Below are 57,671 nucleotides of genomic sequence, written 5' to 3'. Positions count from 1 at the left end.
CATTCTTTTTTTTAAATAGGCATAAGTTTGTTTGCTGTTGGTTATTTGGGTTTCTTTTTGTAAGTAAATAAAGTCGCTACGTCGACACATTTCTTTTACTGCCTGAAGTTGCACATAACGAACATCTCCTAAGCCACGTATTTTTTTGAAGTTTTGGCGTTCTGCATTCAATACAGCTCGTAAATCACCTAAATGTTTCATGAGTTCCGCAGCTAATTGCAGGCATGATTTTTTTCCACTACCAGAACTAATAAATATGGCCAGCAACTCTGTATCGGAGAGGCTTTTTGTGCCATGAGTCAGTAATTTTTCACGCAGGTCTAACTGCCGCGTTGATTGGACAACCGTCATTTTGTATTCCTTATATTCCTTTATTGCGAAGTTTGTGCTTTGATCGAGGCTATTCTTATCAAAAATGGTCAGTCATGCAAGATTTTATTAATAAAAAAATTCTTCTAGGAGTGTGTGGGGGTGTTGCTGCTTATAAGTCTGCCTATCTGGTGAGAGAATTAACGCGGCTTGGTGCCGAGGTGCGGGTTGTGATGACTAAATCAGCGCAGCAATTTATTAGTCCTTTATTAATGCAAGCTTTATCAGGTAATGAAGTTCGCACTGATTTATTTGATACACAGGCTGAACGAGCTATGGGGCATATTGAGCTAGCACGTTGGGCTGACTATTTACTCATTGCCCCCGCCTCTGCTAATTTTTTGGCTAAAATGGCACAAGGTATAGCTGATGATTTGCTTTCTACCTTGTATCTAGTGGCAGAAATTCCGGTGTTTATTTGTCCCGCTATGAATAGAAGTATGTGGGCCCATCCTGCTACCAAGGCAAATTGCTCACTTTTGCGTGAACGGGGTGGGGTGTTTATTGGTCCCGAGGAGGGGTCTCAAGCATGTGGTGAAGAAGGGGTGGGGCGAGTTAGTGAAGCAGAACAAATTATTACTGCTTTGCGATTACACGATGTCTATCAACTTCTTCCTGGGAAAAAAATAGTTATTACTGCGGGCCCTACTCGTGAGTCAATAGATCCTGTCCGTTATCTAACTAATTACAGTTCCGGTAAAATGGGCTATGCCTTAGCTGAGGCTGCTGCTATGGCGGGAGCTCAAGTGACCCTCATCAGTGGTCCTTCGACATTAAATGTTTCTGCAGGAATCGAGCTTATTAAAGTTGAATCAGCACAATCTATGTTAGATGAAGTAGTGAAACACATGCAAAAAGACTCTATATTTATAGGTACTGCTGCGGTTGCTGATTATCGAGTTAAATCTCCAGCTACAGAGAAAATGAAGAAAAAGGATCATGCTTCGCTAACTTTAGAGTTGGTGAGAAATGTGGATGTTCTTAGCACGGTCGCTGCTAGTGGTCATGCTTCTTTTGTGGTGGGATTTGCTGCTGAAACTACAGACTTAGTAGCCTATGCTAAAGAAAAGCTGCACGATAAGAAATTGGATATGATAGTAGCCAATCAGGTTGGTAAGGGAGTTGGTTTTGAGAGTGACCTCAACCAGGTCACTGTAATTACAAAAAATAAGCAAATCGAATTGACCTTAACCCATAAAACACGCCTAGCAGGGCAAATTATTGCAATCCTTGCCGCAACTCTGCAAAATGGGGCGCATTAAAGTCATCAGGAATTATTATGTTAAAGGCTATCCAATTAAAAATTTTAGATTCAAGAATAGGGGATACTATTCCTCTTCCCACTTATGCGACAGGGGGCTCTGCTGGATTAGATTTGCGCGTATGTATCAATGAAGCGATGCAAATAGGGCCACAGGAGACTGTTCTATTGCCGACAGGCCTTTCAATTTACATTGCGGATCCTAATTTAGCCGCGGTGATTTTGCCTCGTTCTGGTTTAGGCCATAAAAATGGTATTGTTTTGGGGAATCTGGTTGGCCTAATTGATTCCGATTATCAAGGTGAATTAAAAATTTCTTGTTGGAATAGGAGTCAGGAGCATTTTACCGTGAATCCCGGTGAACGAATTGCACAATTGGTTTTTGTTCCTGTGGTGCAAGCCTCATTTGAAATAGTCGATTCCTTTTCTGAGAGTTCCAGAGGAGACGGTGGATTTGGTAGTTCTGGGAGGCACTAAATGATTTATGAACAAAGACAAATTAAACGATCAGTTTTTAGAGCTTATGATATTCGCGGACGAATAGACCAGGATTTAGATGAGCATTCATTCTATACTTTAGGTTTAGCTTTAGCATGTTACTTACAGCAATTAGATCGCAGCCAAGTTTTTGTGGCAAGAGATGGGCGTTTAACTAGTCTTGCTTTGAGTTTGGCTTTAAAAAAGGGGTTACTCGATAGTGGTATTGATGTAGTGGATCTTGGCGCCGTTGCGACTCCGGTCATGTACTACGCAACGAATACGCAAGATATAGACTGTGGCTTAATGGTTACCGGCAGTCATAATCCGGCTGATTATAATGGCATAAAAATGGTTTTAGCTGGAAAAACCTTAGTACAAGAAGATATCGATGTTCTTTATGATTTGATGACTGAAGGAAAACGGGTTCTAGGTCATGGCAAAGAAACTTCTTTAGATGTAATTCCTGATTATCAACAACGCATTATTAGTGATATCAAATTAAAACGCCCATTAAAAGTGGTTGTTGATTGTGGCAACGGAATTGCGGGTCCAGTAATACCGCAAGTGATCTCTGCATTAGGGTGTGACGTTATTCCATTGTATTGTGATGTTGATGGACGTTTTCCTAATCATCATCCTGATCCTACTGTAGAAGCGAATCTAGTTGACTTAAAAAAATCAGTCAAAGAGCATCAAGCAGATATAGGTTTAGCTTTTGATGGCGATGCCGATAGACTCGGACTAATTACTAATATGGGTGAGATGATTTGGCCTGATCGTCTGATGATGCTTTATGCTCGAGAGGTTTTAAGTCGTCTTCCTGGTGCTACTATAGTATTTGATGTCAAATGTTCTTCTCATTTAGAGCAGGTTATTACTGAGGCTGGTGGTGTTGCTAAAATGTGTCCAACGGGGCACTCCATAGTAAAATCAGTAATGAAAAAGGAACAAGCCGCTTTAGCCGGTGAAATGAGCGGGCATTTGTTTTTTAAAGATCGATGGTATGGATTTGATGATGCTTTATACAGTGCTTGTCGTTTATTAGAGGTTATTAGTTCCTCTTCGCTCAGTGTTAGCGAACAATTTGCAACGATACCTAACAGTATTAATACTCCCGAATTAAAAATCGCTATAGCAGAAGAAGAAAAATTTGCCTTCATGAAGCGTTTTAGTGAAGAAGCACAATTTTCTGATGCGCGCATCATCCCCATTGATGGTTTGCGCGTTGAGTTTGCCAATGGTTGGGGGCTATTACGAGCTTCTAATACTACCCCCTGCCTTGTGGCTCGATTTGAGGCAACTGATAGGGATCATTTGAAGCAAATTCAGCATTTATTTAAAAAGCAGATACATCTAGTGAATAACCAATTAGTTCTTCCTTTTTAACTGCTTTTAAGCGTTTGAAGCCCTCTTGCGCAAGGAGCGAGGGGGCGTTCAACTGCGGCTTACATCAGGCCTTCCAATAAAAAGCATCTTGTCTAATTAATGTGCTATATTTAACTGTAGTGTAACCATACACTTAATGGCGTCAACTTAATCTTTTATCCGTAGCCCCTATTAACGTCGCGTAATACGGGAATGTAGCGTTGGATCCCTGATGACGACGAGCTACACGTCCCGCAGTAACATCTGGGAGAGGAAACGCGTGTTTTATGGAAATGAAACAGAAGAAAAGGAGCAATAAAAATGGATCTTAATACATTAACGAGTCAAAGCCCTAAAATTATGACTGTAATTGAAAACATTAAGAATGATCCTAATTTTTTTAATGAATTAAAGGCCAATCCTCAGGAAGCATTAAATAAAATTGGAGTGGAACTTAATGAAGAGGAATTAGGCTGGATTCAAAAAATAGAAAGTCTTAGCCAACTTGGCGTAGGTAATCTTCAAGAGCTTGAAGAAGAAGCAGTGGGAATGCTCGCCAAGATAAAAGGACTTTTAGGTATGAAATAAACCCATTTTATTCGTTCAAAGCAAAGGGGAGGTAGTATGCCAGGTCGTTCCAAACGGAAAATTCCTCCTCAGCAATCTGAGCAAAAAAGACTTGATGCGCTGCAAGAGCTGCATATTATGGATACTCTTCCAGAGGAAAGTTATGATCGCCTTGTGCATATGGCTATCAATTTATTTAATATGCCAATTTGTTATATCGCTTTTCTAGATAAAGAGAGACAATGGTTTAAGTCACGTCATGGATTAGAACAGAGTCAAACGCCAAGAAGCATTGCCTTTTGTAATGAAACAATAAAGAAAAATGAACCATTAATTATTAACGATACTCATCTTGATGAGCGATTTTATAATAGTCCTTTAGTGAGGAATGATCCGAATATCAGGTTTTATGCTGGTGTGCCCTTAACTGATCCTGACGGATATAATGTGGGAACATTTTGTTTAGCCGATATCACTCCTAAAAAGCTCGATCCCAAACAAATGGAACTGCTGTTGACTTTATCAAATATAGCCAAAGATGAGCTTAGCTTACGAAAGTCTAATCTATTGCTGCAAAAAATAAAAAGTCAACTCGAGATGCGCAATAAACTGATTCGTAAAGTATTCAGTTTTTATATGCCAGATGAAATTATTAATACACTTCTGGCGTCACCTGAGCATCAAAAATTAGGCGGACATGAAAATAAAATAACGGTTATGTTCTGTGATTTAAGAAATTTTACCCCTTTATCAGAGACAATTTCGGCCGAAAAACTAGTTGACCTTTTGAATGCTTATTTTTCGAAGATGGTTCCTGTTATTGAAAAACACCATGGTATTGTTGATGCATTTATTGGTGACGCCATTATGATAAATTTCGGAGCCACCGTTTCACGAAAGAAAGAATCACTACAGGCTATATCTTGCGCATTGGAAATGCAAGATGAACTGGCTAAACTCAATCGTGCTAATGAAAAGAAAAACTTACCCTGCTTGGAAATGGGAGTAGGAATCAATACGGGGGTTGCTGTTGTTGGTAATATAGGATCTAAGAAAAGAATGCAATATAGCGCTATTGGTTCCTCTGTTAATTTATCAGCACGAATTCAAGATTTCACTCTAGGTGGACAGATATTAATTTCGGAATCAACCTATAACGAAGTTGAGAAGGATATTGAAATTAATGGTCATTTACGGGTGAAGTTAAAAGGAATTCAGGCACCCGTAACAATTTATGAAGTAGCACGATTAAAAGAAAAAAATAAAAAAAAATCTTCTCGTCCTAGTGCTCAATCGATAGACACTAAAATAGAAAATAAACCTGAAGATTAGTGGATAATCTTACAAAAAGGGGATTCAGAATATTGTAATTAACTCTTAATACTGGAATTTTTAACTTGGTCTATAATAAATAATGTCAACTAAGGATATGGAGCTCCAAATGAAAAATACTAATATGACTTCTGGATGGGGATATACCAAGCAATTTCTTATAGCACTTTTCTTATTAAGTAGTCCATTGGCAGGTGCTTATGCTGCGTGTTGTGCCGGGCATGGCGGGGTTGCCTCTTGTAACAAATCGACAGGGGTTCAGATGTGCAAAGACGGCACTGCGTCTCCGACATGTAAGTGTAAGAAAGAAAAGACGACTAAACCAACTACTACAAAACAAACCACTACCAAACAGGTACCTGCATCCTCTACCAAGAAGACTCCTACAACTACTCCGACTACTACAACCAAACCTAAGAAACACTGGTGGAGTAGTGACAAATCAAATACAAATAATAGCACTACACCAGCCAGTACTACTAAAAATAAAAGTACTACTACACCAACTAATAGTGGCACTAGTGCTAAAGGCTGCTGCTCACGTCATGGTGGCGTAGCTCAATGTAATAAGTCTACTGGCTATCAAATGTGTAAAGATGGTAGTCAATCTGCTAGCTGTACTTGTCATTAAGCTTTTGTCGTAAGTCGAGTTGTTGACAACGAAAGTCGGCATCCATAAATCTTTTAAACTCAAATGGATACCGGCTTTCGCTTAAATATAATCACTTATTGTTTATAAGAAATTCACCCGGGTTAAATACGGATAAAATGGGTAAAGAACAACCCCATTACTTTTTACAGTTGCTCGCTATTTTGCTAGGGAAAAAGTTGACGATACATCAAATCAAAATAATTCAATATGTTGATTTCTTACAGGCATAAAGCATGACTTCCAATGGTTGTTGGTTTTGCAAGCGGGCGGGTACCTTTTCCTGTAAGACGATTTGGAGTTGATTGTGCTCTGCCAAATCGTTGATGTAGTCCGGATGATGGCTGAAACGAGCACTTGATTCAAGAAACCAAGGGGATTTCTTGCTGATCTCGGTAGTAAAAATAAAATATCCTTCATTATTTAGGTGATTATAAATAGAGGTGAATAACTCGCTAAGATCACTAAAGTAAGGCAAAACATCGGCTGCAACAACTAAATCAAAGTGTTCTTTATTTTGTTTAAAAAATTCAGTTAATTCTGCTTGAACTAAAACATCATATATTCCTTTTTCTTTGGCATGAGTCAGCATTTTTTCGGCTATATCGACGCCGGTTAAATGCTTACTTATTTCGCGTAGCACCACTCCTGTTAAGCCGGTACCACATCCTAAGTCCAGAGTTCTATTAACTTGCAGTAGTTCTAGTTTATGAATCAAGCGAGCAACATGTTGTGGAATGGAATAGTTTAATTGATCTCTCATATGTTGATCGTAATAGAGAGCATAGTTATTAAATAAATTTTGGGCGTATTCAGGAGTAGTAGAGCCTTCTGCACCACTAATTGCATGAAGCATATGACTGCTAATGGTGTCTTGGGGGTTAATCGCCAGGGCCTGTTTTAAATACTCGCGCGCGGTTTCTCGTTGATCCATTTTTAAATAAATAGCGGCCATGTTGTTTAGAGAAGGACAATGATCTTTTTGTATTTTAAGGAGTCGTTCAAACATAATAATGGCTTCGTTTAAATGGCCTAAAGCCATTTGCGCAACACCCGAATTGTAGAGATACTCTATATTATTAGGGTCTTTATTAAGTAACACATCATAATGCATTAACGCATTTTCAAAACGATCGTGGTGCATAAATGTAGCAGCTAAATTATTGCGGGCATCGATGTGTTCATTATCCAAAGCCAATGCTTTGCTGAAATAGTCTACGGCCTGTTGGTTTTGTTCTCTTTTTAGGGCGATGACCCCTAGGTTGGTCAATGCTTCTATCTGTTCGCTGTCATGTTCTAAGACCTTGTGAAAGCATTGTTCTGCTTCATCAAGTAAATTGTCCTCCAGATTTAAAACGCCTAAATAGAATTGGGCTTCTGTATGTTCAGGATTTAAGGTGATGACATTATTAAATTGTGTTTTGGCAGCTGCTAATTGGTTATGGCGCAGTAAAAGCAAGCCGAGATTAAAATGAGCAGCACTAAAATCAGGTTCTGCATTCACTGCTTTAACATAATGAGCCAATGCTTGTTGGTAGTTATTTTGCAAAGCATAAATGGTGGCTAAATTATTATGTGCCTGTGCATATTGTGGATTTAGGGTAATGGCCTGCTGGTAATATCGAATGGCTTCTTCATATAGATGCTTTTTTTTGTAGGCATTGGCCAGATTATTCAGTAAGGTGGCATCCTGCGGCTGCACTGCTTGAGCTTGTAATAAGTATTGAATTGACGTATCAATGTTGCCCAGTTGTGCATAGGTTAACCCCAGAAAATGTAAGGCATCTGGGTGATTAGGCCTCTTTTTTAGAATGCTTTCATACAGACTAATTGCCTGATGAAATTGGCCCTCATACTGTAATTGATACGCTTGAGCAAAAAGGGTTTCTAATTCATTATTCATTATAAGTTCGGTATAAGGTTGCGCAATTGATGTAACGCTTTTGCGCGATGACTAATGGTATTTTTTATAGTAGCAGGTAATTGAGCTGCCGTGCATTGGTATTCAGCAACATAAAATATGGGATCATAGCCGAACCCTTCCTCCCCTGATGGGCTCGTGGTAATACTGCCATCAAATTGGCCTGTAGCAATGAATGGAGTTGGGTCTTTGGCGTGTTGTACCAAGGCAATGGCGCAATAGAAAAATGCCTGGCGCCGCTCAGAAGGTAAATGAGCCATATTTCTTAATAATAAAGAGATATTGTTTTTGTCATTAGCCTTGATGCCAGCGTAACGCGCGGAATAAATGCCTGGCTCGCCATTAAGTGCAGGAACAACTAACCCCGAATCATCGGCTAAGGCGGGCTTTCCTGTTAATAAACTGGCATGGCGCGCTTTTATAATGGCGTTTTCGATAAAACTTAAGCCGTTTTCTTCGGCGTCAGTTACCCCTAAGCTGTTTTGGGCAATACAGTGTATGGGGGTTAACAATATTTGTAATTCTTTAATTTTTCCAGGATTACTGGTAGCGAGAATAATTTCTTTCATAATCGATTCTTCAATGATTTACCCTTATTAGACTTATGTTCCGTATTTCTTCGTGCCTCTTCTTGTTGCGAGCTTCCAAATAATTCTATTGTATCGTGATATGGTTAAGAGCAAAATTAAATTTTTCTTATAGACACTTCTTTGCGTTTTATTTACACAATGGCTTGTATTTCTTAGCAAAAGTTTTATTTTTCAGTTAAAATAAGATCGTTTTTTAAATAAATTGAATTAATAATGCCAACTTCTCATCTTTTATTAACCTTGCTCGTAGTCGTTATCTGGGGACTAAACTTTATTTTTGTCAAGTTAGGACTCGGAGAGCTGTCTCCATTATTGCTTTGTGCGGTTCGTTTTTTCTTGGCGAGCATTCCGGCTGTCTTTTTTATAAAACCTCCTGCGGGAGTGCCCTTTAAGATTATTGCCTTGTATGGTTTAGTCATGTTTGCCTTACAGTTTGCTTTTGTTTTTATGGGGATGAGTGCAGGCATGACTCCTGGTATGGCCTCATTAATCATGCAAGTTCAAGTGTTTTTTAGTATGTTTTTTGCGGTGATTTTTTTGGGAGAGCAACTCAATATTAGTCAGATAGTTGGTGCTTTAGTGGCGTTTATGGGGATTGGTGTGGTTGCCCTGCATTTTGATGCTGATGTCTCTTTGCTCGGTTTTATTATGATCTTGGCCGCTGCAGCGACATGGGGAGTGGGTAATCTCATTACCAAGAAAATTAAAACCAATAATTTTGTTGCTGTAATTGTGTGGGGGAGTTTTGTCGCTTGTTTTCCTATGCTTCTTCTCTCGTTACTCTTTGAAGGACCACAACAAATTGCTGCCAGCTACAACCAGTTAACTTGGACAGGAATTGGTTCTTTGTGTTATATCGTGTATGCCTCAACGTGGGTAGGTTATGGCATATGGAATTGGCTGCTTGGCCGTTATCCAGTTGGTATGATAGTGCCCTTTACCTTATTAGTACCCGTAGTGGGTATGCTGAGTTCCATTTTATTGCTAGGGGAACCATTTCAGTTATGGAAATTGGTTTCTGGTTTACTGGTTATCAGTGGACTTTGCATTAATATCTTAAGCCCGCGTTTATTTGTGGCTAAAGTTCAGCCAACAGAAGCATAACAGTAACAAACGCTAAAATAAATTATCGCAAAAGTAATGCGCTTAAGTATATGATTGCCTATTTTGATGACTAGAAACCTGTAATGAGTAACTATAAAACAATAGTATTATGCGCTGATGATTTTGGAATCAACCCTGGAGTATCAGTAGGGATTTTAAAATTAGCGGATAGGCAGCGTTTATCTGCGGTCAGTTGTATGGCCAATATGCCTGATTTTAATCTCCATGCACATGATTTATGTGCTGTAAAAGATAAAGTGCAAACGGGCTTGCATTTTAATCTAACTGAGGGGTTTTTATTAGCAGAGCCACATCAACGTTGTTTTAGTTTAAATGCTTTATTAATGAAAAGTCATCTACGTTGGGTTAATCCTTTATCTATCGCTAATGAGTTTAATACCCAGTTAGATCATTACATCAGCATGATGGGGGGGCTACCGGATTTTATTGATGGGCATCAACATATGCATCAGTTTCCTGGGATAAGGCAAGTGATTCTTAAAATTTATAAGCAGCGTTTACAAGCCCATGGGACTTTTATTCGTTCCACTTTTCCTTCTATTAGTCTTCCTCCGTATCGATTTAAGGCGCAAATATTGGCGGTAACAGGAGGTAGGGCCTTATCTTCGGCGTTAAAGAAAAGCAATATCTCGCATAATGACTGTTTTTCAGGGATTTATGATTTTAATCCTGGTTCTAATTATAGGGATTTGTTCAGGCAATGGATGAGCCTTATTCCTACCAATACTCTGATCATGTGCCATCCTGGTGAGGGGATGGATAATGCTGATGCTATTGCAGCAGCTCGCCGTATTGAAATGGATTATTTTTTAAGTGATGCGTTTTTAGAGGATTGCCAGGAATATCGTGTGAAATTGAGGGCGATTAACAAAGGGTAATTAATCATCTAACAATCCAATTTGTGCTAATAAAAAGGTTCTGCAACCACGGTCGCCAAAGTTGCATCGATATCGTTCACTTCAGATTCACAATTAATCTCCGAATCTATTTAATTAAGGGGGGCGCTTAATTTAGCAAAGAATGTCAATTCAGTTTTTCTAATAAAATAATATCTGTACCACGGATATGCGATATTTTTTTTACTGTTACTGATGTTCCCTGTAGTATTTTTTGTATATCAGAAAATAAATCAAAACCATGATGTTTTAATGGGCGTAATAAAAAATAAGCTTTGCCTTTGTTTGCAAGCGAATTTTCTAGCGCCCGAATATAACTTTGAAAAGAACTATCTAAATAAAATCTACAACGATTTTTAAACTTAGACGGTGAAAGCATTCCGTGTCCTAGTTGGAAATAGGGGGGATTGCTGATAATCAAATCAAATTTGCCTTCCCAATTTTTTTCATGTAATTCATCATAATTTAAAAGATGCCAGCGAAATTCCAATTCAGGTCGATTGACGTTAGCCACGTTTTGATAAAAATACTCAGTATAAATATCCTGGATCTCAACAAAATCAATCTGCCGGATTGCTCGAAGATGCCACGATAGTTCAATCCCTATCACTCCACAGCCTGCGCAGAGATCTAGTACTCGTAATGAACCAAGATCTGTGTGGGAGTTCAATTGTGTTGCGACAAATCTCGCAAGGTGAATTGAGTCAAGACTAAAATGATATTCGTCAGGTTGTTTGTAATTATAAGTAAAATACATTATTTGGTTCGTTCTGCATTGCATAAGTCATTTCTAAATGCACCGATAAAATATTATGATAAACATATAATTGGGGGGCGACAAGTAATGAAATAAAAAGTTGCTTTAAGCGACTAACGTTCTTCCTTATATGCTGTTTTCAGACAACCCTAGTTACGTGGGCAATGCGCCTTCCATAGGCCGTCTCAGATCGTCCCCCTACGTTTTATTTGCCTATCTAAACTATGCCAGTGGCCTACTTTATTGCTTTTCACACTCCCAAATACATTAGACCTCTAGCATACCTGCATCTTTTGCCTTATTGCCGCATTGTAAGCATTTCTCCGGTACTCAATCATTATCATTTATTGATTTTGAGGTACCTCTAGGAAATCTCGCGGGATGCGGCTCCTTAATGGAGTATATCCTCAGGGATTTAATCAACTTCATAACTATATCCTACGCTGTAGAAGAGTGTTAGTCCCACGAGTCAACCGACTTGCTAGTAAAGCCATCGCCTTCATCAATATCACTTAATATTATTTTAATCATAGTGAGTTAATATAACATACAGAAGACATGATTTAATCTCTTTAGACATATGTTGTTCATTTCCGGGATTGTTAAAGAATGTACAAATGGGCCATTTAGATTCTAGTTATGTTGTATCGGTTCTAGATATAAATGAGGGGGTATAAAAATGCTTACTAAAGTGTGTAAATTAGTTACTACAGTTCGACAACACGCATTCGTTGGTCGTGCGATGCAGGCAAATCAGAGTCGAGGTATTTCTACTTATGCTTCGGAGAGGTTTACAGAAGAGTGGTCCAAACCTAGTAAACAAGAAATTGCTAAAGCAATCACACTAGAAACAATTGTGCCAACACCTACTTTACAACGAGAGGAGGTTTTAGTTCAACCACCACTACCTCCAGGAAAAATACATCACCCAGCAGTCGTTTATGCTATGGGAGCCACTTATGGCAAACAGTGTGCAGTAGATAAAATTAATGCTATTTGTCCGGAACATTTTTTACTGATGCGATCAGCAATAGGCGTAGCAAGAAATCCAGAAGGTTCTCTTCTTGAAGTTGCCTATGCTATAGCGGAGATTCTTGCAAAAGATCTAAGTAAAGTAGATTCCAAAACACTTGAAAGCCTATTTCAGGTCGGTTCTAATGTAAATGAAAGTCGCTCTAAAGATGTGTTGGGAGATCATAGTGGGTTGGTTCGTATCCTAAACAATGCTCGTAAAGTTCCTCCTCAGCAACTTTTACGAGTTCTTGAGGTTGTTTTATCACCATTGGGTATGCTTGCAAACGCGCATGGCGGCCAGTTCGACAAAATAGAAAAAGCTAAAAAAGACGGAAAGGATATAGGCAATTTAGATGCTTTTATGCAAGATATGATGCAAGCACTCAAGCAATATCATGTCCCTTATATTAAAGCACCAGGTTCACCGTATGCTCATTTACAAATGGAGCAATATATGGAAGGTGCACAAGTATCTGATGATGAGCTTGTTACTATTAATCATTTTCTTGAGTGTTGTTCATCCGGGAAAGGTGGAAATATCCCCCCGATTCCTCAACTCCGTAGTGTAGTCGTTCGTGATCAAACTGGGAGAACAATACATCTTCATGATCATTTGAATCTACCGCATTTTTTTGATGTTTCTGGCACCACGGGGGCAGTTATGCAAGCTGCATTGGGTCTTTTAAGCAAGGGCGGTAAGTCAGATCTTGTAAAGGGTCCAGAAGCGACTGTACTTTTAGGTATGTTATTAGCTGGTGTTAATTTTTATAAGCAAGGATACCATAATTTTTATGAAGTTTTGCCTGCCCTGAATTGGGTTAACCACCACATTTGGGATATTGGTTATGTACAACAGACACCTACTGAACTTGTTCGTGCTGTGCCTGAAGTATTAACGCAATGTGTCAATCCTTCTAGTAAAATGGCTCCGCTTGTTTGCGATGCAATGGCTTTGGCTACGGAGCATTTCGAATTGCATCATGAGTTATATAAAGAAGATATTAAGGCAAAGGCAAAGGCAAAGATGCAGCAACAGCCAACTCCAATTGGCTCTCCAGAATGAAACTTAGAAGAAAATACCTACTAGTTAATTTTTGCCTTGCATGGCCACAATTAACTAGTAAGTGATTGAGATATTTTTCATTGGGAGCAAAAACTCTAATGGTTTGAATGACTAACTGAGAAAGACAGCTCCAAAACAGCTAGTCTTCAGACCTCACTACTTCATTTTTAGTGCTGTCGTATCTAAATCAACTAATTTCTCAATAGGGGTATAAGATATTACATCAAGTAAACTATGATCAATGTAGTGAATAGGAGTACCATTTTCAGATAAACTGGTAATACATGTAACATCGCACAATAGTTCGTATTTGCCCATTTGCGCATAATACGTTTTAACCATTTCCTGCCACTCGTCTTTTTCACTAGGAGACAGCGCATCTAATATGTCAGTAGTATAAAGTGGCGCTGTGCCTAAATAGCGTGGCTTCACCGGAGTAACATTTAAGCCAATAAGTTTTGTACCCTCGGGCAAAATAGTTATCTTTGTAGGTATGTTTTCAAGTTTAAATAATTTTTGTTGTAGTTGAATATGTTCTTCGCTATGAGGATTAAATACATGAGCGGTTGAGAAGAAACGATTATTACTGTGAGTGATAAGTGGCCTGTTTGCTCCTCTAGAAGCACTTGGTAAAAATCTACTTGATAAAAATCTACTTGATAATTTCATAAGCATAGCAATCCTTGTTTAATAAAGCAGATATATTATAATACAAAGTATTGATAATGTCGCCAATAAATGAAAAATTTTTAATCTTTGTGTTTAAAATTAGCCACTTGTGGGGCAGTAGTAAATGAATATAAATGGTCTAAATAATTTTAAATGAATGAATTAATATTCATTGCAACAAAAGAAACCGCTCTTGGTCAGCAGTTTGGATCGTTTGATCCAATATAGGATGTAGGAGCAGACTCTATTGGTCACTGAACCAATATGAGTCGCAGATGTCTCAATTAAAAAAAGTAGCTTAACTGAGTTGTATCGTTTTGTTTGACCATGTCAAGGCAAAGGCAAAATCTGATCGTGAGCTAATGCGGATTAGGCGAGGTGTTCGGCTCATATAGCTCTTCATTATATAAATTGCGATATAAATTTTGACTTTTCTCAATCATACAGTCATATAAGTGCATATAGTAATGTGAACTAGTAATTTCTTCGCGGCTTCTTTTAAACTCTTCGTTAGAAGATAGGTGTAATTTTGCTACCATTTGATCTAATTCCAATGTTGCAAACTCTTTAGCTTGTTTAGCATGCGTGTTAAGAAATGTTTGATGATTTTTTACACTCCAATTATCAGTATCGAGGGGTTGACTCTCAAAACCATACAGATGGTTATCTGGCTCAGGAATCATCTCAGGATTTTCCAAGAAAGATTTAATTTGTATTAGTCTTTTGATGTCATAGTAGCCCAGTTGATCAAAAATAGAGCGATGAAATAGTCGTTTTAATATGGAGTTGTTGACTAACCCTTCCGTAACAGGAGCGAATAAAGTGAGCCATTTGTCTCTTTCCCATGGAGATAAAAACCGTATAATATGTACCAATCCATCCATAAAAAAAATATCGCATGTAATAGCAATATTTCTTAAGAGCAGGTCGGAAAGTTCTGTTATAGGTGAGGGGTGAACATATCCTCGAGCCAGAACGTTTCTAGCATATCCTCGAGCCAGAATGTTGATAAGGCTTCTATATTGAGGAATTATCTCTCTCATCGTAGAAAGTCCGTCAGAAGTCGTAGTAACAATATCATTTAAGTTTTGTAAGAATTTTAATTTCTTTTTAACGACAATATCAATTCTAGCTTTGAAGAGATCCACTACGTTTAATTGATGCGCTAAACGTTTGGAGAGCATGTTATTGCCAAATGACCATAAATAGGAGTAGGTTGAAAAGTAAGTTTGTAATAATTTGCTTAATTGAGGTAAATTTCTTAATTGTCTGGCGTTGTCATCGAGATACTTAAGAGCTGCGGGAAAATTTTTCTCTCGTAGAAAAGTTTGTAATTTAGTTAAATAATTTACTTCGGATTGTTCTGTATTAAAAAAGGAGAAGAAATTTTTCCGCATATTACCAGTTTTTATTGTCTTAAGGCGATTTTCTACTAATCGTTCCAAAACCTCACATTTATCATAAACACCCTTGGCAAACAATTCTATAATTTCTCTGTAAGTAGAACACTGTGCTCTTTGTACAATGTTAATAAATTCTTTAATACCTCGTTCAATAGATGACTGAATATTTACTAAACGCATAATTAATCCTTTAATAAATGAAAATCCCTATGTGATTTCTTTAGCATTTACGAGTTTGTTATTTTATGAAATAACCACATATTATCGCAAGCATTATTGTATTGGACTCGCTTGATCTCTAGTGAGCTTTTAAGGGGCGGTTCGGGGCGGGACGTAACCGACATCGAATGCCCATCACTATTAGTTGAATTCAACAGTGGATTTAAGTTCTGGGAGAAGTTCATCAGTTTTATCAACAAGTGAATTTATTATCCATCTTAGGTATCGGGGGAGATATGGAATATTGCAGACCTATAGAGGCTATTACTATTCAGGATTTCATACAAAAAGCGTTTCTCTTTTATTTTTTCTCTTTTTTTTCCAACTTGTGGCCATCTAGATATCGTTCATTACGTTCATTGTCTTGTTTCTCTATCTGTTTTTCTTTTTTTGTCCTTCCGAACTTAACTCGATTTTCAGAGGCTTTCTTTTCTTTTTCCAGACGAATTTTAGTCTTTCTTTTTTTATTAAGATTAATGACGTCGGCCATAGTACTCTCTATTAATATGATGTTGTTTATACTATAGCGCATAAAACACGTGCAAATCATCTAAATCCACAAATACATCCATACAATTCTGTTTTAATGACCATGGACTCCAATGCCAGAGCAATACCTTGCCCGCCTCCAAACATCATTTATGGGGAGGGTGTCAAAACTGTTGTGCTCTCTAAAGTTGGGCAACAATTGGGCGTAAGAATACGCTCTTCACTCAACCTCGCATCAAAAAATCTTAGCCCAGCTTTAGAATTATTAGGTCTGGGAGATTCTGATGTTGGTAATAGAGTATTATTTTGAAGTGTATCTGGAGTATGGCTTTGACTCATTTTTTCTATCAATGGCTCCTCCATCGGTGAAGGATTTTGAGTCGATTCTTTTCTATCAAAAACGGTAGGCCAAGTAAAAGCTATCGATACGAATACTAAAATGACTGGAGACAATATTGCCATGATAATGGTTAATGCAAGTTTCCCTCCTATAATTTCTCCCAGCGATTCACCAACATGAATTCCGCTTCGGATTCCTCCGGCAACAGAATAAGCAAGAGAATCACCTATTAAAGCACATAATTTGAGTATATTGATGGCTCCATACTTTATCTTTTGTGCTAGTGTTTGGTTTTCTTCCGGTGGTTGAAGTATTGATTCAAATTTTTCTTTTAGATCGACATACGTTTTCGGGTTAAAGACTTTATATACTTGTGAAAAAGTATTAACAACCATGGTTGTTGAAGTACATATCATAGAAATAACATGTGCTAAAATGTTATCAGGATCCACACCGAATATAGTGAAAAGCTTATTAATCCCTGATACAGTAGTAAACCAGGTTAGTGTCGCATACACAGCTAAAAAGACCGTACTTACGATTCCTAATAAGCCACATCGCAAAAGACCATAAGGTTTTTTATACTCCTCAATAAAAAGATTTTTAAATTTTGCATAATTTTCACGTATGCCTACAGCTTGAAACGAATAAAAAGAGATAGCTGTAATCAAAGATAAACCTATCGTAACTATCAAAACTAGAGGGTTAGAGGCGAGCATACCTGCCCCCAAAAAAGTGAGAAGTCCTACAAGACCTGCATATCCAGAAATGCCCGCAGAAATACATGCCAACAATGTCACGATACCAAAAAATAATTTCTGACCACTATCGAATATCGTTTTTTGTTTCATATTTTCTTCAGGGGTTTTAAACGTTTTTTGTTTTTGAGGCTGAAAGCCAGCGCTATCAAGCATGGCTTTCCCACGACTTACTACACAAACTATTCCGTTACATAAGGAAAGTACTATCGCTAAGCCGAGACTAATGCCAAAGGGAACTCCTAAAGTACTTAATAATCCCAGGCAAAATACCATACAAAGCGCCATGGAAGTAATGACTTTGCCAATAACTAAAGGCACTCCTTTTATCAGCCTATTTCTATCTTGAATGGGGGTTCTTGCAAATTCTTGGCCATTGCTAGAGCAGGTAGCAATTTGTAAGACATCTTCCTTTGATAATCTTTTTCCACCCGAAAGGATCTCTCCCCACTTAAAGGTAAAGAAACTCCAAAAATAGTGGGAAAACGGACGTTCTAGAATATCTGTTATTCGAAGATCCCCATTTAGAATGGCTTGTTGGACTATTTGCGATTCTTCTTCAGTAAATTGATATTGTTTGAAAGAAGTAATAATCCAATCTTTTTGAGTACTAAATTTCCTTTTTAAAACCATTATGACATCAGGGCGTTTATGAGCAGAAAAATCGATTTGATCTTGTTCTACTAAACTAACTATTTCATCCATTCCAACAAATTCCTTTTTAATGCAAAGGATGTAGCTTATTTATAATTTTACAAGAATTCCATTTAAATTTTTAATTAATTATCAATAGATATGATACTGCTATCATTTTCATTAGAAAGATTTGACATACTATGCGAGTTACATTTAAATTTCATTTTTTTATCATGATATGGACCATCATGGCATTTTTGAATTTTCTAAAACCTGCTCCTTATCTTAATGAAATTCAAGATAAAACCATTGTTAAAAGGCAATATCGTTATTGGCGTATTCGCACCTTTTATGCAATGTATATAGGTTATGCTTTGTTTTATTTTACGCGAAAAAGTTTTACCTTCGCTATGCCTGCATTACAAAGCGCCTTGGGGATGACCACAACTGAACTGGGATTGATTGCTAGCATTTTGAGCTTAAGTTATGGCATCAGCAAATTTTTGAGCGGAATTCTTGGCGATAAGTCAAATCCTCGTTATTTAATGGCGATTGGGCTAATTTTGACAGGTATTGTTAATATTTTGTTTGGATTGTCTTCCACCTGGTGGTTATTCGCTATTTTTTGGGGATTGAATGGTTGGTTTCAAGGGTGGGGATGGCCTGGATGTACTAAATTATTAACACATTGGTATTCTCAATCCGAACGGGGTCGTTGGTGGAGTGTTTGGAATACATCACATAACGTTGGTGGAGCATTAATTCCATTGATTGTTGCTCTGTGCGCGCAGTATTTCGGCTGGCGTTCAGCCATGTTTGTGCCCGGGATCATCTGCATTTTAGGAGGTGTTTTTTTAATCAATCGTTTAAGAGATACTCCCCAGTCGCTTGGTTTACCTGCGATAGAGCAATATCAGGGAGATTTTTCTGGTTTATCAAATCACTACCAAGAAAAAACAGAACTCTCAGTCAAGGAAATTCTTTGGAGTTATGTGTTAAACAACCCATATATTTGGATATTGTCCATTTCTTATTTGTTTATTTACATTGTCCGAACGGCCATTAATGATTGGAGCATGTTGTACTTAACGGAAATGAAGGATTATTCCCTAATCACAGCAGGTAGTTGTGTCATATGGTTTGAGGTTGGTGGTTTTTTTGGAAGTCTGGCTGCCGGCTGGCTTTCTGATAAAATATTTCAAGGTAAACGTAATCCAATCAATGTTCTCTTTACTGCAGGTGTATTTGCTACCTTGTTGCTATTTACATTGACTAGGGAATATACGCCCTTCATCGATTCTTTGTTTCTTTTTTTCTTTGGTTTTTTTATCTTTGGACCACAAATGATGATTGGTTTGGCGTGTGCAGAGTTAGCACATAAAAAAGCAGCGGCGACTGCAACTGGCTTTGCCGGATTTTTTGCTTATTGTTTAGGTGCTGTTCTGGCTGGTGCTCCTTTGGGTGCAATTATCAAAAATTACGGCTGGGATAATTTCTTCCTCACATTGCTTATTTGCTGCTTGATTCCATTATTTATGATGCTGCCACTCTGGCATGTAAAAGCCCATCCAAGTAAATCAGAATTTTCAAGCAAATCTGAGTTTGCTTAGTGATAGGTGATCCAGTAAAAATAAAGGGTGGTGCAATTAATGGAGTCGCCAGAATGTGGCTATTTATGGGGTGAAACGAGGGTATGCCGTAGCAAGCTGCGGAAGAGATGGTGGTAGATCCATCGAGATCGATCACCAGCGATAGGTCTCAAACCACGTCATGCTGCTGTTGTTAAGAGCAAGGGTCGTGAGTGATGAGGATAGTCAGGCAATGCTCTGGCGAGGAATGGATTAGGAAGATGAATGCTAGTTAATGCTGTACGCTTCCTCCTGCGTTTATGCCAAATTTTTTTATCTTGGCGTCCACTACAGCACATACTTATACCAATAATGGGATTTTTTCTACTAAAAGCCACTTCAAATTGATTGACGAGTGCTAACCATACAATTCATAATTCGATGCGATCTCTTTGCTTGCCAGACGAGTTTATTTTTTTCGAAAAGAGCTCTACCTAAAGGAAAGGGAGCATTAATCTGTTTGTGAGTTACTTCTGCAGGTAAATGCTATATAGGTTTGACTGGAGAACTTTGGACTCTCAAGCGACAATCAATATAGAATCAGGGAGGATAAATACTGATGAAAAAGTTTCTTGGTACCGGGTTCATTGGACGCTCCGCTGTTGCAGCGATTATCAACTTTGGTAAGAAAAGGCCTATTGTAAAAAACTGCTGTCTCGTAGCCTTCTCTCTCCTTCTTATGGCGTTCCGTACGGAAGCAATGCCACACAAGGCATCGAATATAGCTGTTTTAAATTCTCTTTTTATCACGTCTAGCAATTCTCCGAGCAGAAGTTCGGCGGTTCCTTCTCCGTCGTGCTCTTCACGTTCAGCCTGTGTCGCTGATGTGAACTTTCAGAAAGAGTTTACGGGCTTTGTGAATTTCATTCATAGTCGATATCCGTCTGCTCAAGTACCGTCTGCTGAACGGCTACAACGGCATGCCTGTAATACTCTTTCACCTGGAGACTCACCTAGCGCAGACGATAGCGCAGACGATCTTGAGGTGAACTATGGTGAGGCGGTGCCAATGGGGCAATGGCTGGCAGCTTATCTTAGCTACAGTTACTGGAGCACACAACCAGGAATGAATCCATATCCAACTTCTCCTGTTTGGTGGTGCTTTCTTGATAATTCTAGCAGCTATGTTGTGAGCGATACCAATGAGAAGTTCGAAGGAGCTGCCAACATTATCGCCAGCTTTGATGGTCTTGGAAAACCTGCTGCGAATGGCGGCCAAGGTTTTTACGTAAACCAAGCGATCGTAACAGATGTCTATCCCGCAGCCTCGCTAGACCAGGGATCTTTCGCCGCGCAGACTTTCACAAACAAGGAGCTCGTGGCAATTGATGCGGCAGCTCCCGGCACCACCAAGCCTTTGGCACAATATCAGTTGCTTATGAAGATCCAGGCGCATGAGACTTATCCACGCCGGACGATCTCTTCAATTCAAGAGACGATAAATAAGCTCGCAACGATCGAATGGTTAGGCTTGTGCTCCATTTCATGCACCAACTGCACTCCTGGAACAATCTGTCCGTCAGCATAAGGAATTTTCTTTTTCTAAGTTGCACTAATCCGATGGGGTCGACCCCATCGGGTTTAAAACAAAAATGACTCCTTATAGAAATAATTTATATCGTTTAAGCCGAAAAAATAGGTGCATTTCTGGCTTCGTTGCAAAAACTGACTGTAGTTTATAATTTAATCTAATCCCATCAAATAATGGAATATCAAGATCCGATCAACTCAACCTACGGCATTTTTTATAAATGCCTTTAAAGTGCTCTTTTGTTTTTTGAGATATTTTAATGGGATATGTCATTCGTAATGAGGCTTTTGCAACATTTATTCTTCATTTTTGTTACCCTTTTAATTTTTTTTAGATCTTTTAGTATCTCGATGCACGTATTTGCTGCAAATCCGGATAAAATACTGTATAATGCGCGACTATTAATCCATTTTAAATTTATAAGAGTGCTATGGCTGATTTAGACCTTTACAGAAACATTGGTATCTTCGCCCACGTAGATGCCGGAAAAACCACCACTACTGAACGTATTCTTAAGCTCACCGGTAGAATCCATCGAATGGGAGAAGTTCACGAAGGTGCATCAACAACCGATTTCATGGAGCAGGAAGCGGAGCGCGGTATTACCATACAGTCAGCAGCGGTCAGTTGCTTCTGGAAAGGTACTCGCTTCAACGTAATCGATACCCCAGGACACGTTGACTTCACCGTAGAAGTTTATCGTTCACTGAAGGTACTCGATGGCGGCATCGGGGTATTCTGTGGTTCTGGCGGCGTTGAGCCTCAGTCAGAAACCAACTGGCGCTATGCGAATAACTCGAAAGTATCTCGTTTGATTTTCGTAAACAAACTTGACCGTATCGGTGCGAACTTCTTGAAAGTGACTGAGCAAGTGAAAAAAGTATTGGGTGCAAATCCATTAATTATGACTTTGCCCATCGGTATTGAAGACAACTTCGTAGGGGTTGTCGATTTATTAACCCGTAAAGCGTATGTTTGGGACGAAACTGGCCAGCCAGAAAATTACAATGTTACTGACGTACCAGCCGATATGCTTGACGACGTGGAAATGTATCGCGGACAATTAATTGAAACAGCACTTGAGATGGATGATGATTTGCTGATGGCTTACTTAGAAGGAGAGGAGCCTTCAATAGAAGACATTAAGCGTTGTATCCGTAAAGGTACGCTTGAGTTAGCCTTCTTCCCAACTTATTGTGGTTCGGCCTTTAAAAACAAAGGGATGCAACTATTATTGGATGCAGTGGTTGACTATTTACCTGCTCCCCATGAAGTTAATCCTCAACCTTTGACCAATGCTGAAGGTGAGCCAAACGGTCAATTTGCTATCGTTTCTCCTGATGAGCCGTTTCGCGCCTTGGCATTTAAAATCATGGATGACCGTTTTGGTGCTCTAACGTTCGTACGAATATATTCAGGAAGACTAAATAAAGGTGATACTATCCTTAACTCCTTTACCGGTAAAACTGAGCGGGTCGGCCGTATGGTTGAGATGCAGGCTAATGAGCGTAATGAATTGCAAAGCGCTGAAGCAGGCGACATTATAGCCATCGTAGGCATGAAAAACGTTCGAACCGGTCACACTCTTTGCGATCCTAATCATGAGTGTACACTTGAAGCGATGGTTTTCCCTGAGCCAGTCATCTCTATTGCTGTTACGCCAAAAGATAAAGGCTCAACCGAGAAAATGAGTATTGCTATTGGTAAAATGGTTGCCGAAGATCCAACGTTTAGGGTTGAAACTGATGAAGATTCAGGTGAAACTATTCTTCGTGGTATGGGTGAGTTACATCTTGATATTAAAGTGGATATTCTGAAACGTACGTATGATGTTGAGTTAATAGTAGGTCAACCACAGGTTGCTTACCGAGAAACCATAACCAAATCGATTCAAGACAGCTATACCCACAAGAAACAATCCGGTGGTGCTGGTCAATACGGTAAAATTGACTACACTATCTCACCAGGCGAGCCAAACACTGGATTCACTTTCACCACTTCTGTTGTGGGTGGGAATGTCCCTAAAGAATTCTTCCCAGCAATTGAGAAAGGTTTCCGCTCAATGATGGGTACCGGTACGTTGGCAGGTTTCCCTGTATTGGATGTTGTAGTTGACCTCAATGATGGTGCTTACCATCCTGTTGACTCCTCAGCAATTGCATTTGAAATTGCTGCAAAAGGCGCTTTTCGTCAATCTATACCAAAAGCTGCCCCACAATTGCTTGAACCAATCATGAAGGTTGACGTTTATAGTACAGAAGATGATGTAGGTAATGTGATTGGTGACTTGAACCGTCGTCGCGGCATGATCTCTGGCCAAGAACCCAGTGCAGGTGGTGTCCGTATTAAGGCCGATGTTCCTCTTTCAGAAATGTTTGGTTACATCAGTACCTTGCGCACCCTTACTTCCGGTCGTGGTCAGTTCTCAATGGAGTTCTCTCACTATGCTGCTTGCCCAAGCAGTGTAGCTGAAGCAGTGATTGCCAAAGAAAAAGAAAAGAAAGCCGCTGCTACTAAGTAAGATAGTTAGTAATGCCTAAAAAAGCCCTGTCAGTTTGTTCTGATGGGGCTTTTTTTAAGTCTCAATAAATCCATAAGCAAAGCTATCTATAGAGTTTTTCAATTCAATGAGGCTGAGAAGATACAAACGCTTTTGGGTTTGTTTAACTCCACCAGTTAACCAATCAGCCTGAATTGAACCTTCCCTTGAGATCTTTGTGGAACGTATTGGGCAATATTTTTTTGCTTCAAATTGTGAGGACAGTTTTTTGCATGGGGTTTGCTTATGATAAGCGGTAATTAACTTACAATAAATAAAATAAGGCTAATGATTGTGGAGTCTCCAATTATTTTTTCTCATATAAGACTCTTTATTTTTGCGTTGATTATTAGTGTATATTGCGCACTTCTTTACTCGATGATTAGTTGTCAATATAACTCTGATTTCACCTCATTTTATTCTTCAGCATTGGCGGCAAGGCAAGGTAATAATCCTTATCAGACAATGCTTATAAGCTTTCTTCCTATAAAAGCTCAAAGTTATATTAATTTAAATCCACCTATTATCTTATTACTATTTTATCCATTGACTTATTTTAGCTATCCCGTTGCTCTTAATATTTGGTTAGTCCTTTCTATTATCTTGGGTTTTATTGGCGCCTGGTTTACTTTTAATATCGCTTTTTCGCAAAACTTTATTAAGAAAAACTGGCTAAGTCTTTATGCAGCCTATCTGTTTTTCTTTTTTACCTTAATCTGTTTATCAACTAATCAAGTAGGAACAATATTACTGCTTTGTCTGATGCTGGGCTACCATTTTTACATCCAGAATGAGGATTACCCCACAGGAATCCTGTGGGGATTCATTATTGGATTAAAACTCTTTCCCGGGTTGCTATTGTTTTTTGTTTTAAGACAAAACCGTATGAAATTGTTTGCTATTATGCTAGTCACCATTGCTTTCTGTTTTCTTATACCCTTGCTTGTATATGGTACAACGATTTACAACCAATTTTATAATGCGATGTCAGGTATTGAGTGGTACGAAAATCCATGGAATGCTTCTGTATTAGCATTTATCCATCGTATATTTGTGGAGATACAATATATTGATTGGATTATACCAACCTATATTATCGTACTGTTTGTATCGTTAGTTGGGTATTTATGGAGTCTGACTGCAAATGGCAACCGCGATAATATAAACCATCAACCGTTCTGTTTAACTCTCGTAATGATGTTGATACTCAGTCCACTAGGTTGGGTGTATTATTTTCCAATATTACTGTTTCCTCTAATGCTGTCATGGGCCAGTATAATGAAGGAAAAAGAGCAACAATCACCGTCAGCTAAAATTTGGCTTACAAGCCTATTTTTACTTAATTTCCCAACAGCAAGTATTACAAGCATGCAAGCGGTACGTTATAATGATAAAACCCAATTAATTCCATTTTATTTTTTGGGACTGGTCACTTTAATCTACCTTTTAACGACCAAGAAAAAATATCTATCCGGCAATAATGATGTGATCATTGATAATACAAAAAGCTCATTCATGTTGATTACATTTTTTATTATGACTTTTAGTTTTATCATTCCCAGCACCGGCTTCTTACTGCGCTTATCCAGGGCTTGTGTTTACTGAATCTTCCTCTATTTACATAAGAGATAAAATCCCAGTAACGTGCAATACTAAAAAAGCGGCCGCGATTTTCGCAAAGGAAAGCCTGCAACGCGATGATTAAGGAGTTGTCAGTTTTCCATACCAGCAAAAGATATGATTCATAAACGTAACATTCACCTGCTTATGCTAACGACAGGCCCAAAATCTTGAAAGAAGGTAGCTATATATGGAAACGCCGCCTAAAACCAAAATTAAGGCGATTAAATAATTTAAAATGGTGTATTCCAGTAATAAGAAATACAGTAATTCATTAAGTATCCCCGCGGAGGAGGCAACCAGAAAAAAATGAGGTAGACTTAATTCTTTCTGATCATGCAGATCAGAGAACGTTAAATATTTATGTCCGAAAAAGCTGGCGTTAAAGGCAAGCAAAAAAGCAAAAATATTGGCAATCAGTGGTGATAGCTCCAAATACGTGACTAAACCTAGTACGGTTAAAATATGAATTAAGGCCGCGCTTGCACCTATTATTGCAAAATAAATCAGGCGATGGGTTAATTTAGGTATTACTGTCATTAAAACTGGATTCCTCATCAATAATGTACAAGGGTCTATGTTTGACCTCATCAAAAACTCTGCCTATATATTCTCCTACCACACCTAAGGCAAATAACTGCAATCCACCAAAAAAAGTTAACGCGGTTACTATGGTTGCCCAACCAGGTGTTTGTATACCAAATATAAACGTACTGAGAATAATCCACACACCATACAAAATGGCAAGGGAAGCCACTCCCATACCTCCTAATGCAATCATTCTCAGAGGAAATGCACTGAATGAGGTGATTCCGGTAATCGCCAAATCAAGTAGAGAATAAAAACTCCATTGAGACGTGCCTGATTTTCGTGGCTGCACTTCAAAAGGAATAGCTGCTTGTTTGAACCCTACCCAGCTGTATAAACCTTTCATAAAGCGATTGCGTTCAGGCAATTTTTGCAGGGCATTGACTATTTTTCTGTCTAACAATCTAAAGTCACCGGCGTTAGCTGGAATATTAACTCGATTTATTTTGGAGGTTAAATGATAAAAAGCTTTGGCACAGGTACGTTTTAACCAGGACTCATCAGAGCGATTATTACGTACCGCATAGACCATATCATAACCCTCTTCCCATTTAGCGATGAATTTGCTTAACAGTTCAAGCGGGTGTTGAAAATCACTATCTAACATAATCACTGCATTGCCTCGTGCATGATCGAGTCCTGCGCTGAGCGCATTTTCTTTGCCAAAATTGCGGCTAAAGCGAAGATAGCGAAGGGGAAACTGGGATCTTAGCTGATGAATAATTATAGGAGTATTATCTCGACTGCCGTCATCAACTAGGACTATTTCATAAGGGTAGGCTAATTCCTTAAGCGTTTTATCAAGAGCAGTAATAAACTCAGCAATTAAAGTCTCTTCATTATAAACAGGCACAATACAGGATATAAGTTTTGTGTGATTAGATTTTTTAGGCATAGTGAATGTAATGGATATACCGCGGACATATGGAGTGTATAGTAACCTAAATTAGGAAGTAACGTCCATCATGAGTCATGAAATAGTCTATAAAATGACAAGGTCGTCTGATTGGTCTATTGGTGCCAACCAGACTACGGCATCAAGAATTAGACCTCTTCGGGAGCTTTAATGATGAGGACTATTAATGATTTTGCAGGGTTTCGTATAAAAACCAAGTTCTTCTTTCTGTTTCGTCGATAAAGTTTTCCAATAAACTGGTGGTTGCTACATCATTACCACCACTGCAGACTTCATGGGCGGAACGCATGCGTTCAGTTAGCGCTTTATTATCATTCATTAGTTCTTCTAACATGGCATCAGCATGCATATGCTCTTTGTTATTATCTTGTATTTTTTGTAACTGGGCTATTTCGCTTATAGAATGGATAGTCTTTTTTCCTAATTTCCTAACACGCTCAGCTAATATGTCTATCATATTAAAGATTTGGTCTGCATGATCATCTAAAAGTAAATGGTAATCGCGAAAATGGCTACCAGACATATGCCAATGAAAATTTTTAGTTTTGATAAAAAGAGCAAAAATGTCAGCAATGAGTGGGTTGATGACTAGAGCCATTTGATGACGTACTTTGTCATCTAAGTCTGTGGGAAAAGAATGCTTTTCTGCCGTATTATGTGAGTCTGACATAATTAAATCTCCATTTTCTATTGTTCAACCATAATTAACATGAGTTTGGCATAATGCTTATATTGGATAGGGGTGACTATGCTATTCAACCGTTATCCTACAAAATTTGCGACATTTATATGATAAAAATGCAGTATTTTTATACCAATATTTATATTGGATTACATTATTGTAGTAGATCCTTTCTCTGTCAAATTAATCACATAAACTATTTTTGAATTATCACTAACTTATTTTTTGTATTTATTTTTAGGATAATTTCATGCTTAAGTTTTAAGATTAGCGGACGAAAAATAAGATGTTCATCATTTCTAGCTTTTGAGCAAGAAGTTAATGACAATTAAGAGATGATATGAATTAATAGCTTAAATCGGTTTATTTGATTATTAAATGACGTTTGTGTATAATTTAAGAACTTATAACTGCCTTGGATATGATCATGCCTATTGCTCAGCAACAATGTAATCGAATTTTTAATTACGTACTTAAATTTGCGAATAAAAACCAGGATCTACGCATTGAAATGGGAAATAGGTTATACCCTTCGGCGGTTCGTTTTAATTTAAAGACCACCGGAGCGACTGTTGCCTGGCCTCATATAGAGCCTACTCTTGCTGAGCTTCAACAACTCGTAGTTGATGCGAATACAGGATTGCCTTTTAAAAACATTCATTTCAGGACGAGTGATGGTGGTCCAGGATTGGCAAATCTGGAATTTAAAGAAGGGCGCTTTACTGTCGATTTTGTGGAGAGGTTTGATCAACGAGTTATCGATTTTTGTGAGCAGCTTAATCAAATCATTGGTAAACCGCAGAGCTTAAGTCAACTACAGAAAGAAGAACGGGAATATCAAGAGGCTCTTAGTAAGTTGCATACTGCATTGGCTGATGTACCAACTTCAAAGCAAGAAATTACCATAGATGTCCGGAAAAAAGTTGAACAGATTGGAAAATTAAAAAGAGAAGGGCAGACATTGACTAGTGAGCTTACGAAATCTTTAAATGATATGCATAGCTTAACGCAAAAGAGAATCAATGCGAAAGATGTTGATGAGACCCAACTTAACCAAATTTTAAGCTATGTAGCGCAATTTGCAAGCAACAATAGTGAATTGCGAATTAAATTAGGGAACGGAGGACCTCAATTTAATTTAGCGTCCACCGGAGCGACTATTGCCGGGTTTCATAAAGAACCTACTCTTGCTGAGCTTCAACAACTCGTAGTTGATACAAAGACAGGATTGCCCTTTGAAGAAATAAGTTTCAGAAGGGGGGATAGTGGTCCGGGACTAGCAAATATTAAGTTTGAGAAAGGTCGATTTACTGTCCAGTTTGTTGATGGTTATGATCCAAAAGTTATCGATTTTTGTGAGCAGCTCAATCAAATCATTGGTAAACCTCAGAGTTTATCGGTAATGCGGCGAGAAGAACAAGAATACCTTGATGCACTGAAGCGGCTGCAAAAAGCGGTAGCTAACATACCCTCTTCACGACAAGGAGTTATTGCAGAAATTGGGAAAGAGATCGAGCAAGTTGAAGCATTAAAAGAACGAGGGAGCGAACCTGTTAACACTCTTACTCAATCCTTGGTTAATATGTATGCATCGATACAAAATAGACTCAGCGCACAGGAGACAGCGAGTACTACGATCGTTAATCAAACACAGCGCAATCAGATTTGTAACTATGTCATTGATTTTGCAAAGAAGAATAGTAATTTACGTGTTGAGCTAGAGGATGAAGCGAGACACGATGTAGCACGATTTAATTTGGTGTCTACCGGAGCAACTGTTGTCTGGCCTCATAAAGAGCCTACTCTTGCTGAGCTTCAACAACTCGTAGTTGATGCGAATACAGGATTGCCTTTTAAAAAGATTCATTTCAGGACGAGTGATGGTGGTCCAGGATTGGCAAATCTGAAATTTAAAGAAGGGCGCTTTACTGTCGATTTTGTGGAGGGGTTTGATCAACGAGTTATCGATTTTTGTGACAACCTTAATAATATCATGCGTCAACCACAAAACATAAAATCAATATCTCAAGATGAAAAAGAATATCAGGAAGCACTTATCAAGTTAAAAAGTGGATTGGCTGGGATTACTTCTGAAAAGCGAGTGGTTTTTCAAGAGATTATTCTAGAAACTCAGAAAATACTGAAGCAGGTTGAACAATTAAAAAAAGAAGGGGCCACCCCTACTCCTGAGCTTACAGAGTCTTTGATAAACACTCATGCGGTACTCCAAGGTAAAATGACTCCTGAGGATTATCAAACTTATGCTGCAGAAGTAGAAGAAAGCTCTTCAATAGGAATGAAAATTCTCGGTGGTATAATGTCTGCACTAGGGGCTTTGGTTGCCGCTGTTGGTATTGTGCTTGCTGCTACAGGGGTAGGATTGGCTGCGGGTATAGCAACCGCAGTAGCTGGCGTTGGTCTCGTTGCTGCGGGCGTGGGACTTTTTAGCGTGAAAAAAAATACGCCGCCTGAGGCCGATGAGATGGATAATTCCAATATTCCAACGCCCATAAAATAAAAATTTTTTATTCTGAATCCCGTATAAATGCTTTGCATTTTTCGGGATAACTCCATAAAGAATATTTATGCTTTTTAATGTCATTAAATAAGCCCGTATTTTGTAAGCGTACTTATCATGCCCAAAAAATAATTTTCCCTTTCATCCTAAGAGTAAATGATAGCTCTCAAAAAGAACGGGAGACTGTTTATTGAGTTTATTAATGGAATAAGACGATTTTGGTTTTTATTTTGAAGATTTTGATCCGGGTTTAATTAGTGAACATAGACCAGCCTGAACGGTTCATAATTATCCTATAAGGACATAATAATATGTCTTAACCTGACGGTTATGAGAACCACAGGAACGCATTATTCCATTTTGCTTAATAAGATTGTAGTAGTAAGATGCCAATGGTGCTTACTGACCTTAGTGGCCAGTGTGGCAAAATAACACTCCAAATTAACACGTGCTGCTTCGACCTTATTATGATTATGGTTTGTCTTTTTCTGAGCGAGGGAGAGTTCATACAGTTGTTTTTGCTGAAAGGCTTCTGAGGTGATTTCTAGTTGGAGAATCTGTTGCCCATATGGTTCAACAAGCTCATTAGATTGATTCTTCTTAAGCCATTGACGTGCATGCCTTAATTGGCAGGTGACATGCTGATGCCAAGGTGTATTGTGCATTAATATCTGTTGTAATAATTCCTGACTTACCAACCCTTTTTCTGCAGCATACCAACAACACCATAAAACTATATTGACGTTAGCATTATAACTGTCTTGCAAATCAAGACATAATTGCCTTACCTCTTCATGAGCATAAAGCGTTAAAGAATAGTCCCAAAAGGGATTGGTTAGTTCGTTTATCATGTTAAATAAGATTTTATTGACGTTTGATCTTGGTTCATTACTGATTTTATATCCAATTGCTCTTCGCCCGACACTTGACTGACATAAAGAGCTCTTGCATATCAGGATAGGTGGCGGCATCCAAACCAATTTTGGAGATTAATCCAAGGTTTTTTCCTGAAGGATCTAATTTTGATCCTAGTACTCTATTTATGACTACTAAATCTATATTCGCTTGGATGCGGGTAGCGACCGCCCATTCTATTGGCCCAGGTGAATCAATACTAATGTCTTCATCAACTAGAATAACTTGTTTGATATCGTAATGACAGCCCAAGGTTGCGGCAATGACATTTTTGACCTCACCATATTGACGCTTTTTCATTTAGACAACAAGATGATAACACCCTAATCCTCCTCAAAAAGATGTTTTCTGCGCCCGAAGGATTATTGGTTTTGTAAAATGTAGGCTCAATCCCGGATTAAGACTTTGTTTAATCCGGGCTACACATCCTTAAGTTGACGCCATTAAGTGTACAATTGTATTTTTATGTACTAAATTAATGAATTGTATTGAATTTATTATCACTGATGTTATTCTTTGACCATCTAGCGTATTGTAAGGATATTGTGTCGTGCCCAAGTCAGACTCAGAAGCAATATTGTTACCGGAGTCCAAGAAAAAACTGGATTCAAAAGAAATACTATTAAAGCTTTTGACTGAAACGCGCAGTCAACGAAAAAATGCCCTTCCTTCATTTCAAATTTCCTGCCTTGATAAATTGACCGCCATGATCAGTGCTATTCCTGTAGATGAAAAGACCGAAATGCATTTGCGTACTTGTGGGTATTTGCTAGATCAATGCCTTTGTGATTTAGATAAACGGTTCGGGCGAGAGCATACTATCTTAGGCCTAATCAATATGGATCATTTGACCAACGATGAATTTTATGAGAAAGCCAATAGAGTTCTTGATGATGAAGTTAAAAGTTTAAATAAATACTCTTCGGATAGTTTTTATGATCAGTCATTTAAAATAGTGAAAGTGTTTTTAATAGAAATAAAAAGAGAAATGGAAAAATTAAAAACAGAATTAGATCAGCGCCTAATCGAGGCTGCAACACTTGCTATTGCTTACAGATCTCCACCCCATCTCTAATGTAATGCAGGTCCTTTTGCTTGTAGCATGGACTTCAATGGCCATATTGTAGCCAAATCAGAGATTTTTACCACAAACTCCTCAACGTTTCTCGTCCTACAACGAGCTTGGAAAGAAGCTTATTTTGATCAACAAATGAAACATTCATCATTATATAAACCATAGTAAAAAATAATTTATCCAACAGTTCAATTACTATACCAGATGGCCGTACAATACAGTATGATTGTTCTATAATCAGAGAGATCATTAATTTTCCCTTAATATTAACTAGGTAAAATTAAAGTATTGAATATCTTAAAAGTAAGCAGATTCTGAGGGATCTTAACTATGGCGTACTGCAAAAAATTTGTTAATGGTATTAATGCTATTAATTTTTCTGGGGATTCAGCGCAAATCCTAAGAGCCACCCTAATTACTTTTGCTTATCAGGAGTTGATGAGGGATCAGGAGGAAATCTCGAAGGGATTAGCGGCACTGCCTGAGAGTATTCGTGATAATGTGGCGGCCAATGAGCAATTAAATTTATACAAAGCTAAAAAGCGTGAGGCCTTGTTGCAAATTGAGACACGGATGAAGGCGCTTTCTGAGCAGTATGAAAGTGCACTAAAGCATAAAGCCGAGCTGAATATCAGGGATGAAGCCCCTGCTTTTATTAAATCACTGGCGCAAAATTTCCGTGATATAAAACACCTGGCTTATACCCTCTCTGATGCTCCGCCTGCGATTAAAGCACTACAGACCCAATTATATATTGAAGTATTATCTAAATTAGAACGGTCTGAACAAGAAATTCAATTAAAAACATTATCTTTAGCGAATATCCAAGACATGATAGTCCAGGCTATCCGTCTTTATGAAAGCAATCCTCAAGATGTTCAGTTGCGCGCTCAATGTCAAAGATTGGCGCAAATGGGCTTTTATGAAATTGTGCGTCGTGACTGCAGTAACGTAAATCCAGTTGCAGATGAGCCTACAAAATATGTGAAATACCAGCAGTTTATTAATCTCTTATACTCAAAACTTATTAATGTAAGGCAATCAACCATTATTGATAATCTCAGTGATTATAGAGCAACGAATGGACAATCTATTGGCGATTTATTAGCTGAAGTAGAAAGAAAAGTACACATAGGAAAAGCCGGTGATTGGATCAATGATGAAAAAATTAATGCGCTAAAAGCACGAAAAGCTTTGTTTGATGCTTTAAGGTTTGGACGTGAAGATCGCCTTGAGTATGCAGAAAAAACGAAGGCTAATCTGGCGCGCGATTTATTTTGGGCTAGAAATATTCGCGATGAGGAATTATTTACTAAAAGTAAAGGAACCGATGAGACATTCGCTCGTTTAGCGCAGATGCGCTATCTAAGAGCTGATAAGTTATTTAAAGCAGAAAAGGAAATCACTGCAATAAACTATAAATATCCAGATCGGTTAGATTATGTAAAATTGCAGGATTTGCTGACGAATATTTATGCTGGTGCCAAAGCTAAAAACCTTAAAAAAGGTGATGTAACTGCTCGGTTTAAAGAAACTGGAGAGCCAGACATTGAACGCCACATAGAAGCAATATTTAACGCTCAATCATCCAAACCAATAGTGAGCTTACTTGCTAATGGGGATATAGAGATTAACTTCTTTAATATCGATAATGATGAGGCCTTTCGTAAAAAGTTAGTTCAGATCATCGGAAAAAATGGAGGGTTTGCGCGAGAGATCAAGAACTTAATGCCTGAATTTATTAAGGAAAAAGCGATCACAGATAAAATCGGTTGTATTCCGATTAGAGGTAAGTCGATCGCGGATATTAAGCAGAAACTAACAGCGATGGAGCTGTCTAGAGAGGCAAAAGTTGCTTGCCAAGCAATATTGGACCAAGTTGAACATTCCATTAATGCAAGTGAGCCATCAGAAATTCGTAGTTTACCCTTCAGTAATAGTGAAGAACTATTATTACGCCAGCTACTGGAGTTATATCCTGTACTTAAAGTAACTCAAGTGCAAAATGCCCTTAATGCCCCTACGCTCGCAGTGAAATCGCAACTTACGACTACTCTTGAAGGAGCTTGTGTTCATGTCAGGGCTGGGCGTTACAAAGAGGCTTTAGATACCCCCGGATTAGAAGCCAGCCTAACTACGGCTTACAACAAACTATCCTTGGAAGATCCAGCAGGTGCTCCAGAAAACCTTAAACCCATTATTCAAAAATCAATAGTGATTGAGTCTTCTAAAAGAGAGAGAGCAGCCAAGGCTAATGCCTTAGAAGAGGCGTTCCGATCAGGTGTTGATGTTGCTAGGAAAGTAGAGGCAATATTTCTCGAAGAATATAGGGGCATGCAAGAGACTTTGAAATTGAAAACTCCGCAAGAAGTCGATCGCATGGAAAAAGACATTAAAAGTATGGCCGAAGAGATGACTCGCTTGTATGGGCGTACTCGAAACGGCGAGCCAGCTCTAACCGCTGTGGAACAAGATGCTTATTTCTCTATCTTGAAACAAATTGCCGGAGCAATCCACCCTACAGATGTTAGTACTGTCCAATTTAAGGTAAAACATTCGGTCACAGGTGAGCACACAGTAGCTGTTTTAAATGACAAAGGCATTCTTGTAAGAAACGTAACTCTTAACATTGGTGCAGTAAAACTTCCGTACTCTTTAGTAAAGCCAGCCGGCGGTGAATTTATCTTTTCCTATGGTGGTAGTCGTGGTGTGATCGCTCCTTTTGAAGGTTTAGATGAAGCTTATGCTGGGGGAGAAAAGAAAAAAGGTCGTTTATTTACCCACAGTAGACTTTTAGGTGTGGGTCAATATGGCTCGGTGAAAGAGGTTGAAAGTTTATTATCCGGTTTGAATCAGGTGATCAAAAAAGGTTATGTTCCTGAGAGCGATGCCTCTTCGACTTTCAAGGAAGAGAGCCGTGCAGAACTTAGAACAAGACCTCTTACCTCTCGTAACGACCCCCTATATAGAATTGAAAGTGATTTATTGAAATTTATCTCTATTACTGAACAGGAAAGGAGTGGCCTTATTTCGGGTGGGACTCAGTATTGGATAGAAAATGATAAGGTGAGAACTGCTGGTAAATTATTTGCGAAAACTGGTGCCCCTAAACAATATCAAATTTTAACTGATCGCGCTAAAGGGGATACTTTTGCTGATACAGCGAATAAACAGTTGAGTTTACTTCCTAAGGCGGATATTGCTTATCATAATCCCTTAAAGCGTAAAGAATTTAGTGAGGCAGAATTAGTACAGTCTTTAAAGGACGGTCTTGATTTATCACAAGCTATTGTTGGCGAGGCGCATCGCTTTGCGACTTTAGGTTTTTCCCATAATGACATCAAACCAGAGAATTTTCTCTATAAAAGAAACCCTGATGGTAGCTACCAAGTAAAATATATTGACTGGGCAACCGGGGGATTTGAACGTACTTATGGAGCAGTATCAGAAAAATCAGCAGTTGAACTTTTTACCGAACTGTTTGGTCCAGATCTTGCCGAACAGCCAAAACCTTCTGTCGATGGCAACCAATGTTCTGACTCGTGTGGACGTTATGTGATAAAAACTGGCCAAGGTATTCGTTACGGGGTCAACCCTACTTTGCAAATTTTGCACGGCGCGCGTAATGGAACCCTGCCTTATATTAGCCCCAAAGTTTTAGCCGATGATGCCCCGAGAGTTGATTTAAATACGGTACTAGAAAACTCTAATCCTTATATGGATAACTGGGCTTTAACTGCAATGATTTTCGGTGTGTGTAATCGTAATGCCTACTTTACACTAGTTAAAGGACGTGCAGTTATCGATTATGTTGTTCCCGGTGTTTTAGATGTTGATGGAAAAATACCCGCAGGATTGAAAATCGTTAATATGGCAAAATTTAATGAATTTTTTGCTTGCGATAAAGTTAAGGATAAAGTCACTCAAGAAAGTGATATAGCGAGTAAACAAGATGCGGTCATGTTTATTCCTTCTAACCAACGTGAAGGGGAGCCGCTCCATCTTTATCGTCGCTTACAAAATATTCGCAACGTATTGGATACTCCTGCGCGTCGATTAGTTGTAGACGGCCCAGAACAAAGAATCATTAGAGATATTGATGATATTCTCATAAGTGTACGTGCGGCAGTAAGTAATGGCCAAGGGTTTAATAAAGATCAGCTGACGAATCTTTTAGCAAGAGCGCAGCATTGCATAAGAGCGTATGAAAAATTAAAGGATCCTGGTCATCAACAGGCTCTTGCTCATAGTGAAGCGTTACAAGCAATTTTCGATGCAGACGATAGAGTTCCACTTATAGCGGATGATTTATCTGCACCTGTAGGCGAATTAAAACGCATGGATGTCTTGTGTACTTATCCAAGTACTCCAACGCAAAAAGATAAAGCAATTGCTATTTTAAACCACACTATTGATGAACGGCAATTGAATGATAAATTCATAGGTCCACGAGCGCCATTTGAAACCTTATTCGTAGAATGTATTGCTAAAGGCCAAAATCAAATTCTCAATGCTTTATTAGCCAAAATACCAAGGGAATCCAATCCTACATTTATAGCACAAGTTAAAGCTCGTGGTTTGTTACATTATGCAGCGGAACAAGGCCTATCTGATGTTTTTGATAATTTAATCATTGCATTAGATCGCGCTGGTGCACGCCCAGAAGACATATTCAAATTAATGATGGAAGAGTATGGGCCAAGTAAAGCGACCAAAACTGCACCTTATGTTAAATGGTCAGCAGATTGCTTTCATATCGCAATTCGCAATAACAATGCAAGACAGTTAACTTCCATTTTGAAGTTATTACCCAAAGGCCATGGCGATGATAAAGTCATTAGTCATGCATTACATCTTTGTGCTGTGCTTGGCAATAAAGATCTTTTTACCCTGATTATAAACAAATATAATCAATTAAATACTGAACTTACGGATCAAATTACTCCAGAAAAAGTTTTAGGTATGTTATTCCCTCCTGATGATACATCTCCATATCATTTATTTTTAAGTGATGAAAATACCTCAGATGTAACTCCTTTTGAGCAACTTCAGGCTAAGCCAAAGGTTTCAGAGATGTTTTTACTCGCCTCTCCTCCAGGAACTCATGCTCATCCTCTTTTGATTGCTGCTCAAAATAGTAATTATGCAGGAGTAAAAAAACTCATTAAATTAGGTAATGATATTGGACTGTCAAAAGACCAAGCTACCGTTTTGTTTACGCAAACTGATGACAATGGCAAAAATTTATTTAATTACGTTCTAGAGCAAGGACAGTTTCCTGTTCTTACCGAAATGTTGGTTGAGATTAAAACCAAGTGCAAAGATCCAGAAAAAGTATTAGTTCATTTATTAAGCAACCCTCATCCTGTCAATCCATTAAGAAACTTTTTAACTTCTGAAAAAAATGAAGTACTGCAATTTAGAATTTTAAATCAACTATTTAATGAAATATCTCCTGATTTCCGAGCCCCAGAGTTACAGTTGTATCGTATGGTGGCATTATTAGTTAACGAAGAATGGCTTCTTGAAAAAGCAAACAATGCTAATAGCCACCCCGCGTTAAGAGAACTATTACATAACGACAAGTTATCTACTGAGAATAAAGTCGCCTTATTTAAAAAGTTAGCTGACGATGCACCAAGAGATTCAGTTGCTAAAGCATTCTATAGCCAATTATTAATAGAATTAACCCCTCGTGACTTGGTAATAGCCCCACCGGTTTCACTCGATGTTCCTGTCGATGTGATGCAGGAAGTCGCTATTCAGCGACAGGATCTTAGCCATGCCATTAAAGCATTGGCTAGCGAAAGAGACTCTCTTAGTAAGCTTACTAAGAGTATCCGCAATTTGGAAGGTGAGTTTGAGCAGTTAACACGACACAAAGACGAGCTAAGCCTTAGTTTGGAAGCGGAGCGAGAACGCTCTCGCATGGCTGCAGCGGAGGTTTCCTCTACTAAGAAACACTTAGAAGAGGCGATGCGGCGTTCGTCTGAATTAGAAGAAGCAATCCATCGTGAACATATAGAGCATGCTGAAGAGATTGGGCGGCTTAATGGGCAGATTAAGTTAGGTGGCTTGAAAGCAGAAGAAGCACAAAATGAGCTTGTTAAGGCGCGAGCAGATCATGAAAAAGAATTAGAGCGTTTGCGACAAGAGTTGGCACAATCTGAGAGATTACGCCTTGGTTTGGAAGAGCGGATTAAACAACAAGAACGAGAGTATGAAAAGTTACAACGCCAGTCCGAAGCGCTCGGAAAGACGAATACGGAGTTATCCGACCAGGTAGGTAGCCTTGAATCGCGGGTAGAAGAGCTAACCGGGCTGCAGGTCAGCCTGACGAAGCAATTAGATGCTGAGCGTGCAGCCAGTGCTTTGGCACGTAAGGGCTTGGAGGAGACGAAAGAGACGTTGCAGCAAGCGGTTTTAGACTCAGAGCGACTTCGTATAGAGATTAGTGAGTTAACCCAAGCGCACCAGAATAAAGTTCGTGAGCTGGAAGAAGATAAGGTTCATGGTACGGAGCTGTTGGCTGAAGAACGCTTAAGCCATCAATCAGCACTTGAGGCGTTGCAAAGCAAAGTCCATTTGGCAGACCAAAGCCGTGAGGAGCTCCGCAGCCGCTTGGAACTTCAAGCGGATGAATTACGCCAAGGTGAATTGCGGGTTAAGGATTTACTTGGGCAGATCCATGATTGGAGCGAACGCCATAAGTCATTAGATAGTGATTTGTCTTTGGCAAGGGGTGAGGCGGATGAGTTACGTAAACAGATGGTGGTTCAAGAGGCGTTGCTGGAACAAACGAAAGAGCAATCGCACGAGCATTTAACGGCCTTGCAGCTGCTGCAGGTCGCGCATGAGAAGTTACAACGCCAGTCCGAAGCGCTCGGAAAGACGAATACGGAGTTATCCGACCAGGTAGGCAGCCTTGAATCGCGGGTAGAAGAGCTAACCGGGCTGCAGGTCAGCCTGACGAAGCAATTAGATGCTGAGCGTGCAGCCAGTGCTTTGGCACGTAAGGGCTTGGAGGAGACGAAAGAGACGTTGCAGCAAGCGGTTTTAGACTCAGAGCGACTTCGTATAGAGATTAGTGAGTTAACCCAAGCGCACCAGAATAAAGTTCGTGAGCTGGAAGAAGATAAGGTTCATGGTACGGAGCTGTTGGCTGAAGAACGCTTAAGCCATCAATCAGCACTTGAGGCGTTGCAAAGCAAAGTCCATTTGGCAGACCAAAGCCGTGAGGAGCTCCGCGGCCGCTTGGAACTTCAAGCCGATGAATTACGCCAAGGTGAATTGCGGGTTAAGGATTTACTTGGGCAGATCCATGATTGGAGCGAACGCCATAAGTCATTAGATAGTGATTTGTCTTTGGCAAGGGGTGAGGCGGATGAGTTACGTAAACAGATGGTGGTTCAAGGGGCGTTGCTGGAACAAACGAAAGAGCAATCGCACGAGCATTTAACGGCCTTGCAGCTGCTGCAGGTCGCGCATGAGAAGTTACAACGCCAGTCCGAAGCGCTCGGAAAGACGAATACGGAGTTATCCGACCAGGTAGGTAGCCTTGAATCGCGGGTAGAAGAGCTAACCGGGCTGCAAGTCAGCCTGACGAAGCAATTAGATGCTGAGCGTGCAGCCAGTGCTTTGGCACGTAAGGGCTTGGAGGAGACGAAAGAGACGTTGCAGCAAGCGGTTTTAGACTCAGAGCGACTTCGTATAGAGATTAGTGAGTTAACCCAAGCGCACCAGAATAAAGTTCGTGAGCTGGAAGAAGATAAGGTTCATGGTACGGAGCTGTTGGCTGAAGAACGCTTAAGCCATCAATCAGCACTTGAGGCGTTGCAAAGCAAAGTCCATTTGGCAGACCAAAGCCGTGAGGAGCTCCGCAGCCGCTTGGAACTTCAAGCGGATGAATTACGCCAAGGTGAATTGCGGGTTAAGGATTTACTTGGGCAGATCCATGATTGGAGCGAACGCCATAAGTCATTAGATAGTGATTTGTCTTTGGCAAGGGGTGAGGCGGATGAGTTACGTAAACAGATGGTGGTTCAAGGGGCGTTGCTGGAACAAACGAAAGAGCAATCGCACGAGCATTTAACGGCCTTGCAGCTGCTGCAGGTCGCGCATGAGAAGTTACAACGCCAGTCCGAAGCGCTCGGAAAGACGAATACGGAGTTATCCGACCAGGTAGGCAGCCTTGAATCGCGGGTAGAAGAGCTAACCGGGCTGCAGGTCAGCCTGACGAAGCAATTAGATGCTGAGCGTGCAGCCAGTGCTTTGGCACGTAAGGGCTTGGAGGAGACGAAAGAGACGTTGCAGCAAGCGGTTTTAGACTCAGAGCGACTTCGTATAGAGATTAGTGAGTTAACCCAAGCACACCAGAATAAAGTTCGTGAGCTGGAAGAAGATAAGGTTCATGGTACGGAGCTGTTGGCTGAAGAACGCTTAAGCCATCAATCAGCACTTGAGGCGTTGCAAAGCAAAGTCCATTTGGCAGACCAAAGCCGTGAGGAGCTCCGCAGCCGCTTGGAACTTCAAGCGGATGAATTACGCCAAGGTGAATTGCGGGTTAAGGACTTACTTGGGCAGATCCATGATTGGAGCGAACGCCATAAGTCATTAGATAGTGATTTGTCTTTGGCGAGGGGTGAGGCGGATGAGTTACGTAAACAGATGGTGGTTCAAGGGGCGTTGCTGGAACAAACGAAAGAGCAATCGCACGAGCATTTAACGGCCTTGCAGCTGCTGCAGGTCGCGCATGAGAAGTTGCAACGCCAGTCCGAAGCGCTCGGAAAGACGAATACGGAGTTATCCGACCAGGTAGGTAGCCTTGAATCGCGGGTAGAAGAGCTAACCGGGCTGCAAGTCAGCCTGACGAAGCAATTAGATGCTGAGCGTGCAGCCAGTGCTTTGGCACGTAAGGGCTTGGAGGAGACGAAAGAGACGTTGCAGCAAGCGGTTTTAGACTCAGAGCGACTTCGTATAGAGATTAGTGAGTTAACCCAAGCGCACCAGAATAAAGTTCGTGAGCTGGAAGAAGATAAGGTTCATGGTACGGAGCTGTTGGCTGAAGAACGCTTAAGCCATCAATCAGCACTTGAGGCGTTGCAAAGCAAAGTCCATTTGGCAGACCAAAGCCGTGAGGAGCTCCGCAGCCGCTTGGAACTTCAAGCGGATGAATTACGCCAAGGTGAATTGCGGGTTAAGGATTTACTTGGGCAGATCCATGATTGGAGCGAACGCCATAAGTCATTAGATAGTGATTTGTCTTTGGCAAGGGGTGAGGCGGATGAGTTACGTAAACAGATGGTGGTTCAAGGGGCGTTGCTGGAACAAACGAAAGAGCAATCGCACGAGCATTTAACGGCCTTGCAGCTGCTGCAGGTCGCGCATGAGAAGTTACAACGCCAGTCCGAAGCGCTCGGAAAGACGAATACGGAGTTATCCGACCAGGTAGGCAGCCTTGAATCTCGAGTAGAAGAGCTAACCGGGCTGCAAGTCAGCCTGACGAAGCAATTAGATGCTGAGCGTGCAGCCAGTGCTTTGGCACGTAAGGGCTTGGAGGAGACGAAAGAGACGTTGCAGCAAGCGGTTTTAGACTCAGAGCGACTTCGTATAGAGATTAGTGAGTTAACCCAAGCGCACCAGAATAAAGTTCGTGAGCTGGAAGAAGATAAGGTTCATGGTACGGAGCTGTTGGCTGAAGAACGCTTAAGCCATCAATCAGCACTTGAGGCGTTGCAAAGCAAAGTCCATTTGGCAGACCAAAGCCGTGAGGAGCTCCGCAGCCGCTTGGAACTTCAAGCGGATGAATTACGCCAAGGTGAATTGCGGGTTAAGGATTTACTTGGGCAGATCCATGATTGGAGCGAACGCCATAAGTCATTAGATAGTGATTTGTCTTTGGCGAGGGGTGAGGCGGATGAGTTACGTAAACAGATGGTGGTTCAAGGGGCGTTGCTGGAACAAACGAAAGAGCAATCGCACGAGCATTTAACGGCCTTGCAGCTGCTGCAGGTCGCGCATGAGAAGTTACAACGCCAGTCCGAATTATTAGGCAATACTAATTCAGAATTACTGGGCAAGGTTGAAAATCTTGAGCAAAGTATTCGAATTAAAGATCTCGAGTTGGATCGTATTCGACAAGAAGATGCACGCCAAAGATCTCTTGTTACAGAAAAAGACAAAGAAATCCTGAAGCTCAGGGATACTTTAAAACAAGTGGCACAACAAAAAGCGGTTCTTGCTTTAAAAGAAGAAATTGCAGAAATTGATGATTTAGATGAACTGAGATTCATTGCTTCTGCTAAAGATACAGAAGATCTTTATAATCGCACTAAGCTGAAGAGAAGAGATGAGATTGATGCTTTGTATGATGAAGAGGCTGTTGGAGAAGTGGCTGATTTTGCCTCTGCACGTTTAACAGCATTGCAAGATAAAGCTCCTCCTCTACGGGATAAAGTTGATAGGGATGTGGAAGTTCCTGTTGATCATAAAGAAAAGGATAAGCCACGCTTAAAGCGTAAGGGTGATGAAAGCGATCATGGCGTTAGAGAAGCAGAAGATGAAAATGAAGTAGAAGATGTAGAGGATAAATCACGTTTAAAACGTAAACATGATGAAATCGATCATGGTATTACAGATGAAGAAAGCGTGAAAGATAAAGATAGGGAAGAAGATGCCGTATTAGAAATTGAGCAGGAGGAGGCTTCCGAGCGAAGAGAATTACGTGCTTTGGAAAATAACGTACTGAAGAAAATGGATTTGGTTGATAATCCTGATCTTCTTAAAGCAATAGAAGATGCTGAAGATGCTGGTGCATTAGTTGATGCTCTTAAAGATATTGGTGTAGATGAAGAGGATGCTCATCGTTTAGCAGCGGATGAAGAATCTTTTGAACGATTAAAATCCGCGGCTAGGGATAGAAGAAGCGGGCATGTTGATGCATTGAAAGCTCTCTTAGATGAAGTTAAAAGAAGCAAAGATTATGAGTTGTTGCAATTAGTTAAGCTTGCAGGGAATAAAAAAGATTTACTCAATGCGAAAACAGAGTTTTCCAGTTTAAATCCAAAACACTTAAGAGCATTGCTTGATGTGGAAAAAGATATTCGTGAAATCGCAAAAGCAGCAAGGACTCGTATAGTACAGTTAGAGAATATTCGTGCTAATGAGAATACTAAAATTCTGAGTGGTGAATCTCAATGGCGTGCATTACAAAACTATAACGAAGATAGATTAAGAAGTGTTATGGAAAAAATAGAGCCTTTGAATGAGGTGCGCAATGAGCTGGTTGCTTTGAGCCAAACACCTATGGTGTGGATTAATCCCGCGTTTCAAGGATCAGCAAAAGAATATGCGCTTGAACTAGAGGCCTACTTTGAAAAACTATCTGAAGGTTGTGATCAGCTTGTCCCTTATTTAGATAGACAACGCTGCGATATAAGAGAGTTTTTAGGTGGATTACCAACAGAAGATGATTTAGAAAGCAAGCCCTATAAGCGAGAGGTTCTTGCTTACAGAGAGACACTGAATCGAGTTTTACGTCGAATTGAAGATGAGTTACGCGTACAACTGCCGGTACAACGCTTGTTTAAAGGCAATGAAGAGAAGAAAAATCTTCTGACTCATCATGGTGTGTTGAATATTGTAAAACAAGCAAAACAGGATCGAAAAGATATTCAACAAGACACCGCGGTGTATCAAATAACAGCTGCTGATCATCTTTTAAAAGATAAACGTAATTATTTAGAAAGAGTTGCTGCGGGTCGCCCAGTCAAACCAGGAGAAGAAACTTCTATAGAAGTTTATGAGGATGAACACGCCCGACCTTATAAGATGACTAATAGAGTACAACCTCATTGTTTTCGTGAGCATACTGTTTCAACGAATCAACGAGTTGTTGGTCGATTTATAGAAGAGCGTATTCCTCGTAGTGACAGAGTTAAAGCAAAAATCAAACTCTCTGTGGCAAATTTCCCTGACGCAAGTGATCCAGATGCAAGGGCTGCTTATTCTATGGCTATGGTCACCCAGCTAATAGCGAGCTTAAAAAAACCTCCTTCAGCCAAGAATCCTATAATATTAAGGGGTGTTAACCAGGAGCAATTACAATGCCTTTGGACCGCTGCAATGATTATTAGCGAAAGATCCCAGCATTTAAAACTTGAGGAAGGCGCAATTAAAATAGCGACTACTCATTTCAATCCTGCTGATGAAATGGAGCCTGGATCTAATACTTATAAAGCAGATTCTTGTTATAAAACGACTTTTGAACATTGTGCGCGCTTGGATCAAATGATTACCAATCTTGATCAACTAGCGGAAGATAAATTTGGCCATAAAGAAGAACATGCAAAGGTACGAGGTGATTCAGGCAAGGTAGCTTCGCTTTTCAAAAACAAAATGAAAGCTACATTAGAGGATATTAAGGAAGATAATCAGAAAAATGCCCCGCCTATTAGTTAATTTTAGGATCAATTGCGTTGATACTGATGTGTCAACGCACGGACGCCGATTTTACTAAAATCCATGGAATAGATGAAAGGAGAACTGCATGAATTCTACTCTGAGGAGGACATCCAAAGTTCTATTAAAGTTTTTCGAGGAGTTCACTCCACTGTTAGACGAGTATTGGAGGGAACCGTTCCTTATGGTGAAAAATTAAGAGATGAATACAATGAGTTGTCCTCACAGGCCTTAGTTTTTTTAATGTGTGAAACGTAAATCTTCAAATCGTCCGTATTGACCTAAATAGGCCGTTCTTATTTTGCCTTGTGGTCCATTGCGATGTTTCGCAACAATAATTTCTGCAATATATTTATCTTCCGAGTTTTCATCATAGTAATCGTTTCTGTGTACAAAGCAGATCATGTCGGCATCGTCCTCAATTGATTCAGAGTCTTTTAAGTCGGAAATTATCGGACGTTTATCGGTGCGTTGCTCAACATTTTGATTTAACTGAGAAATAGCAATCACAGGGACATTTAACTCTTTTGCCAATATTTTTAGGTAGCGAAGAATTGATGATAGTTCAGCAGTTCTATTTTCAGGAGTAGAGCCACGGCAACAAAGTAATTGGATATAGTCAACAACTATTAAACCAATGTTACCGGTATTTAAAGCAATTTTTCGTGATTTTGCACAAATAGTATCTATTGTTTCTTCTATGACGTTATCTATATAAATTGGGGACTCACTTAGTGTTTGAACGGCTGTAGTGATCCTCGGCCAGTCCTCATCTTCAACCGAGCCAGATCGTAAACGATGGGCATCAACTCGCCCTAATGAGCAAATAAATTTTAGGGCTGAAATTTCTGGTGCGGTTTCTAAAGAAAAAAGAATCGCTGTTTTATTTAATTTTAGAGCAATGTGTTCGATGATATTCATTGCCAACGTTGTTTTTCCAATACTAGGACGGCCGGCAATAATAATTAAATCAGAAGGAGATAACCCTCCTGTGAGATTATCAAATTCAGTAAGTCCTGTTTTTAGCCCGTAACTAGCATCAGATGCTCTATATACTTCATCTATTTTTTCTATGGCTTTTACAAGAAGAGATTTAATATGAGTGTTACTTAAAGAACATTGTTCTGTATTTATGGCTTCTGATTCAGTCATGTTTTTCTTATTCATAGTTTAGTGTTAGAAGATATAGAAAAATGTAGTATTGTTTTTAACAATTCTGAGAGTGCCTCCTAGCTTTTTTATTCTCTCTATTTGGCGAGCCCACCAGGATTCGAACCTGGGTCATCGGATTATGAATCCGCTGCTCTGACCCATTGAGCTATGGGCTCGAAGGCATTTTAAACTTAATCGGACGAAGTTTGTAGTGTTTTAGACTTTTAAAGAAGTGGCAAAGGGTTTTTTATCCATACTCCTTCATGCAATTGATATTTTACTCTTAAACCTTTTAAAAAATCGTCTGTACTAAACGCCAATATTTCCCATGACTTAGGTATAATATGCATGATACCAAATGAAGACGGGATTCCATGGGCAGTGGTATTGCTGCTGTTCGATAGATAGAAACGTCGCCAATAATCGTCTAAATAATTTTCCCAATATAAAGTCGCCAAAGAAAGATTAGTAACGCTCGTATCTAATAGGGCGGAGCCTTCTACAATAATTTGGCCGTATTCTCGATGTAACAGACAAATCCCTATATTTGGATTGCGGGTTAAATGACTCCATTTTGGGGAGTTGGTATCGGTTAAAAAAATCAGTGAGCCTTTAGACGTAACATCATAGAGATCCATGGTTCTAATGCATGGCTTTTGCTCATGGATTGTGCTTACCTGAGCAAAAAGTTTATTTTTAGGGAAGGCAAACCAATGATGCAAATATTGCTTTACGGTAGTAACAAGATCTAAATAATGAATCATTTTATTTTTTTGAATAATGTGCATTGATGAATTATTAATTTCTAATTTGACGACTATAATCATGGTTTAGTATAACTAACGTGAGTTTCGCGGACAAGGAAGTGACAAATCTCTGCTTCACACCGTCCCGTTCATGCTGAGGCGACGCGTTTTTTGCGTCGTATCGAAGCATAAGCACAAGATTTTTGTCTTGGTGGAGCTTCGAGACGGGGTTTCCCCCCTCCTCAGCACGAACGGCTCTGGAGTAATTGAGTTTCTTGTCCGAAATTAACGTTAACTACAGTGTTACAAGAGTAACAAATGTTATTTTGGGTGGATTAATCTATCAGAATTGGTGATAGGAATTTCCAACTACGAATTTTATAACGCATTATAAGGAAATATTAAGATGCTAAAAAAAGTAGCCTTTACCATGTACCCTGTTGAGGACATGGAGCGTGCTAAGAATTTTTATAAAAATAATTTGGGGCTTACTCCCAGCACGCTGGCTGTCAATGGGGCTTGGGTTGAGTATGATTTACCGCAGGGAGGATGTTTTGCCATTACTACTTTGGCTCAGGGAGTTAAACCCAGCGCCGTAGCTGGCGGGAGTATTGCCTTTGAGGTCGATGATTTAGATGTTTTAACTGCTGATCTTAAAAAAAATGGTGTGCATTTTAAATTAGATACTTTTTCTTCTCCAGTATGCAGAATGGCCGTGATCTTAGATTCAGAAGGAAATTCTATTACTTTGCATGAGCTTAAAAAGTAGAGTACAACACAGTTTTTTTGTCGCCTGGGTGGAAGTCTGAAAGACTGCAACCCAGGTTTCACCGTTACATCTTAAATTCGGTATTTATTGTTTTTGTTACAGCATCATAGGCTCTATCGATTAATGGTTTTCCATGAGCACTAAGAAGGTGACAAAATGTCATGGATTGCAGGCGTATAAAATCTTCTGGTTGCACTTGAGTGGCTTGCCGCCATACATTAGAAATGGTCGCTTCACCAAAAAAGCCTTGCTTTTCGTACAAGGCAGCGGTCTCATCATTAAAAAATTCATCTCGGGCTATCCAGTTTTTTATACTGTCACAGGTAATAATAATGCCCCCTTGACGAGTAACATGAATGATGCCTTCTGGAGCTGCAGAAGTTTCAAAGACAAATAGTTGACTGTCAGCTATAGGCAAAGGCTCATGAGGAGCTAATTCTCTATCAGTAGGGTGATTATGCGAGTGTTTCATTCCTTTTAAAGCCCATAGCTTTGCATCATAGCGATCAAGATAAAACGCATCATGTCTGTCGTGAAAGGCACCTATTCTAATTATATGTTTTACTTCTCCTAAAGCATCTAACTCTTTTAGACCCGCATCATCTAATCGAATAGTATTAATAAGTGATAATTCATCATCATTACGGATAATGATCATATTGCAACTGTATTGCAAGTGAATACCATCATAGTCTATTTTATTCGTACCTGTAACATAGAAAATATCGGGAAATAATTCTTTTATTTTAGTATGTGGCCATGCTGGAAAATACATTGTTTTCTCGCTAAAGAATAAATCATGACGCAATAATAAGGGCATTTATGATAGCAATATTGGTTGGTATTAGCGAAGAATAAAAAAGAGTTAATAGAGATCAGGAGTAATTTATTTAGATAATGCATCATAGGCATCGCTAATTAACTCAATCAAATGATCGTTATCTGGATTAACACTACTATTGGTTGTTGCTGAAATGATGATATTTTCCTTAGGAATATAGATGTATTGAGCGCGATATCCTATAGTCATACCCTCGTAATTGAAAATAAGACCAGGGAACTTAGGCTCCATATAGCTTAGGCCAATTCCTAATCCAAAGCCATTTGGATTATCTCGATTTGGGGTGGTTAGTGGTTGTCCTGTAATTGTAGAAACAAGGGTTGTTAATTCTGACAGCTGCTTTTGAGTTAATACTCGATTAGGTGTTAATAATGCCCTGACCCACTGGGTTATATCTTCACTATTAGAAACGATTGCGCCCGCAGGTTCTGCATAAGATAAACTATAATCAGTGATATCTGTTTCGTATGGAATAAATTGCTCACTAGTCCCTCCAAAAAAATAACCATGCACCATACGAGGAATGACGTATTCTGGGTATTGATGCGATACATAAAAAGTATTTTGTAAATGGAGCCGATAGGGATTATTGGGTGCCAGAAAGCGTTCATTTAGTTCTTCTGCAACGCTATTTCCAGTGAGTTTTGTGATAATTAATCCGGCTAAAATGTAATTGGTATTGGAATAATTCCATTTAGTGCCCGGAGCAAATAATAACGGTTTATTCATTACGTAACTTAGCTTTTCTTCTGATAACCATTGTTTATGAGGGTTATTTGCAAGATCCTGCAAATAATTACTGTCTTCTAAATAATCAGGTATACCACTTGTCATATTTAAGAGCTGTTTTACGCTGATATCACCCCACTCAGTATATTGAGGTAGGTATTTAGATAATTTATCGTCAATATTAAAATGAAGTTCCGGGGTGGCTTCGAGCTGCAAAATGACTGCAGCAATAAAGGATTTAGCAATGCTGCCGGCCTGGTAGAGGTTAGAGGAGTCTACAGGATGAAACTTGAAAAAATCAGTGTTACCACTGTATTGGGTCGTTCTCTCTTTACCGTTATCAATAGTCAAAGTCACCGCCGAAATATGCTCGCGGGAGTGATATCTTTTTAAGTAAGAATCCGTTAGGTTTTTTAATTTATTTTGATTTAAGTGCCGAGTGGTATTATTTGCTGTTAGGGCGGTTGAAATAAGAAAAAAAACGATAATGACTAATCGGTTAAAACGAACCATGTTTTAAAAACGCCCAAATACTATTATTTATAGTATAGGATGTGTTTTTTGTCACCATTTCTGACCTAATAGGATAAATCAGGCTACAGTGTTACTCATGCCCTAAAAGTCGATTAATGATGCCTGTCGCTTGCTGGTCACAAAAGATAGCATCAAGTTCTGGTTCAGTGGCACAAGCTATATTATGACAGTATTCCTGAGAAGCTAGAGCGTTGATGCAATTGTTGACTCCTTCCTGAATGAATGAAATAGTTTGAGCAAGTCTCTGATCGTGCTGATGATTCGTCATCCCTTTATATAGGGTTACTAACGCCGCTAACCTCTTTAAGGCTTGTTGACGTGCGGCCTGATGTTGTTCTCGTAATTTACAAAGATCTTTCGCTATATCATGAGTTTGATTGTCAGTGAAAACTTCATTGACATCTTCTATGCACTGAGCAAGATTTAATCTGATTTTATTATTATCAGCAGGGATAACTGGATTATCGGGACCATTATACGGAGTATCTTCTGCGAAAATAGGGGTAGATGTAATTAACATAATGAACACAATTAATGTTGGGATTTTCATAGTATTCCTTAATTAAATGGATTCTGATATGGCGGTATTATTTACATAATAGACTGAAAATATTTTTTTAGCCTAGCCTAATAAAAATAGTTGGTGTTGATGGAGTTTAAGACTCAAGACATAGCTTGTTGGACTAAAGGCTCAACCTACGTTACTACATAACAAAAAGTGTTGGCAAAGAGATTCTTATAGAAGGTCGGGCTACCAATCATAGCGGTAACTCCTAGCCGAAAATGCACTCGAATAGGGGCCGCCATATTTCTCTTTCACCTTTCTTATGACGTAGGCAATTTGTTGCCCAATGGCGCTACCTTAAGTTTTTGTAGCCTGGATGAGCGCAGCGTAATCCGGGATTTCAGTGCACTGAGCCAGGGTATTCCCGTATTATGCTGCACTAATACGGGCTACGATTTTTTCTTCCTTTTATTAAGGTAGTGCCATTGGGCAATTGGTTGCCCAATGGCACTACCTTAAGTTTTTGTAGCCTGGATGAGCGCAGCGTAATCCGGGATTTCAGTGCACTGAGCTAGGGTATTCCCGTATTATGCTGCACTAATACGGGCTACGATTTTTTCTTCCTTTTATTAAGGTAGTGCCATTGGGCAATTGGTTGCCCGACCTTCTTAGGTTGACATCAGTTATACTTTGCAAGAGGCTAGGGTTTCAGCTAGTTCATCAATTTCATCAATTTCCATTGGCGTTGATAAATCACACTCGATCATGGCATTTTTTCGTACGTGTTTAGAAAAAAACGTCTCTCTATCTGAACTTTCTTGCTCTTTTATACCACTGGCTGGTCCATCTATATCTTGATCAAGTTTTTCTTGCTTATTTTTAGATGGAATATCCTGTTTTTTAACTTCTACTTTTCTTTCTCTACTAAATTGTTTAGATAACTCTTGTTGTAGTTTCTCTAGTTCCTCTAATTTTACTACTATAGACTTCATTGTCCTTAATAGTTGTTTATTTTTCGTATTCGCATTGTTTAAAAAAGAGAATTTTTTTGTATTTCTCTCTAATTTTTCTATTTCCTCTAGTAATAATTTTTTTCCTTTTCCATTAAAGTTCTGTCTGACGTAATCGTCGAGTAAAAGAATATAGACCCTTTCGAAGGGGTGTAGTTCTTTATAATGCTCCTTCTGTAACTGGTCTAATTTCTTAGCGATTAATTGTTTTGAAGGTGTCTTCTTGAGTTTTTGCTCCCAACTCTCCAACTCTTTTTGAACCTGTAATTGCTGTTGGATGACTTTACAGTTGCGTTTATTTGTATTATTTGCCACACCATCAAATTCTTGTAATTGATCATGCAAGTCAAACCCTTTTTGTTGATAGTATTCAGATGCCTGCTCTTTAGTTTTATGTTTACTCATACAACGCTCCAGGAAAAAATTTAGCAAAAGAATGATGCATTGTATTGAATGTAAATATATTAATCAACAAGATGCATAATCGATTAATTAAGTTATTTCTTGCTATTTTTAGATTGGTTTATCATGGATTAGCGAATGCCATTTTAAACCCAATGGAGTTCTATACTTGTCAGCAAATGGGACTCAATAGACCTCGTTCCAAACTCTACTGCTGCGGGAAATTGCTTCATCGATACGGTGCTCTTCGTGTACACTGCGCTCAGTGTCTCCTCGCACTTCCTTCGCCACAGCGAATTTGGAAAGAAGTCTAATTTTGTTGTTATTGGAGTATTTTCAGTTTTTACTGCAACGCATTTGAGCCATTAACGTAGGGATGATTTCTTTTGCTTGTGTTTTTCTCTGTCGTTGTGAACAATAGGATATAATCGATTCCAAATGGAATTTATCCCTTGCTAAGGAAAAGCATGATTAGACGTTTTTTTAATCAAATAAATCAATACATTATTTCTCTTAGATCCAGCATGTTGTTTATATTTATCTCTCTGTTTGTTGCTACTACATCCTTAATCATTATTGTTACAACGATACGTTATACAAAAACAACCACCTACGTAGCTCATAAACGTATGGAGTCTGCCTCTACTTCAGTATTGCGACAAATCAATGCAATTCTCACGCCTACTTCTGTATCCGGTCAATTTTCGGCTCATTTGATTCAGAATGGGGTTGTTAAAAATGGAGAGGAACAAATACAGGATTTAACCATTGAGCTGATTAATTCTTTGCCTTTTGTGTTTAGTAGTTTTTGGGGGGATGAGCACGGCAATTTTATTTATTCTAATAAAGCAAATAATGGAGGCATTACTTCTGAAATTTATAATCGTAACCACTTGCCTGCAACACATACCATTATTCACCGTGATAGTTCTGGCAAGATCATTGAGAAAATATCATCTCCTGATTTAAGTTTTGATCCCCGTGTACGTCCTTGGTACACACTAGCAAAAAAAGAAAAACAAACGATATGGACGGATATTTATTTCTATCAACATCTTCATGATAGGGGGGTTACAACAGCATCTCCAGTATTTAAAGATGGACAGTTCTATGGAGCTGTTGCTATTAGTATAAATCTTAATTATCTTAGCAAAATTATTAAAAATCAAAGAGTAACAGCTAACGGCTACGCTTTTATTATCACTAAAGAAGGTAAATTAATTGCCTATCCAGATAAAAAGGTTTTTACTGATCTGCTCGCCTCCCCGCAACAATTGGATGAACTCTATGCCCATTCAATACCTTTAATTGAAAACTCACTGGAGCAGTATAAAAAGAGAGGGAAAAAGAAACTCACATTTTCTTACAGCGATAATAATGATACCTACATAATCAATTACACTCCAGTCAAGGCGTTTGAAGATTATGGCTGGCTTATTGGCGTGGTAGTACCACAAAGTGACTTTACTGCTGAGCTGAAGAAACTGAATATAATCACTCTTTACATCAGCCTGATTATTTTAGTTCTAGGTATTCTGCTCATTTCAAGATTAGTTAACCATATCATAAGACCCCTTAAATTATTGGTAAAAGAAACAGAAAATATTAAGCATTTTAATCTTGAGGAAGACATTCAGATTATATCGCATATTAAAGAAATAATTCATTTAAGAGATTCAATACACTCAATGAAGATTGGTCTTAAGTTGTTTCAGCGATATATACCTAAAATTCTCGTGAAACAGCTCATTGAATCGGGTGAAGACGTACGAATAGGTGGTGTTAGAAAAAATCTGACTGTTTTCTTTTCAGATATTGCGCATTTCACCACATTTGCTGAAAAAACAGAGCCAAACATGCTGATGGTACAAATGGGTGAGTATTTCGAGGAGTTGACCCAAATCATTATCAGTGAAAAAGGAACCATAGATAAATATATTGGTGATGCAATTATGGCATTCTGGGGAGCCCCATTACCGAATATGAACCCTTGTCATCATGCAGCAAGAGCGGCACTTCGCTGCCAAAAGAGATTAGATGAGTTAAATGCCATCTGGCAACAAAAGGGATATGCTGTTTTTTTCACTCGTATTGGCATCCATATGGGGGACGCTATTGTAGGTAATTTGGGCTCATCTGAACGAATAAACTATACTGCTATAGGCGATACCATCAATACAGCTAGTCGATTGGAAAGCATTAATAAAAATTATAAAACCAAAATAATTGTTAGTGAGGCTGTTTACGAGCAAATAAAGGATCAATTTGTTTTAAGAAGGATAGATTGCGTAGTAGTTAAAGGCCGTAGCCAACGTAGTGCTATCTATGAGTTATTAACGGATAATATTGAATGTTTAGAGTTTGACCTCAGCGCGTATACTCCTCCATTTGAAAATGGATTTGCCGCTTATAGACAACAATCTTGGGATGTAGCAATCAGTTATTTTATGCAGTGTTTGGAAATTTATCCGACAGATACTATAGCGCCAATCTTCATTGCAAGATGTCAACGATTTAAACGTAAACCGCCGAAGCCTGGATGGGAGGGGATTATGGAGTAACCCGGGCAATTTGTTGCCCGGCCTTCATTTTATTGGGTTATAGAACCATAAATAGCATGGGTATTTCCTGTCACATAAGCCCATACACGATCGCCATATGAAAAGTGTCACCATTCTCTTGGATAGTTACCAAAAGCATGTTTTTACATGCCCCTGAGTTGACTTATTTTTCTTGCCATGGCTAATGCCAACTCATCGTTCCATGGTTTAGCGATTATTTGTATTCCTATGGGAAATTGTTGTTGATTACATCCATAGGGGATAACTACTACAGGGCATTCAGTTAATGTAAGGCTTGCTGTATAGCGAATTAATGGCCAAATGGCATTATGCTTAAGGGTTTGGCCGTGAGGTAATGCACACTGTGGTGAAGCAGGGCATATTAATACGTCATGGTTTTGAAAAAGCGTTAAAAACTTAATTTTATATTCATCCCATTCTGCCCATAATGCCGCATATTGTTCCATAGAGAGAGGGGCTTGAGGTTGTTGGTCTAACCATGCTTGCGTTTGATGAGAAAAATCCGTGGTACCTACTTCGCTTAGAAGCATTTTTAAGCCGTGCCCAGCGTCTGCTTGAAACAGTCGTTGCGCAATAGAAATACCTTCTTTAAATAGAGAGGTTTCTATAGTATCAACGTGTATGCTGTGTTGAGACATTTGTTGGCAAAGCTGTTCAATAACTTCGGGAATCGCGGGATCAATATCGGTAAATTGAGGGTCAACTAAAGAAGCAACGCGTATATTTTTATCGGCAAACTGTATAGGTTGGGGCATAGGTCGTTCAGCATAGGGATCTAAACCATCACCACCGTGAATTGTATGAAATAAAATTTCTAAATCCTCAATGTGATTAGTCATAGGAGCGATACGGCTTGTTAATGCAACCCATCCACGCTTGGGAACGACACATCCTGTTTGTGGGAGACGCCCCAGTGAAGGGCGTAAGGTGAACACGCCGCAGCAATGAGAAGGATATCTAGCTCCGCCACCATGATCTCCGGCTATCCCCATGGGGGATGCGTGACTTGCAATTAACGCCGCCTCACCACCACTACTGCCACCGCTTGAATAAGCGTGATTCAATGGATGATTGGTTCGTCCATAAACGAGATTATCTGTCTCTAAAGAAACGCCCATTTCTGGCGTATTAGTCAGGCCTAGAAAAATACTTCCTTGATCGAGCAAACGAGCAATCACTGTATTTTTATGTCGACATACCTTATTACTTAATCCTTGGGTACCAAAAGTTACCACATAATTTGGAACGGAATATAAATCTTTTGCGGTAAAAGGAATGCCAAATAAAGGATTGGGAGTGAAATTTGCTCTTTTCAACTTTTGATCCGCAGCAAAAGCGGCTTCTCTTGCTGCGGAAAAATTGCTTTGTACCAAGGCATTAATTTTAGGGTTTACTAAATCTATTCTGCGAATATATGCTTCAAGTAAATCGGATGCTGTTAGTTCGCGTTGATGTATTAATTTTATTAAATCCTTGATGGACAATTGATTCAGATCTGACATATTTTTTCCATATAATTCATTATACCCATTGTATTAATCTAATCTATCTTAATTATTCCCGTTGATAAATCTTCAATTCGCCATATGCCATCCCAAACTATGGGGGGTGACTTGATAAGTTGTTGGCAACGTTCGATATAAATACTTGCCAATTGGTCTCCATGGAACGCTGGCGTCAATTGTTTAAATAAGCCTAAGCTTTGTTTCCACTCCCCTTTTTGATAAAGAGCAAATGCAATAGCAAATTCTTTTTTGTGTTGTTCCAGATTCTCTATATTAGGCTTGGCAATCAACTCATAAATGGTGGTTATTTTTCGTTTACCACGAACCGCGACTTGATCTAATAAACGGAAAGTAAATTCATTGGCAACTTGCTCATATGTAGTATGACTTATAATGATTTCAGAATGGTATATTTTATTAATAGATTCAAGTCGACTACTTAGATTGACGGCATCACCGAGAGCCGTAAAATTAAGTCTGTCATCTGAACCAACATTGCCTACAACGGCTTCGCCAGAATTAATTCCTATTCGTATTTTAAACTCAGACAATCCATTTTGACGTTTGTAGCTATTGAGTTTTTCTGCTCGCTGAAGCATATCTACGGCAGTTTGGCAGGCATGGAATGCGTGTTTTTCATCTCGCGATGGCGCATTCCAAAAAGCCATAACAGCATCCCCTATATACTTATCTAGGGTTCCTTGATGCACAATGACCGACTCGGTCATTGATTGGAAATATTCTGATAGATAATTCATTAATTGCTGTGGTCTAATTTCTTCTGATAAGGTGGTGAAATCCTGAATATCAGAAAATAAGATAGTGAGGTTTTCATTTTGACCTCCAACATGAGCAATTTTACCGCTTGTAATTAACTTCTTGACTAGCGAACGTGGAAGGTAGCGTTGGAACGAGGCTAAACTAGCTCGCATGGCCGCCAAACTTTTATCCATGTAGCTGATTTCTTTAATAACAGTCTGCAACGAGGGCGGTTGATTAAGATTTAATTTGGTAATTTCTTCTGTTTGTTTAGCCAATTGAATGATGGGATAAGAGATTTTTTTAGAAATATAGCGAGTCATTAGTACCCCAATCAAGAGAACAAAAATTGTTAAGAGTAATGCTCGAATGCTTAAAGTCTGTAATGGTGCTAGCACATCTTCTGCTGGGACAATAATATTAATATGCCATGGCTTATAGATAGTATGCTCTGTAATTGGTTGATAGGCTAAAAAAAAGGTTTTGCCGTTATATTTATATGAGGTAACCCGTGGTTGATTTCCTTTGTCAAAAGAAACAAGAGGTATATTGAATTTTTTAATGAGTTCTGGTGTTAATGTTTCACCGCGAATATCCTGAGTCTGAAACGGATTCCTATAAGCAATGACTTGCTGCTTGTCATCTGTTATATAGATCATTGTATTTTTAGTAACCTGTAATTCCTTAATAAAGCGCTGTATTCCATCAATAGTTAAATCGAGGGCAAAAACTCCTTTTAACTGGTTATTTTTATCATAAATAGGAGTTGCCGCGGTAATTCCCGGTACAAAATAACCACTTTTATTAAATACGAAGAAGGTATAAATATCAGTTAAAATAGGTTTACCCGCTTTCTCAGCTTGCTGATACCAAGGTCTAACTCTTGGATCGTAATGCTTGGTTAGCTGTCTTTCTCGAATAATATGACCTTCTTCATCAATTTCATAGCGAATATTGATTGGTGGGGATACTGAATTCACTATATGATTGAGACCAATTACACTAGGCGTTTCATGATCAACTCCATAAAAATCGCCATTTACTGTTCCATAGTAAATCATAAATATTTCTGGGTTATATCGAATTCTTTCATTGAGAAAATCATCAAATTGCTTGGTGTTATCAGGGTTAACAATACCGCGATTAATAGTGTTTCTAATTTGAATGAGATCATTACTTAGAGGGTATAAATAGGAATAAATTCGCTCCTCAACCAACAAGGAAGTTTGCTCAATTAAATTTTTAGCACCTGAACTTAGAATTTTATCTAAAGCTATATAATTAATAGCAATGATGGTAAAACCAACACAGCCTAACAAAAGCACAAATAAGGTAATAATACTTAGACGGATACTTATTTTGACACTTTTGAACATGATAGTTTTATATCCTCTTTTGTTTGTATGAGCCGGTTTTTAATTTCAAATGTTATGCGACTGCTCTGTTATAAGTGATTCTCCGGTGCTTATTGACTCCTCTGTAAACTCCGCTTCTCGAAAAACCATGCTTTGTTCTCATGAAAAATCGGTTCGTTATGCAAGAGGCCTAATGTAGAATTCATAAGTCAGATCATAATAATTTCCTTATTTAGCATCTGCTTTGGGATTAGTGGGATAATAGAGTCGAGTTATGCATTCTTATATCATAGTTTAGCAAAAGAACGTTCTGAAAATTTTTGAGCCCCCTTAGTTTTTTCCGTGACCCGGGTTATGATATTTTGCTTTAGTCCGGTGTTTTATTTCTGACGCCACAGTACTCGTTTA

40 protein-coding genes and 1 tRNA gene (1 of these 41 only partly in view) are annotated in these 57,671 nt (G+C 39.1%); 19 read left to right on the top strand and 22 right to left on the bottom strand.

What is annotated here, in order from left to right; translation table 11 throughout:
- Positions 1 to 351, bottom strand: the 5' portion of a protein-coding gene (radC, locus tag LFA_RS15340; RefSeq protein WP_045096947.1) for a RadC family protein. 333 nt of this gene lie to the left of the window's left edge; the window shows 351 of its 684 coding nt (coding positions 1-351); the start codon lies at positions 349 to 351; its stop codon lies beyond the left edge, outside the window.
- A gap of 74 nt (positions 352 to 425) precedes the next feature.
- Here radC and coaBC point away from each other — a divergent pair, with 74 nt between their 5' ends.
- The 6 genes from coaBC to LFA_RS15310 all read left to right on the top strand — a co-directional run bounded on the left by coaBC (position 426) and on the right by LFA_RS15310 (position 6,005).
- The gene (gene coaBC / locus LFA_RS15335) at positions 426 to 1,631 is read left to right on the top strand and encodes a bifunctional phosphopantothenoylcysteine decarboxylase/phosphopantothenate--cysteine ligase CoaBC (RefSeq protein WP_045096946.1); all 1,206 of its coding nucleotides are present in this window, start codon (positions 426 to 428) and stop codon (positions 1,629 to 1,631) included.
- Positions 1,632 to 1,648: 17 nt separating this feature from the next.
- On the top strand, positions 1,649 to 2,107 hold the full coding sequence (dut, locus tag LFA_RS15330; protein ID WP_045096945.1) for a dUTP diphosphatase: 459 nt from the start codon (positions 1,649 to 1,651) through the stop codon (positions 2,105 to 2,107).
- Positions 2,108 to 3,496, top strand: coding sequence for a phosphomannomutase/phosphoglucomutase (locus tag LFA_RS15325; RefSeq protein WP_045096944.1), 1,389 nt, complete (start codon positions 2,108 to 2,110; stop codon positions 3,494 to 3,496).
- Between the two features lie 300 nt (positions 3,497 to 3,796).
- Positions 3,797 to 4,063 (top strand): hypothetical protein, encoded by a 267-nt coding sequence (locus tag LFA_RS15320; RefSeq protein ID WP_045096943.1) that lies wholly within the window; start codon positions 3,797 to 3,799, stop codon positions 4,061 to 4,063.
- 36 nt (positions 4,064 to 4,099) lie between these two features.
- Positions 4,100 to 5,374, top strand: coding sequence for an adenylate/guanylate cyclase domain-containing protein (locus LFA_RS15315; protein WP_084602211.1), 1,275 nt, complete (start codon positions 4,100 to 4,102; stop codon positions 5,372 to 5,374).
- A gap of 109 nt (positions 5,375 to 5,483) precedes the next feature.
- On the top strand, positions 5,484 to 6,005 hold the full coding sequence (locus LFA_RS15310) for a hypothetical protein (RefSeq protein WP_045096942.1): 522 nt from the start codon (positions 5,484 to 5,486) through the stop codon (positions 6,003 to 6,005).
- A gap of 223 nt (positions 6,006 to 6,228) precedes the next feature.
- Here LFA_RS15310 and LFA_RS15305 read toward each other — a convergent pair whose 3' ends face one another.
- Positions 6,229 to 7,926, bottom strand: a complete 1,698-nt coding sequence (locus tag LFA_RS15305) for a tetratricopeptide repeat protein (protein ID WP_045096941.1) — start codon at positions 7,924 to 7,926, stop codon at positions 6,229 to 6,231.
- Positions 7,926 to 8,513: an RdgB/HAM1 family non-canonical purine NTP pyrophosphatase gene (gene rdgB / locus LFA_RS15300; protein ID WP_045096940.1), complete on the bottom strand. Its 588-nt coding sequence runs from the start codon at positions 8,511 to 8,513 to the stop codon at positions 7,926 to 7,928. The genes LFA_RS15305 and rdgB overlap by 1 nt, the downstream gene beginning before the upstream one ends.
- A gap of 234 nt (positions 8,514 to 8,747) precedes the next feature.
- Here rdgB and LFA_RS15295 point away from each other — a divergent pair, with 234 nt between their 5' ends.
- Together LFA_RS15295 and LFA_RS15290 are read left to right on the top strand one after the other, a co-directional pair.
- A complete protein-coding gene (locus LFA_RS15295) occupies positions 8,748 to 9,638 on the top strand; it encodes an EamA family transporter (RefSeq protein ID WP_045096939.1) in 891 nt (296 codons plus the stop codon).
- 83 nt (positions 9,639 to 9,721) lie between these two features.
- Positions 9,722 to 10,537, top strand: a complete 816-nt coding sequence (locus LFA_RS15290) for a ChbG/HpnK family deacetylase (protein WP_045096938.1) — start codon at positions 9,722 to 9,724, stop codon at positions 10,535 to 10,537.
- 145 nt (positions 10,538 to 10,682) lie between these two features.
- On the opposite strand, the gene LFA_RS15285 is transcribed toward LFA_RS15290, so the two are convergent.
- On the bottom strand, positions 10,683 to 11,336 hold the full coding sequence (locus tag LFA_RS15285; RefSeq protein ID WP_231865863.1) for a methyltransferase: 654 nt from the start codon (positions 11,334 to 11,336) through the stop codon (positions 10,683 to 10,685).
- Positions 11,337 to 11,991: 655 nt separating this feature from the next.
- Between LFA_RS15285 and LFA_RS15280 the strand changes: the two genes are divergently transcribed.
- Positions 11,992 to 13,389: a hypothetical protein gene (locus LFA_RS15280; RefSeq protein ID WP_052674002.1), complete on the top strand. Its 1,398-nt coding sequence runs from the start codon at positions 11,992 to 11,994 to the stop codon at positions 13,387 to 13,389.
- Between the two features lie 156 nt (positions 13,390 to 13,545).
- Here the strand turns inward: LFA_RS15280 and LFA_RS15275 are convergent, their stop codons facing one another.
- From LFA_RS15275 to LFA_RS15260, 4 genes are all read right to left on the bottom strand, one after another.
- Entirely contained in the window at positions 13,546 to 14,058 is a 513-nt protein-coding gene (locus tag LFA_RS15275) for a hypothetical protein (protein ID WP_157010390.1), read from the bottom strand.
- A 359-nt stretch (positions 14,059 to 14,417) separates the two neighbouring features.
- A complete protein-coding gene (locus LFA_RS15270; RefSeq protein ID WP_045096935.1) occupies positions 14,418 to 15,641 on the bottom strand; it encodes a hypothetical protein in 1,224 nt (407 codons plus the stop codon).
- Between the two features lie 340 nt (positions 15,642 to 15,981).
- A complete protein-coding gene (locus tag LFA_RS15265; RefSeq protein WP_045096934.1) occupies positions 15,982 to 16,170 on the bottom strand; it encodes a DUF4169 family protein in 189 nt (62 codons plus the stop codon).
- A 149-nt stretch (positions 16,171 to 16,319) separates the two neighbouring features.
- Positions 16,320 to 17,972, bottom strand: a complete 1,653-nt coding sequence (locus tag LFA_RS15260; RefSeq protein WP_045096933.1) for a hypothetical protein — start codon at positions 17,970 to 17,972, stop codon at positions 16,320 to 16,322.
- Positions 17,973 to 18,151: 179 nt separating this feature from the next.
- On the opposite strand from LFA_RS15260, the gene pgtP reads away from it, so the two are divergent.
- From pgtP to LFA_RS15240, 4 genes are all read left to right on the top strand, one after another.
- The gene (pgtP, locus tag LFA_RS15255; RefSeq protein WP_045097675.1) at positions 18,152 to 19,513 is read left to right on the top strand and encodes an MFS transporter; all 1,362 of its coding nucleotides are present in this window, start codon (positions 18,152 to 18,154) and stop codon (positions 19,511 to 19,513) included.
- Positions 19,514 to 20,090: 577 nt separating this feature from the next.
- Entirely contained in the window at positions 20,091 to 21,059 is a 969-nt protein-coding gene (locus LFA_RS15250) for a hypothetical protein (RefSeq protein WP_045096932.1), read from the top strand.
- Positions 21,060 to 21,492: 433 nt separating this feature from the next.
- Positions 21,493 to 23,583, top strand: coding sequence for an elongation factor G (gene fusA / locus LFA_RS15245; RefSeq protein ID WP_045096931.1), 2,091 nt, complete (start codon positions 21,493 to 21,495; stop codon positions 23,581 to 23,583).
- Between the two features lie 312 nt (positions 23,584 to 23,895).
- Positions 23,896 to 25,206: a glycosyltransferase family 87 protein gene (locus tag LFA_RS15240; RefSeq protein ID WP_172653481.1), complete on the top strand. Its 1,311-nt coding sequence runs from the start codon at positions 23,896 to 23,898 to the stop codon at positions 25,204 to 25,206.
- Between the two features lie 165 nt (positions 25,207 to 25,371).
- Here the strand turns inward: LFA_RS15240 and LFA_RS15235 are convergent, their stop codons facing one another.
- From LFA_RS15235 to LFA_RS15225, 3 genes are all read right to left on the bottom strand, one after another.
- A complete protein-coding gene (locus LFA_RS15235) occupies positions 25,372 to 25,761 on the bottom strand; it encodes a GtrA family protein (RefSeq protein ID WP_045096929.1) in 390 nt (129 codons plus the stop codon).
- Complete coding sequence (locus tag LFA_RS15230; protein WP_045096928.1) at positions 25,745 to 26,704, bottom strand: glycosyltransferase family 2 protein; 960 nt, start codon at positions 26,702 to 26,704, stop codon at positions 25,745 to 25,747. Before LFA_RS15230 ends, LFA_RS15235 begins: the two co-directional genes overlap by 17 nt.
- Before the next feature lie 184 nt (positions 26,705 to 26,888).
- Positions 26,889 to 27,395 carry a Dps family protein gene (locus tag LFA_RS15225; protein WP_045096927.1) on the bottom strand — a complete coding sequence of 169 codons (507 nt, stop codon included), beginning with the start codon at positions 27,393 to 27,395 and terminating at the stop codon, positions 26,889 to 26,891.
- 439 nt (positions 27,396 to 27,834) lie between these two features.
- On the opposite strand from LFA_RS15225, the gene LFA_RS19015 reads away from it, so the two are divergent.
- The gene (locus LFA_RS19015) at positions 27,835 to 29,925 is read left to right on the top strand and encodes a hypothetical protein (protein ID WP_052674001.1); all 2,091 of its coding nucleotides are present in this window, start codon (positions 27,835 to 27,837) and stop codon (positions 29,923 to 29,925) included.
- A gap of 350 nt (positions 29,926 to 30,275) precedes the next feature.
- Here the strand turns inward: LFA_RS19015 and LFA_RS15215 are convergent, their stop codons facing one another.
- Complete coding sequence (locus LFA_RS15215; protein ID WP_045096926.1) at positions 30,276 to 30,776, bottom strand: TIGR02444 family protein; 501 nt, start codon at positions 30,774 to 30,776, stop codon at positions 30,276 to 30,278.
- Positions 30,777 to 30,822: 46 nt separating this feature from the next.
- Positions 30,823 to 31,140: a UbiD family decarboxylase domain-containing protein gene (locus LFA_RS19945; RefSeq protein WP_045096925.1), complete on the bottom strand. Its 318-nt coding sequence runs from the start codon at positions 31,138 to 31,140 to the stop codon at positions 30,823 to 30,825.
- Between the two features lie 250 nt (positions 31,141 to 31,390).
- Between LFA_RS19945 and LFA_RS15205 the strand changes: the two genes are divergently transcribed.
- Both LFA_RS15205 and LFA_RS15195 read left to right on the top strand, forming a co-directional pair.
- Positions 31,391 to 31,915, top strand: a complete 525-nt coding sequence (locus tag LFA_RS15205) for a hypothetical protein (RefSeq protein WP_052674000.1) — start codon at positions 31,391 to 31,393, stop codon at positions 31,913 to 31,915.
- 330 nt (positions 31,916 to 32,245) lie between these two features.
- Positions 32,246 to 44,374, top strand: coding sequence for a hypothetical protein (locus LFA_RS15195; RefSeq protein ID WP_045096923.1), 12,129 nt, complete (start codon positions 32,246 to 32,248; stop codon positions 44,372 to 44,374).
- A 240-nt stretch (positions 44,375 to 44,614) separates the two neighbouring features.
- On the opposite strand, the gene LFA_RS15185 is transcribed toward LFA_RS15195, so the two are convergent.
- The 3 genes from LFA_RS15185 to LFA_RS15175 form a co-directional block, all read right to left on the bottom strand.
- Positions 44,615 to 45,526: a replicative DNA helicase gene (locus LFA_RS15185; protein ID WP_052673999.1), complete on the bottom strand. Its 912-nt coding sequence runs from the start codon at positions 45,524 to 45,526 to the stop codon at positions 44,615 to 44,617.
- A 100-nt stretch (positions 45,527 to 45,626) separates the two neighbouring features.
- A tRNA-Met gene (locus tag LFA_RS15180) sits at positions 45,627 to 45,702 on the bottom strand.
- A 48-nt stretch (positions 45,703 to 45,750) separates the two neighbouring features.
- A complete protein-coding gene (locus LFA_RS15175; protein ID WP_231865862.1) occupies positions 45,751 to 46,314 on the bottom strand; it encodes a pyridoxamine 5'-phosphate oxidase family protein in 564 nt (187 codons plus the stop codon).
- 364 nt (positions 46,315 to 46,678) lie between these two features.
- Between LFA_RS15175 and LFA_RS15170 the strand changes: the two genes are divergently transcribed.
- Positions 46,679 to 47,041, top strand: a complete 363-nt coding sequence (locus LFA_RS15170) for a VOC family protein (protein WP_045096921.1) — start codon at positions 46,679 to 46,681, stop codon at positions 47,039 to 47,041.
- 64 nt (positions 47,042 to 47,105) lie between these two features.
- Here the strand turns inward: LFA_RS15170 and LFA_RS15165 are convergent, their stop codons facing one another.
- From LFA_RS15165 to LFA_RS15150, 4 genes are all read right to left on the bottom strand, one after another.
- Positions 47,106 to 47,861 carry a hypothetical protein gene (locus LFA_RS15165; RefSeq protein ID WP_231865861.1) on the bottom strand — a complete coding sequence of 252 codons (756 nt, stop codon included), beginning with the start codon at positions 47,859 to 47,861 and terminating at the stop codon, positions 47,106 to 47,108.
- Between the two features lie 66 nt (positions 47,862 to 47,927).
- Entirely contained in the window at positions 47,928 to 49,124 is a 1,197-nt protein-coding gene (locus tag LFA_RS15160) for a serine hydrolase domain-containing protein (protein WP_045096920.1), read from the bottom strand.
- Between the two features lie 91 nt (positions 49,125 to 49,215).
- Entirely contained in the window at positions 49,216 to 49,695 is a 480-nt protein-coding gene (locus LFA_RS15155; RefSeq protein ID WP_045096919.1) for a hypothetical protein, read from the bottom strand.
- A 638-nt stretch (positions 49,696 to 50,333) separates the two neighbouring features.
- Positions 50,334 to 51,065 (bottom strand): hypothetical protein, encoded by a 732-nt coding sequence (locus LFA_RS15150; protein ID WP_045096918.1) that lies wholly within the window; start codon positions 51,063 to 51,065, stop codon positions 50,334 to 50,336.
- A gap of 44 nt (positions 51,066 to 51,109) precedes the next feature.
- Between LFA_RS15150 and LFA_RS19940 the strand changes: the two genes are divergently transcribed.
- On the top strand, positions 51,110 to 51,376 hold the full coding sequence (locus LFA_RS19940) for a hypothetical protein (RefSeq protein ID WP_157010389.1): 267 nt from the start codon (positions 51,110 to 51,112) through the stop codon (positions 51,374 to 51,376).
- Positions 51,377 to 51,529: 153 nt separating this feature from the next.
- Positions 51,530 to 53,623 (top strand): adenylate/guanylate cyclase domain-containing protein, encoded by a 2,094-nt coding sequence (locus LFA_RS15145; protein ID WP_045096917.1) that lies wholly within the window; start codon positions 51,530 to 51,532, stop codon positions 53,621 to 53,623.
- A gap of 143 nt (positions 53,624 to 53,766) precedes the next feature.
- Here LFA_RS15145 and LFA_RS15140 read toward each other — a convergent pair whose 3' ends face one another.
- Together LFA_RS15140 and LFA_RS15135 are read right to left on the bottom strand one after the other, a co-directional pair.
- Complete coding sequence (locus tag LFA_RS15140) at positions 53,767 to 55,146, bottom strand: amidase (RefSeq protein WP_045096916.1); 1,380 nt, start codon at positions 55,144 to 55,146, stop codon at positions 53,767 to 53,769.
- Between the two features lie 38 nt (positions 55,147 to 55,184).
- Positions 55,185 to 57,284 carry an adenylate/guanylate cyclase domain-containing protein gene (locus LFA_RS15135; RefSeq protein WP_045096915.1) on the bottom strand — a complete coding sequence of 700 codons (2,100 nt, stop codon included), beginning with the start codon at positions 57,282 to 57,284 and terminating at the stop codon, positions 55,185 to 55,187.
- Positions 57,285 to 57,671: the final 387 nt, after the last annotated feature.

It is taken from the genome of Legionella fallonii LLAP-10, from assembly GCF_000953135.1.
GTDB classification, from domain to species: Bacteria; Pseudomonadota; Gammaproteobacteria; order Legionellales; family Legionellaceae; genus Legionella; species Legionella fallonii.
This window is presented reverse-complemented; position numbering and strand designations above follow the sequence as displayed.

Excerpts from the sequence above, each read along its gene's own strand:
- coaBC (WP_045096946.1), top strand. The coding sequence starts at position 426 with ATGCAAGATTTTATTAATAAAAAAATTCTTCTAGGAGTGTGTGGGGGT.
- dut (WP_045096945.1), top strand. The coding sequence starts at position 1,649 with ATGTTAAAGGCTATCCAATTAAAAATTTTAGATTCAAGAATAGGGGAT.
- LFA_RS15325 (WP_045096944.1), top strand. The coding sequence starts at position 2,108 with ATGATTTATGAACAAAGACAAATTAAACGATCAGTTTTTAGAGCTTAT.
- LFA_RS15320 (WP_045096943.1), top strand. The coding sequence starts at position 3,797 with ATGGATCTTAATACATTAACGAGTCAAAGCCCTAAAATTATGACTGTA.
- LFA_RS15315 (WP_084602211.1), top strand. The coding sequence starts at position 4,100 with ATGCCAGGTCGTTCCAAACGGAAAATTCCTCCTCAGCAATCTGAGCAA.
- LFA_RS15310 (WP_045096942.1), top strand. The coding sequence starts at position 5,484 with ATGAAAAATACTAATATGACTTCTGGATGGGGATATACCAAGCAATTT.
- LFA_RS15305 (WP_045096941.1), bottom strand. The coding sequence starts at position 7,926 with ATGAATAATGAATTAGAAACCCTTTTTGCTCAAGCGTATCAATTACAG.
- rdgB (WP_045096940.1), bottom strand. The coding sequence starts at position 8,513 with ATGAAAGAAATTATTCTCGCTACCAGTAATCCTGGAAAAATTAAAGAA.
- LFA_RS15295 (WP_045096939.1), top strand. The coding sequence starts at position 8,748 with ATGCCAACTTCTCATCTTTTATTAACCTTGCTCGTAGTCGTTATCTGG.
- LFA_RS15290 (WP_045096938.1), top strand. The coding sequence starts at position 9,722 with ATGAGTAACTATAAAACAATAGTATTATGCGCTGATGATTTTGGAATC.
- LFA_RS15285 (WP_231865863.1), bottom strand. The coding sequence starts at position 11,336 with ATGCAATGCAGAACGAACCAAATAATGTATTTTACTTATAATTACAAA.
- LFA_RS15280 (WP_052674002.1), top strand. The coding sequence starts at position 11,992 with ATGCTTACTAAAGTGTGTAAATTAGTTACTACAGTTCGACAACACGCA.
- LFA_RS15275 (WP_157010390.1), bottom strand. The coding sequence starts at position 14,058 with ATGAAATTATCAAGTAGATTTTTATCAAGTAGATTTTTACCAAGTGCT.
- LFA_RS15270 (WP_045096935.1), bottom strand. The coding sequence starts at position 15,641 with ATGCGTTTAGTAAATATTCAGTCATCTATTGAACGAGGTATTAAAGAA.
- LFA_RS15265 (WP_045096934.1), bottom strand. The coding sequence starts at position 16,170 with ATGGCCGACGTCATTAATCTTAATAAAAAAAGAAAGACTAAAATTCGT.
- LFA_RS15260 (WP_045096933.1), bottom strand. The coding sequence starts at position 17,972 with ATGGATGAAATAGTTAGTTTAGTAGAACAAGATCAAATCGATTTTTCT.
- pgtP (WP_045097675.1), top strand. The coding sequence starts at position 18,152 with ATGGCATTTTTGAATTTTCTAAAACCTGCTCCTTATCTTAATGAAATT.
- LFA_RS15250 (WP_045096932.1), top strand. The coding sequence starts at position 20,091 with ATGAAAAAGTTTCTTGGTACCGGGTTCATTGGACGCTCCGCTGTTGCA.
- fusA (WP_045096931.1), top strand. The coding sequence starts at position 21,493 with ATGGCTGATTTAGACCTTTACAGAAACATTGGTATCTTCGCCCACGTA.
- LFA_RS15235 (WP_045096929.1), bottom strand. The coding sequence starts at position 25,761 with ATGACAGTAATACCTAAATTAACCCATCGCCTGATTTATTTTGCAATA.
- LFA_RS15230 (WP_045096928.1), bottom strand. The coding sequence starts at position 26,704 with ATGCCTAAAAAATCTAATCACACAAAACTTATATCCTGTATTGTGCCT.
- LFA_RS15225 (WP_045096927.1), bottom strand. The coding sequence starts at position 27,395 with ATGTCAGACTCACATAATACGGCAGAAAAGCATTCTTTTCCCACAGAC.
- LFA_RS19015 (WP_052674001.1), top strand. The coding sequence starts at position 27,835 with ATGCCTATTGCTCAGCAACAATGTAATCGAATTTTTAATTACGTACTT.
- LFA_RS15215 (WP_045096926.1), bottom strand. The coding sequence starts at position 30,776 with ATGATAAACGAACTAACCAATCCCTTTTGGGACTATTCTTTAACGCTT.
- LFA_RS19945 (WP_045096925.1), bottom strand. The coding sequence starts at position 31,140 with ATGAAAAAGCGTCAATATGGTGAGGTCAAAAATGTCATTGCCGCAACC.
- LFA_RS15195 (WP_045096923.1), top strand. The coding sequence starts at position 32,246 with ATGGCGTACTGCAAAAAATTTGTTAATGGTATTAATGCTATTAATTTT.
- LFA_RS15185 (WP_052673999.1), bottom strand. The coding sequence starts at position 45,526 with ATGACTGAATCAGAAGCCATAAATACAGAACAATGTTCTTTAAGTAAC.
- LFA_RS15175 (WP_231865862.1), bottom strand. The coding sequence starts at position 46,314 with ATGCACATTATTCAAAAAAATAAAATGATTCATTATTTAGATCTTGTT.
- LFA_RS15170 (WP_045096921.1), top strand. The coding sequence starts at position 46,679 with ATGCTAAAAAAAGTAGCCTTTACCATGTACCCTGTTGAGGACATGGAG.
- LFA_RS15165 (WP_231865861.1), bottom strand. The coding sequence starts at position 47,861 with ATGCCCTTATTATTGCGTCATGATTTATTCTTTAGCGAGAAAACAATG.
- LFA_RS15160 (WP_045096920.1), bottom strand. The coding sequence starts at position 49,124 with ATGGTTCGTTTTAACCGATTAGTCATTATCGTTTTTTTTCTTATTTCA.
- LFA_RS15155 (WP_045096919.1), bottom strand. The coding sequence starts at position 49,695 with ATGAAAATCCCAACATTAATTGTGTTCATTATGTTAATTACATCTACC.
- LFA_RS15150 (WP_045096918.1), bottom strand. The coding sequence starts at position 51,065 with ATGAGTAAACATAAAACTAAAGAGCAGGCATCTGAATACTATCAACAA.
- LFA_RS15145 (WP_045096917.1), top strand. The coding sequence starts at position 51,530 with ATGATTAGACGTTTTTTTAATCAAATAAATCAATACATTATTTCTCTT.
- LFA_RS15140 (WP_045096916.1), bottom strand. The coding sequence starts at position 55,146 with ATGTCAGATCTGAATCAATTGTCCATCAAGGATTTAATAAAATTAATA.
- LFA_RS15135 (WP_045096915.1), bottom strand. The coding sequence starts at position 57,284 with ATGTTCAAAAGTGTCAAAATAAGTATCCGTCTAAGTATTATTACCTTA.